General features: G+C 38.0%; 73 protein-coding genes (2 of these 73 cut by a window edge). 40 read left to right on the forward strand and 33 right to left on the reverse strand.

Translation table 11 applies throughout. The annotated features are described in order from the left end of the window. Together yejM and F1325_RS07055 are read right to left on the reverse strand one after the other, a co-directional pair. Positions 1–12, reverse strand: partial view of an LPS biosynthesis-modulating metalloenzyme YejM gene (gene yejM, locus F1325_RS07050; protein ID WP_160230195.1) — the 5' portion only. It extends 1725 nt beyond the left edge of the window; only the first 12 of its 1737 coding nucleotides appear in the window; the start codon lies at positions 10–12; the stop codon falls past the left edge of the window. Between the two features lie 26 nt (positions 13–38). Then, positions 39–266 carry a YejL family protein gene (locus tag F1325_RS07055; protein WP_004247042.1) on the reverse strand — a complete coding sequence of 76 codons (228 nt, stop codon included), beginning with the start codon at positions 264–266 and terminating at the stop codon, positions 39–41. A gap of 155 nt (positions 267–421) precedes the next feature. Here F1325_RS07055 and yejK point away from each other — a divergent pair, with 155 nt between their 5' ends. Beyond that, a complete protein-coding gene (gene yejK / locus F1325_RS07060; protein ID WP_099074944.1) occupies positions 422–1426 on the forward strand; it encodes a nucleoid-associated protein YejK in 1005 nt (334 codons plus the stop codon). An 83-nt stretch (positions 1427–1509) separates the two neighbouring features. Here yejK and rplY read toward each other — a convergent pair whose 3' ends face one another. Further along, positions 1510–1794: a 50S ribosomal protein L25 gene (gene rplY, locus F1325_RS07065; RefSeq protein ID WP_023581385.1), complete on the reverse strand. Its 285-nt coding sequence runs from the start codon at positions 1792–1794 to the stop codon at positions 1510–1512. A gap of 144 nt (positions 1795–1938) precedes the next feature. Continuing rightward, on the reverse strand, positions 1939–3702 hold the full coding sequence (locus F1325_RS07070; RefSeq protein ID WP_109372853.1) for a DEAD/DEAH box helicase: 1764 nt from the start codon (positions 3700–3702) through the stop codon (positions 1939–1941). A 181-nt stretch (positions 3703–3883) separates the two neighbouring features. Here F1325_RS07070 and rsuA point away from each other — a divergent pair, with 181 nt between their 5' ends. The 3 genes from rsuA (at position 3884) to F1325_RS07085 (ending at position 6678) form a co-directional block, all read left to right on the forward strand. Beyond that, positions 3884–4588, forward strand: a complete 705-nt coding sequence (rsuA, locus tag F1325_RS07075; protein ID WP_100157926.1) for a 16S rRNA pseudouridine(516) synthase RsuA — start codon at positions 3884–3886, stop codon at positions 4586–4588. Positions 4589–4625: 37 nt separating this feature from the next. Then, on the forward strand, positions 4626–5810 hold the full coding sequence (locus F1325_RS07080) for a Bcr/CflA family multidrug efflux MFS transporter (protein ID WP_244185041.1): 1185 nt from the start codon (positions 4626–4628) through the stop codon (positions 5808–5810). Between the two features lie 520 nt (positions 5811–6330). Then, positions 6331–6678 carry a YejG family protein gene (locus tag F1325_RS07085; protein WP_072062745.1) on the forward strand — a complete coding sequence of 116 codons (348 nt, stop codon included), beginning with the start codon at positions 6331–6333 and terminating at the stop codon, positions 6676–6678. Positions 6679–6804: 126 nt separating this feature from the next. Here F1325_RS07085 and mepS read toward each other — a convergent pair whose 3' ends face one another. After that, positions 6805–7419, reverse strand: coding sequence for a bifunctional murein DD-endopeptidase/murein LD-carboxypeptidase (gene mepS, locus F1325_RS07090; RefSeq protein WP_100157924.1), 615 nt, complete (start codon positions 7417–7419; stop codon positions 6805–6807). Between the two features lie 362 nt (positions 7420–7781). Then, positions 7782–8489, reverse strand: coding sequence for a phosphatase PAP2 family protein (locus tag F1325_RS07095; RefSeq protein WP_160230196.1), 708 nt, complete (start codon positions 8487–8489; stop codon positions 7782–7784). A gap of 347 nt (positions 8490–8836) precedes the next feature. Here F1325_RS07095 and F1325_RS07100 point away from each other — a divergent pair, with 347 nt between their 5' ends. Together F1325_RS07100 and F1325_RS07105 are read left to right on the forward strand one after the other, a co-directional pair. Further along, entirely contained in the window at positions 8837–9148 is a 312-nt protein-coding gene (locus F1325_RS07100; protein ID WP_109372856.1) for a hypothetical protein, read from the forward strand. Positions 9149–9489: 341 nt separating this feature from the next. Beyond that, positions 9490–9744 (forward strand): hypothetical protein, encoded by a 255-nt coding sequence (locus tag F1325_RS07105; protein WP_244313547.1) that lies wholly within the window; start codon positions 9490–9492, stop codon positions 9742–9744. 141 nt (positions 9745–9885) lie between these two features. Here F1325_RS07105 and yeiP read toward each other — a convergent pair whose 3' ends face one another. From yeiP to F1325_RS07120, 3 genes are all read right to left on the reverse strand, one after another. Then, on the reverse strand, positions 9886–10458 hold the full coding sequence (gene yeiP / locus F1325_RS07110; protein WP_088493223.1) for an elongation factor P-like protein YeiP: 573 nt from the start codon (positions 10456–10458) through the stop codon (positions 9886–9888). A 160-nt stretch (positions 10459–10618) separates the two neighbouring features. After that, positions 10619–11860 carry a tryptophan permease gene (gene mtr / locus F1325_RS07115; protein WP_109372858.1) on the reverse strand — a complete coding sequence of 414 codons (1242 nt, stop codon included), beginning with the start codon at positions 11858–11860 and terminating at the stop codon, positions 10619–10621. A gap of 290 nt (positions 11861–12150) precedes the next feature. Next, positions 12151–12567 carry a nucleotide triphosphate diphosphatase NUDT15 gene (locus F1325_RS07120; RefSeq protein WP_109372859.1) on the reverse strand — a complete coding sequence of 139 codons (417 nt, stop codon included), beginning with the start codon at positions 12565–12567 and terminating at the stop codon, positions 12151–12153. Positions 12568–12755: 188 nt separating this feature from the next. Here F1325_RS07120 and fruK point away from each other — a divergent pair, with 188 nt between their 5' ends. Further along, a complete protein-coding gene (gene fruK, locus F1325_RS07125; protein ID WP_109372860.1) occupies positions 12756–13694 on the forward strand; it encodes a 1-phosphofructokinase in 939 nt (312 codons plus the stop codon). 88 nt (positions 13695–13782) lie between these two features. Here the strand turns inward: fruK and nfo are convergent, their stop codons facing one another. Continuing rightward, on the reverse strand, positions 13783–14625 hold the full coding sequence (gene nfo / locus F1325_RS07130; RefSeq protein ID WP_099074933.1) for a deoxyribonuclease IV: 843 nt from the start codon (positions 14623–14625) through the stop codon (positions 13783–13785). 166 nt (positions 14626–14791) lie between these two features. Continuing rightward, entirely contained in the window at positions 14792–15886 is a 1095-nt protein-coding gene (locus tag F1325_RS07135; RefSeq protein WP_162558373.1) for a YeiH family protein, read from the reverse strand. Positions 15887–16070: 184 nt separating this feature from the next. On the opposite strand from F1325_RS07135, the gene yieE reads away from it, so the two are divergent. The 7 genes from yieE (at position 16071) to F1325_RS07170 (ending at position 25460) form a co-directional block, all read left to right on the forward strand. Beyond that, positions 16071–16964 (forward strand): DNA-binding transcriptional regulator YeiE, encoded by an 894-nt coding sequence (gene yieE / locus F1325_RS07140; RefSeq protein WP_100157915.1) that lies wholly within the window; start codon positions 16071–16073, stop codon positions 16962–16964. A gap of 118 nt (positions 16965–17082) precedes the next feature. After that, positions 17083–18570, forward strand: a complete 1488-nt coding sequence (locus tag F1325_RS07145) for an amino acid permease (RefSeq protein WP_160230198.1) — start codon at positions 17083–17085, stop codon at positions 18568–18570. Between the two features lie 567 nt (positions 18571–19137). Next, positions 19138–20145 (forward strand): FecCD family ABC transporter permease, encoded by a 1008-nt coding sequence (locus F1325_RS07150; RefSeq protein WP_406588782.1) that lies wholly within the window; start codon positions 19138–19140, stop codon positions 20143–20145. After that, positions 20145–20927: an ABC transporter ATP-binding protein gene (locus tag F1325_RS07155; RefSeq protein WP_109372865.1), complete on the forward strand. Its 783-nt coding sequence runs from the start codon at positions 20145–20147 to the stop codon at positions 20925–20927. Before F1325_RS07150 ends, F1325_RS07155 begins: the two co-directional genes overlap by 1 nt. A gap of 177 nt (positions 20928–21104) precedes the next feature. Continuing rightward, positions 21105–23123, forward strand: coding sequence for a ligand-gated channel protein (locus F1325_RS07160; RefSeq protein ID WP_109372866.1), 2019 nt, complete (start codon positions 21105–21107; stop codon positions 23121–23123). Positions 23124–23881: 758 nt separating this feature from the next. Continuing rightward, positions 23882–24091 (forward strand): hypothetical protein, encoded by a 210-nt coding sequence (locus F1325_RS19540; RefSeq protein WP_100157911.1) that lies wholly within the window; start codon positions 23882–23884, stop codon positions 24089–24091. Then, complete coding sequence (locus F1325_RS07170) at positions 24081–25460, forward strand: APC family permease (RefSeq protein WP_109372867.1); 1380 nt, start codon at positions 24081–24083, stop codon at positions 25458–25460. Before F1325_RS19540 ends, F1325_RS07170 begins: the two co-directional genes overlap by 11 nt. Before the next feature lie 392 nt (positions 25461–25852). On the opposite strand, the gene F1325_RS07175 is transcribed toward F1325_RS07170, so the two are convergent. Then, positions 25853–27502 carry an alpha-keto acid decarboxylase family protein gene (locus tag F1325_RS07175; protein WP_160230199.1) on the reverse strand — a complete coding sequence of 550 codons (1650 nt, stop codon included), beginning with the start codon at positions 27500–27502 and terminating at the stop codon, positions 25853–25855. 148 nt (positions 27503–27650) lie between these two features. Here F1325_RS07175 and F1325_RS07180 point away from each other — a divergent pair, with 148 nt between their 5' ends. Continuing rightward, complete coding sequence (locus F1325_RS07180) at positions 27651–28538, forward strand: LysR family transcriptional regulator (RefSeq protein ID WP_109372869.1); 888 nt, start codon at positions 27651–27653, stop codon at positions 28536–28538. Between the two features lie 231 nt (positions 28539–28769). Further along, positions 28770–30530: a D-lactate dehydrogenase gene (dld, locus tag F1325_RS07185; RefSeq protein ID WP_109372870.1), complete on the forward strand. Its 1761-nt coding sequence runs from the start codon at positions 28770–28772 to the stop codon at positions 30528–30530. A 68-nt stretch (positions 30531–30598) separates the two neighbouring features. Here the strand turns inward: dld and sbcB are convergent, their stop codons facing one another. Continuing rightward, positions 30599–32029 carry an exodeoxyribonuclease I gene (gene sbcB, locus F1325_RS07190; RefSeq protein WP_160230200.1) on the reverse strand — a complete coding sequence of 477 codons (1431 nt, stop codon included), beginning with the start codon at positions 32027–32029 and terminating at the stop codon, positions 30599–30601. Between the two features lie 177 nt (positions 32030–32206). Between sbcB and F1325_RS07195 the strand changes: the two genes are divergently transcribed. Further along, entirely contained in the window at positions 32207–33382 is a 1176-nt protein-coding gene (locus F1325_RS07195; protein ID WP_160230201.1) for a tyrosine-type recombinase/integrase, read from the forward strand. Positions 33383–33755: 373 nt separating this feature from the next. On the opposite strand, the gene F1325_RS07205 is transcribed toward F1325_RS07195, so the two are convergent. The 15 genes from F1325_RS07205 to F1325_RS07275 form a co-directional block, all read right to left on the reverse strand. Beyond that, positions 33756–33962 carry a DUF4060 family protein gene (locus tag F1325_RS07205; protein ID WP_069367891.1) on the reverse strand — a complete coding sequence of 69 codons (207 nt, stop codon included), beginning with the start codon at positions 33960–33962 and terminating at the stop codon, positions 33756–33758. Between the two features lie 7 nt (positions 33963–33969). Further along, positions 33970–34515: a phage N-6-adenine-methyltransferase gene (locus F1325_RS07210; RefSeq protein ID WP_160230202.1), complete on the reverse strand. Its 546-nt coding sequence runs from the start codon at positions 34513–34515 to the stop codon at positions 33970–33972. Next, entirely contained in the window at positions 34505–34834 is a 330-nt protein-coding gene (locus F1325_RS07215) for a phage protein NinX family protein (protein ID WP_160230203.1), read from the reverse strand. Before F1325_RS07215 ends, F1325_RS07210 begins: the two co-directional genes overlap by 11 nt. 335 nt (positions 34835–35169) lie before the next feature. After that, entirely contained in the window at positions 35170–35328 is a 159-nt protein-coding gene (locus tag F1325_RS07220; protein ID WP_160230204.1) for a hypothetical protein, read from the reverse strand. Then, positions 35328–35501, reverse strand: a complete 174-nt coding sequence (locus F1325_RS07225; RefSeq protein WP_244313548.1) for a hypothetical protein — start codon at positions 35499–35501, stop codon at positions 35328–35330. The genes F1325_RS07220 and F1325_RS07225 overlap by 1 nt, the downstream gene beginning before the upstream one ends. A 35-nt stretch (positions 35502–35536) precedes the next feature. Further along, a complete protein-coding gene (locus F1325_RS07230; protein WP_160230206.1) occupies positions 35537–35803 on the reverse strand; it encodes a hypothetical protein in 267 nt (88 codons plus the stop codon). 85 nt (positions 35804–35888) lie between these two features. After that, a complete protein-coding gene (locus F1325_RS07235; protein WP_160230207.1) occupies positions 35889–36764 on the reverse strand; it encodes a RecT family recombinase in 876 nt (291 codons plus the stop codon). A 1-nt stretch (position 36765) separates the two neighbouring features. Next, positions 36766–37578 (reverse strand): PD-(D/E)XK nuclease-like domain-containing protein, encoded by an 813-nt coding sequence (locus F1325_RS07240; protein ID WP_160230208.1) that lies wholly within the window; start codon positions 37576–37578, stop codon positions 36766–36768. Beyond that, positions 37575–37829, reverse strand: coding sequence for a hypothetical protein (locus tag F1325_RS07245; protein ID WP_160230209.1), 255 nt, complete (start codon positions 37827–37829; stop codon positions 37575–37577). Before F1325_RS07245 ends, F1325_RS07240 begins: the two co-directional genes overlap by 4 nt. Next, the gene (locus F1325_RS19295) at positions 37826–37978 is read right to left on the reverse strand and encodes a hypothetical protein (protein WP_244313549.1); all 153 of its coding nucleotides are present in this window, start codon (positions 37976–37978) and stop codon (positions 37826–37828) included. Before F1325_RS19295 ends, F1325_RS07245 begins: the two co-directional genes overlap by 4 nt. Positions 37979–38305: 327 nt before the next feature. After that, positions 38306–39247, reverse strand: coding sequence for a cell envelope biogenesis protein TolA (locus F1325_RS07255; RefSeq protein ID WP_160230211.1), 942 nt, complete (start codon positions 39245–39247; stop codon positions 38306–38308). Between the two features lie 112 nt (positions 39248–39359). Further along, entirely contained in the window at positions 39360–39644 is a 285-nt protein-coding gene (locus F1325_RS07260) for a hypothetical protein (protein ID WP_036935812.1), read from the reverse strand. Between the two features lie 17 nt (positions 39645–39661). After that, positions 39662–39850, reverse strand: coding sequence for a hypothetical protein (locus tag F1325_RS07265; protein WP_160230212.1), 189 nt, complete (start codon positions 39848–39850; stop codon positions 39662–39664). Between the two features lie 36 nt (positions 39851–39886). Continuing rightward, positions 39887–40162 carry a hypothetical protein gene (locus F1325_RS07270; RefSeq protein ID WP_109395763.1) on the reverse strand — a complete coding sequence of 92 codons (276 nt, stop codon included), beginning with the start codon at positions 40160–40162 and terminating at the stop codon, positions 39887–39889. Between the two features lie 16 nt (positions 40163–40178). Then, positions 40179–40367 carry a hypothetical protein gene (locus tag F1325_RS07275; protein ID WP_160230213.1) on the reverse strand — a complete coding sequence of 63 codons (189 nt, stop codon included), beginning with the start codon at positions 40365–40367 and terminating at the stop codon, positions 40179–40181. Between the two features lie 376 nt (positions 40368–40743). Between F1325_RS07275 and F1325_RS07280 the strand changes: the two genes are divergently transcribed. Next, positions 40744–40923 carry a hypothetical protein gene (locus F1325_RS07280; RefSeq protein ID WP_160230214.1) on the forward strand — a complete coding sequence of 60 codons (180 nt, stop codon included), beginning with the start codon at positions 40744–40746 and terminating at the stop codon, positions 40921–40923. Here F1325_RS07280 and F1325_RS07285 read toward each other — a convergent pair whose 3' ends face one another. From F1325_RS07285 to F1325_RS07305, 5 genes are all read right to left on the reverse strand, one after another. Further along, a complete protein-coding gene (locus F1325_RS07285) occupies positions 40924–41100 on the reverse strand; it encodes a hypothetical protein (protein WP_160230215.1) in 177 nt (58 codons plus the stop codon). A 161-nt stretch (positions 41101–41261) separates the two neighbouring features. Next, on the reverse strand, positions 41262–41573 hold the full coding sequence (locus F1325_RS19300; protein WP_239510903.1) for a hypothetical protein: 312 nt from the start codon (positions 41571–41573) through the stop codon (positions 41262–41264). Between the two features lies 1 nt (position 41574). Next, positions 41575–41883 carry a hypothetical protein gene (locus F1325_RS07295; protein ID WP_160230216.1) on the reverse strand — a complete coding sequence of 103 codons (309 nt, stop codon included), beginning with the start codon at positions 41881–41883 and terminating at the stop codon, positions 41575–41577. Positions 41884–42361: 478 nt separating this feature from the next. Then, positions 42362–43393 carry an SDH family Clp fold serine proteinase gene (locus F1325_RS07300; RefSeq protein ID WP_080974777.1) on the reverse strand — a complete coding sequence of 344 codons (1032 nt, stop codon included), beginning with the start codon at positions 43391–43393 and terminating at the stop codon, positions 42362–42364. A 74-nt stretch (positions 43394–43467) separates the two neighbouring features. After that, positions 43468–44112, reverse strand: coding sequence for a LexA family protein (locus tag F1325_RS07305; RefSeq protein WP_160230217.1), 645 nt, complete (start codon positions 44110–44112; stop codon positions 43468–43470). 105 nt (positions 44113–44217) lie between these two features. Between F1325_RS07305 and F1325_RS07310 the strand changes: the two genes are divergently transcribed. From F1325_RS07310 to F1325_RS07415, 22 genes are all read left to right on the forward strand, one after another. Further along, positions 44218–44427, forward strand: coding sequence for a helix-turn-helix transcriptional regulator (locus F1325_RS07310; protein WP_160230218.1), 210 nt, complete (start codon positions 44218–44220; stop codon positions 44425–44427). A gap of 159 nt (positions 44428–44586) precedes the next feature. Continuing rightward, positions 44587–44934, forward strand: coding sequence for a hypothetical protein (locus F1325_RS07315; protein ID WP_160230219.1), 348 nt, complete (start codon positions 44587–44589; stop codon positions 44932–44934). A gap of 132 nt (positions 44935–45066) precedes the next feature. Beyond that, positions 45067–45888, forward strand: coding sequence for a replication protein (locus tag F1325_RS19305; protein ID WP_244313550.1), 822 nt, complete (start codon positions 45067–45069; stop codon positions 45886–45888). Next, on the forward strand, positions 45888–46613 hold the full coding sequence (locus F1325_RS07325) for an ATP-binding protein (protein ID WP_109391283.1): 726 nt from the start codon (positions 45888–45890) through the stop codon (positions 46611–46613). The genes F1325_RS19305 and F1325_RS07325 overlap by 1 nt, the downstream gene beginning before the upstream one ends. 17 nt (positions 46614–46630) lie before the next feature. Then, a complete protein-coding gene (gene rdgC, locus F1325_RS07330; RefSeq protein WP_160230220.1) occupies positions 46631–47542 on the forward strand; it encodes a recombination-associated protein RdgC in 912 nt (303 codons plus the stop codon). 516 nt (positions 47543–48058) lie between these two features. Beyond that, positions 48059–48280: a MarR family transcriptional regulator gene (locus F1325_RS07335; protein ID WP_160230221.1), complete on the forward strand. Its 222-nt coding sequence runs from the start codon at positions 48059–48061 to the stop codon at positions 48278–48280. Further along, entirely contained in the window at positions 48267–48500 is a 234-nt protein-coding gene (locus tag F1325_RS19545) for a DUF551 domain-containing protein (protein ID WP_160230222.1), read from the forward strand. Before F1325_RS07335 ends, F1325_RS19545 begins: the two co-directional genes overlap by 14 nt. A 183-nt stretch (positions 48501–48683) precedes the next feature. After that, positions 48684–49133: a hypothetical protein gene (locus F1325_RS07345; RefSeq protein ID WP_160230223.1), complete on the forward strand. Its 450-nt coding sequence runs from the start codon at positions 48684–48686 to the stop codon at positions 49131–49133. Next, positions 49126–49332 carry a hypothetical protein gene (locus tag F1325_RS07350; RefSeq protein WP_160230224.1) on the forward strand — a complete coding sequence of 69 codons (207 nt, stop codon included), beginning with the start codon at positions 49126–49128 and terminating at the stop codon, positions 49330–49332. The genes F1325_RS07345 and F1325_RS07350 overlap by 8 nt, the downstream gene beginning before the upstream one ends. Continuing rightward, on the forward strand, positions 49329–49778 hold the full coding sequence (locus F1325_RS07355; RefSeq protein WP_160230225.1) for a hypothetical protein: 450 nt from the start codon (positions 49329–49331) through the stop codon (positions 49776–49778). Before F1325_RS07350 ends, F1325_RS07355 begins: the two co-directional genes overlap by 4 nt. Further along, positions 49765–49899, forward strand: a complete 135-nt coding sequence (locus F1325_RS19475; protein WP_160230226.1) for a hypothetical protein — start codon at positions 49765–49767, stop codon at positions 49897–49899. The genes F1325_RS07355 and F1325_RS19475 overlap by 14 nt, the downstream gene beginning before the upstream one ends. Further along, the gene (locus F1325_RS07365) at positions 49871–50464 is read left to right on the forward strand and encodes a recombination protein NinG (protein WP_160230227.1); all 594 of its coding nucleotides are present in this window, start codon (positions 49871–49873) and stop codon (positions 50462–50464) included. Before F1325_RS19475 ends, F1325_RS07365 begins: the two co-directional genes overlap by 29 nt. A 177-nt stretch (positions 50465–50641) precedes the next feature. Continuing rightward, on the forward strand, positions 50642–51481 hold the full coding sequence (locus tag F1325_RS07370; protein WP_160230228.1) for an antitermination protein: 840 nt from the start codon (positions 50642–50644) through the stop codon (positions 51479–51481). 416 nt (positions 51482–51897) lie between these two features. Beyond that, entirely contained in the window at positions 51898–52206 is a 309-nt protein-coding gene (locus F1325_RS07375; RefSeq protein ID WP_208797913.1) for a phage holin, lambda family, read from the forward strand. Then, positions 52199–52603 carry a structural protein gene (locus F1325_RS07380; RefSeq protein ID WP_160230230.1) on the forward strand — a complete coding sequence of 135 codons (405 nt, stop codon included), beginning with the start codon at positions 52199–52201 and terminating at the stop codon, positions 52601–52603. Before F1325_RS07375 ends, F1325_RS07380 begins: the two co-directional genes overlap by 8 nt. Continuing rightward, positions 52600–53052: a lysis protein gene (locus F1325_RS07385; protein WP_160230231.1), complete on the forward strand. Its 453-nt coding sequence runs from the start codon at positions 52600–52602 to the stop codon at positions 53050–53052. The genes F1325_RS07380 and F1325_RS07385 overlap by 4 nt, the downstream gene beginning before the upstream one ends. After that, entirely contained in the window at positions 53049–53468 is a 420-nt protein-coding gene (locus F1325_RS07390) for a hypothetical protein (protein ID WP_160230232.1), read from the forward strand. Before F1325_RS07385 ends, F1325_RS07390 begins: the two co-directional genes overlap by 4 nt. A 500-nt stretch (positions 53469–53968) precedes the next feature. Continuing rightward, positions 53969–54535 carry a Rha family transcriptional regulator gene (locus F1325_RS07395; RefSeq protein WP_208797910.1) on the forward strand — a complete coding sequence of 189 codons (567 nt, stop codon included), beginning with the start codon at positions 53969–53971 and terminating at the stop codon, positions 54533–54535. An 87-nt stretch (positions 54536–54622) separates the two neighbouring features. Continuing rightward, complete coding sequence (locus tag F1325_RS07400) at positions 54623–54784, forward strand: hypothetical protein (protein ID WP_160230233.1); 162 nt, start codon at positions 54623–54625, stop codon at positions 54782–54784. A 19-nt stretch (positions 54785–54803) separates the two neighbouring features. Continuing rightward, positions 54804–54989, forward strand: a complete 186-nt coding sequence (locus F1325_RS07405; RefSeq protein WP_063073743.1) for a hypothetical protein — start codon at positions 54804–54806, stop codon at positions 54987–54989. 147 nt (positions 54990–55136) lie between these two features. Then, complete coding sequence (locus F1325_RS07410; RefSeq protein ID WP_160230234.1) at positions 55137–55577, forward strand: ubiquitin carboxyl-hydrolase; 441 nt, start codon at positions 55137–55139, stop codon at positions 55575–55577. Then, positions 55558–56123 carry the 5' portion of a PBSX family phage terminase large subunit gene (locus F1325_RS07415; protein ID WP_160230235.1) on the forward strand. Its footprint extends 679 nt past the window's final position, so the window shows 566 of its 1245 coding nt (coding positions 1–566); the start codon lies at positions 55558–55560; its stop codon lies beyond the right edge, outside the window. Before F1325_RS07410 ends, F1325_RS07415 begins: the two co-directional genes overlap by 20 nt.

A 56123-nucleotide genomic window follows, 5' to 3' on the forward strand; every position in this document is an offset into this window, starting at 1 on the left:
TCTCGTTACCATGTCTATAAATAATTTTTCTATGTTTATTAGTGAATATTGCCTTCATCAATTGAAGCACGCAAGGCGTGAACAAAAGAATCAGCAATCAGCATTCGTTGAGCAGGGGCAATACTTGTATTGATTAAGTTTGTCACCATGTTCCCCAACACCATCAAAGAAAGATCTGTAGGAGTATGATGTTTTTCAAGAACGCTGACAAGTTCTGCAAGTAATTGCTCAACTTGTTCATCACTATAACGGGATTTTTGTGGCATAAAATCTGAATTCCTACTAAATGAATAAAACGCTATATATTACCGTATTACTAGGCCTTTTTCCGCTATTAAATTAATTAATTTTCCCTTGATACTGAAAGTAGGGAGTGTTTGAATACGCGCACGAGAAAGAGACGCAATAGAAGAGGACGACCATGAGTCTAGATATTAACCAATTAGTTTTGCATCAACTTATTAAGCGAGATGAGCAGACATTAGAAGTTGTGCTACGTGATTCACTCTTAGAAATTGAACCCGTTGTTCAGGAGATGATTGAAGAGTTGCATCGTGTATACAGTGCAAAAAGTAAAGCTTATGGTCTGTTTAATGAAGAAAGTGAATTAGCAGAAGCGCTGCGCTTACAGCGTAAAGGCGAAGAAAACTTTTTAGGTTTTTCACGAGCAGCAACCGTGAGACTAAAAGATGAATTAGCAAAATATCCTTTTGCAGAAGGTGGCACCGTTCTATTTTGCCACTATCGCTATTTAGCGGTGGATTACCTTTTAATTGCTGTACTTAGTAGTTGTAACAGTATGTGGGTAAATGACAGCCTTGATGTGTCATCAACGCGCTATTTAGATATTCCTCATGCAGACATTATTGCTCGTATCGATTTAACTGAGTGGGAAACGGCTCCTGACTCTTTACGTTATTTAACATTTTTAAAAGGTCGTGTTGGACGTAAAGTCTCTGACTTCTTTATGGACTTTTTAGGTGCTCAAGAAGGTTTAAACGCTAAAGTTCAAAATAAAGGCTTATTACAAGCGGTTGACGATTTTTGTGAAGCCTCAGAAATGGGCAAGCAAGAGCGTCAAACTTGTCGTGAGCAAGTATATAGCTACTGTAACGAGCAATTACAATCGGGCGAAGAAATTGCCTTAACAGAGCTTGCCGAAGAATTACCGTCTTTGGGCGATCAAAACTTTGCTCAATTTACTGAAGAAAAAGGCTATGAGTTAGCTGAAACATTCCCCGCAGATCGCAGTACGTTACGTCAACTGATGAAGTACTCAGGAAGTGGTGGTGGATTAACTGTGAATTTTGATGCGAAATTATTAGGGGAGAGAATATTCTGGGATCCAGCAACAGACACGCTCACCATTAAAGGTACACCGCCTAATTTACGTGATCAGCTACAACGTAGAGCATCAGAAAAATAATTAAATAGTAGAAACAAATAACGCCACATTAAGTGGCGTTATATGCTCGGCGTCCCGAAAAATAAAGCTCGAAGGGTGGCTTATTAAGCGCGCAGGAAGTCGATATGAGTAATTTTTGGTTTATACTCGTGACGTTGCACTGCTTTAACTTTAACTTTAGTTTCTTTGCCATCGATAACCAGGTTTACGAAATCTGAATAGAATTCTGATTTGTGTTCTTGGTTGATAACTTCGTTGTGATCTAAATCGATAGCGATTGGCTCTTCATTTCCGCCATAAACGATAGCAGGAAAACGGTTAGCCACACGCAGGCGGCGGCTCGCACCCTTACCCTGCTCTTTACGTACAGTTGCTTTGATAGTTAACATCTTTTTTCTCTTATAAAAAAGAAAGAAAATACATACTTGTTACAGGCGACCCAGCAACAAGCTCGAGATTTGGTTTATCTAAAAATAGATAAAGCGGGGCGCATTTTAACGAAAAAGTCCTCTAACAGCAAATATAAATCCAGATTAATACAAGGTATCTGCTTTTCGGTAGCGGCCTGCATAGTCAAAAATCTTATTTCTTATCTTCCAGAAGCTCTCTTTTTTACCTTTATGGGCGACAATAAAGTCGGGGTGACGTAACAAATCAAACTGTTTAATAATGTCGTTGGCATTATGCCAAACAAAAGGAACACCTGGTGCGCGTTGATGTTCACGTAAAAATTTTAATTCAAATACTTTTCGTTGAGCTGGGGTGGTTAATCGAAAACGTTCAGAGACAGACGTGCCTTCTTCATCGTAATAATTAATTTCTAACCATTCACCTTTAACATCATTTCCTGGCTTAAATTGCATTCCACCACAGCGTAGAACTAATGCCCCTTTGAGTTTTAATGCCGCTTTGAGCATATCATCAGGATCAACCAAGATCTCATCGCAATGAACACAGCGACGTGCTGCAATATCATTTTCTTCATTACAATGAGGACACAATTTAAAGCGGAAACGAAATTCACATTGCTGTTTTTGCCCTTGTTCATTGAGTTCCCAACCTTGGCAACGGCGACCATAGTGTTCAATGATATCCCCATCAGCATCTACAATTCCCCAAAAGGTATTGGCAAATTGGCAAATAGGACAAAAAACTTGTACCGGCTGACTATTTGGATTGGGTTTTTTAGTACCAACTTCGGGTAGATAGAGATCATGAGGATTACCTGCATAATCTAAAATCAGGCATTCTGTTTTTCCTGCAAATAATCTTAATCCCCGTCCTACAATTTGTTGGTATAAACTCACAGACTCAGTGGGGCGTAAGATAGCAATTAAATCAACATGAGGTGCATCAAAACCTGTTGTTAGTACGGCAACATTGACCATATAACGTAATTGTTGCTGTTTAAAACGGGTAATAAGATCATCACGTTCATAAGAGGGGGTATCCGCACTGACTAATGCTGCTTCATCTTGTGGTAAAAGAGAAAGGATCTCTTTTGCATGTTCAACTGTCGCCGCAAATATCATTACTCCTCGGCAATTTTGCGCATATTCAATAATTTGAGCGACAATATGAGGCGTAATACGTTTTTGTCTCTTTATTTCACGGTTTAGATCTTCCTCATTAAATATCCCATTTTGGCTTGTTCTTACTTGGCTAAAGTCGTATTGCAATATAGGCATATCTAGGCGAGTTGGTGGAACTAAAAAATGATTGCTTATCATATAGCGCAAAGGCAATTCATAGATACAATCGCGGAAAAAGCAGTTTTCATCGCCTCTGATCATACCGTGATAATGATATTGATAAATCCAACCTGTAGGTAAACGATAAGGTGTTGCAGTTAATCCTAAGATACGTAATTGTGGATTAATAGATTGCAATTGTTTAATGACTTGCTGATATTGGCTATCTTCAGACAAACTAATGCGATGGCATTCATCAATAATAAGAAGAGAAAAAGTATCACTAAACCGCGATAAATTACGGGCAACAGATTGCACACTACCAAAAACAACTTTCCCGCTACTCTCTTTTTGTTGTAAGCCAGCAGCAAAAATATCTGCAGATAGACCATAAGCCTCATATTTGCTATGGTTCTGTTCTACTAACTCTTTTACGTGTGCTAACACCAATACACGTCCGCGTGCTCTTTTAGCGAGTTCTGCAATCACTAAACTTTTCCCTGCGCCAGTAGGTAATACAATTACCGCAGGTGTATTGTGTTGGCGAAAATAAGAGATTGTCGCATTAACAGCGTCAAGTTGATAAGGTCTGAGTGTAAAAGCCATAACTCTGCATAAGAAATCAAACGGGGCGTCAGCGTAACATTTTTTTATAGGTAGCGCGAATAAGGGAGGAGTAAAGAGCGTGATAGTTTATTTATAAATTAATTAGTTGTTTTATTGTTAATATTCATTTTTAATAGATACCTCATATCAGATGGTATTCTTCCATTTTTCAGAGAAATTCATGCGATTAGATAAATTTTTATCCCAGCAATTGGGTATTAGCCGTAGCTTGATCCTTCGTGAATTAAGAGCAGGGCTTGTAACAATTGATGGCGAAATGGTGAAAAGCGGTTCAACCAAAATTGCACCAGAGCAAGAAGTAGCTTACGACGGTAATGTCTTAACTCAAATTTTAGGGCCTCGCTACTTTATGTTGAATAAGCCAATTGGCTATGTATGTTCAACAGACGATCCAGTTAATCCAACTATCCTCTATTTTATTGATGAACCTTTGGCTCATAAATTACATGCTGCTGGGCGTTTAGATATTGATACAACAGGACTTGTTTTATTAACGGATAATGGTCAATGGTCACATCGTATTACGGCACCAAAACATCATTGTGAGAAAACCTATCTGGTTACGTTAGAAGAACCGATTGGAGAGGGTGTTGCTGAACAATTCCAAAAGGGTGTTCAACTCAACGGTGAAAAAGACCTAACAAAACCCGCCACGTTAGAAATTATTACGCCAACAGAAGTCAAACTTACTATTAGTGAAGGCAAATACCACCAAGTAAAACGTATGTTTGCGGCAGTGGGTAATCATGTAAGTGCATTACATCGTGAGCGTATTGGTGATATTACATTAGATGAGACTTTAGCTGAGGGCGAATATCGTCCATTAACAGAAGAAGAGATCAACAGCATTCACCTACCTCAATAATTATTATTTATCCTGTCGTTTTTGGGAGTTTATCTGCGTGCAACAGCAACGTTCGTCGTACCTTAGTCTCATTTTAATACTGGGACTGATTTCCATGCTTATGCCATTGGCTATAGATATGTATTTGCCAAGTTTACCAACTATTGCACAAGATTTTGGTGTACCTAGTGGCAAAGTACAAATGACATTAAGTATCTATATTTTTGGTTTTGCTATTGGGCAATTAGTCTATGGTCCTATGGCTGATAGTTTGGGACGTAAGCCTGTCATTTTGGGCGGCGTAATTGTTTTTGCTTTTGCCTCTAGTGCATGTGCATTATCTGAATCAATAGATATGTTAATTGGCATGCGCTTTTTACATGGTTTTGCAGCAGCTGCGGCAAGTGTTGTTATTAATGCATTGATGAGAGATATGTTCTCTAGAGATGATTTTTCTAGGAGTATGTCTTTTGTTGCACTTGTTATGACTATCGCACCTTTATTAGCGCCACTATTAGGTGCTTGGGTGATGAATTGGTTTTCATGGCATGCTATTTTCTGGAGTATCGCGATAGCCGCCGTGATTGCATCTGCATTAATTGCTTTTTATATTCCAGAAACATTACCAAAAGAGCGTCGCCAACGCTTTAGCTTAAGAGTGACATTTAGCCAATTTATTAGTCTGTTTAGAACACGTCGTGTCCTCTGCTATATTTTGGCTTCAGGTTTTTCTTTTGCTGGTATGTTTTCATTTCTTAGTGCTGGCCCTTTTGTCTACATCGAATTGCATGGTATTCCCTTTGATCAATTTGGATTATATTTTGGTTTTAATATCATCTTCTTAATTGTGATGACAAGCATTAATGGGCGATATGTTCGTCGATTTGGTGCGTTGAATATGTTACGCCTAGGATTAACTATTCAATGTCTTATGGGGATCTTTTTATTGCTGGTGGTCGCTCTTAATTTACATTTCTATTTCCTTGTTGTGGGGGTAGCAATGTATGTGGGCGGGATCGCTATGATCACATCGAATGCGATGGCCGTTATTCTTGATGACTATCCCCATATGGCAGGAACGGTTTCTTCTCTCGCAGGAACAGTGCGTTTTGGTGTTGGTGCGTTAGTTGGAACGGCTATTGCTATGCTACCAGCAAAATCAGAATGGCCAATGGTAAGCTCTATGGCATTCTGTGTACTGTTTGCTATGGGGTTTATTTTGCTTGCTCGTCGTTATAAATAAGAACATCACGCTATAAATAACAGAAATTTATAGCGTGCTCCTCTTTTCCTGTCTCTATTTCCTCTAAAAACACCACATTTTCCTCTGCTGTATTTCATGAATCGTTTCAAATTAGTGTGATTTTTTGATTTGAATCAATACTTGATGTTGTTTTTTTGTTAAATTAAGTAAAATTTATTTTAATAATCATCTATTATTGTTTTGTTGATATGAAGTATCGTGATAAAAATTGATGGATTGTTTTACTTGAATGCGTAATATTTTATACAATTATTTTATATGGTTGATAAAATGTTAAATAAATGGAAGAATAATTGAAGAGATTAAGCATTGCAGGCATGAATATCTGCAAACACTAAGCTAAACGAATGGTTTGATACGTCTCTTCGCTTTTTTTGTAAAGCAATTGTAATATTTATGTTCTATGATTAACAAAGTTCTAATATGCGTGTGAGCAAGTCAGTTCAAACTCGTATTGATGATGTATTAAATTAACGTGTTGATGAAACAGGATTGATTTGTGGATAATGTACAACTTTCGGTAGTTCATAAGCTGCCGCTGAGTTATCGGTGGCTAGCAGGCTTTGCAGGCACAAGAGTAGAAATACTGCCCGAAAATGATGCTGGAAAGCAAAATACGCTAATTGGCTTAAAATTATTAAGTCATGATGGTATGACACTGGATGAAGCAATACAGAATTTGCGTCAGTATCTGAGTAATCTCCATATTGATAGCGTTGTGATTGAGTGGGATGGAGCTCCTTGCCTTTTCCTTCATAGCGACGATGAATGTGCTGCATTATGTTGCTTAAAAAACGCGGGTGTCGCTATTGCAGAGCCATTCCCAACGGCATATTCTTATTTATAACGCCTATTTAATGTTATAAAACCAATGTAGTTACTGTGCGGTTTAAGCATGGTCAAGAATATAAAAAAAGCCTCATTATTTATTTTAATGAGGCTTTTTTATTGCAATAAGATATAAGGGAATTAATTATCTTAATACATTTTGCGAAAGGTTGTTTTCAACAAGCGCTGCGTCATTTTTGTCAATAACACGTCTTGCTGCATAAAAACGTTTGTTCCAGTAGACATTAGACATTTCTGACACTGTTACACCATTGCTGGTGGATGCATGTACAAATTTATCATTACCGATGTAAATTCCAACATGGCGCATAGTACGGCCTGTTTTGAATAGAACGAGATCGCCTGCTTGTAATTTTGATTTATTAACCTGAGTACCAGAGAACTGTTGGTCTGAGGTTGAGCGAGGAAGTTCTACACCGAATTGGTCAAGAAAGGTTCTTTGTACAAAGGCGGAACAGTCGATACCTTTTTTAGTATCTCCACCTAAACGATAAGCGACGCCTTTCCAGTCTGCATATTGGTCAAGTATCTTAGATTTTATATCGAGATTCTTCACCAATGATTCAAATTCATCTTGTGATGCTTGGGAAATAGATGTGCTTGATGATGTATTAAGTGGGGTAGTGCTTGAATTCGCTAAGCGTGAATTTGCGTTCTGTGAGCTACATGCTGATAGCGTAGCTACAACAATGAACGCCGGTATGAGCTTAAGCATTCTCATATACGGTTTTGTTCTCATTGTGACAGATTTCCCTTACATCCTTACGTGCAGAAGCGCACATGAATTATTCACCAAATAACCAGAGAATATAGTGTAATTTAACTCTGGCAACCCTATTTCGCGAAAAACGTGCTCTAAAGCACGTAAATATCCACATTAAACAATAAATAATGAAGAAACCAGAAAAGTGTACAGAAAGAGGGGCTAAATGGCGAGAGAAAAGGCGCTTAATTTACAAAACATTAGATAATAAAGTGCTAATACTTAAAATAGATCTCATTTTGTCATAATAATATCATTTAACTGTCAAAAAAATGACCAAAAGAATAAGTGCAATATTACACTTATTCTCTTTTAATAAATTAAATGTGTTTTCCCTTTTATTTTTTAAAAGGAAGATGTTTTTCTAATTGTCTGACAATAATATTTGATAATGGTGTAATTAATAACCAACTTGTTGTGATTAAAGTTAAAGAAATAGAACCAACTAATATATCTGATGCCCAGTGTGCACCGGCCATAACTCTTGGTAATGAAAATACGACAGTAATAAGAAGAGCACATAAGAAAGAACGAAACGAGAGATAACGTAATATAAAGCTACAGAAGATAAGTAGCATCAAACCATGATCGCCAGGGAAGCTATCACCTGAGGCATCTTTTGTAGGAATGCCAGTCATAACGCCTACTCTATGCACATCTTGAAAATGAAGTGTTGGGCTTGGTCTTTCAATGGGAATATTTTGTCCCAATTGATTAATCAGCACTGCACTTATTACCATCACTAATCCCACAATGACAAGATGGCGTTTACCCATATAATCTTTTTTACGGAATGTATTGTAATAAAGTGCACCCATCGCCAGCAAAATAACTAAATCAAACTTTCTATTATTAGTATAAGCCACAAAAGAGGCAAAAAAAGTATCAGGTAAAATGTGCTGATTAAAAAAATAAAAAATATGAGTGTCAATTGATAGCCAAAATCCATGTTGTGCTGGAAGATACCAAGAGAAAAAAATAATTAGACCTGCAAGATTAAGTAGAAAAATAGCAAGTGCTTTTTGGTGAAAATAAGAAAGTTTCATAATAATAAAATGACAAATTTTACGTGTATTTGGTGATCTGGATCACAAAAAGTTTGAGTTTAATTATAGGACTATAACCAAAATAAAAAAATAGATCTTTGCAATTTGCTGTTTGTGTAAATGTTATACTTTGGTTTCATTTCTGTTGGATTTTTTCATACCCACTTAACTCAAATTTAGAATATTTTTTCTTGATACTCGTAATTTGAGTATTATATAATTTTTTTCTATTCTTTAATTAAAGATAAAAGTTAAATAAATAAAGTAACAAGCCGATATTAGTTAGGACTTTAATAACATATTGGCTTGTGGAATTTACACACCCCAATAATCATAGGAGGCTAGTTTTGAATAAGTTATGTATTGCAGCTACGTGCTTAACTTTATTATTAAGTACACCTACTTTTGCTAAGGAAAATAAAGTCATTGGTTCCGGAACTATAACTTTTGTTGGTGCAATTGTTGAGGGCAATTGTCTAATGGATACAGAGAAAAACACTTTTAAAACAAGTTGTTGGAATGGCACTGAAATGCAAGAATCTCAATATCAGTTAGAAAGGAATAAGCACTTTAACTCTAAATTGATTAACAACAAAGGCTCTATGGATATTAAATGGATTAATGACAATTTAGCTGTAATGAACATTGTTTATAATTAGTTTCCCATAGACTTAATAATAAAAATAATTGTATTAATTAAATAAAATTTTAATACTTTTATAGAACTGTTATTAAAGTTAAAAATATTTGACTTAAGTTTAATCAACGTTGATTTCTTATTTATAAACATCGAACACTTATATTTGATAGACATCAAATATTCCTCTTATGTCTATATAAATGTCATATTTTATTGCTATGATGAAAATATGTCGGGTAGGTGTGATCCCCATACCTGCTAGCGCAAACAAGAAGTGAGGTCGTTATGAGAAAATATCTGACCGTAGTATGTAGTCTTCTCGTTTCCAGTTCGATATCATTAGCTTGGGCATCTGCTCCCATGCAAACAACAGGGCAGATTTATCTGCGGGGTGCGATTGTGGATCCTGCATGTGAGATGAATTTCACATTTGATAAAGCTGAATACCAATGTTACAAACACAACAAAGTGTTTACATCTACTCAATCTATTGTTCCTGCGTCTTTTGATAAATCCCAACAAACTATTATTTTGCCTCAAGATATGGGCAAGGCTGAGATCCGTTGGATGGATGATACCCAAAAGAATGGTGTTATTGACGTTCACTATTTTTAATGTGTCTGTGGGTAGACAGAGGTAGGTTGCAAAAGATAAACAAGTCAAATAATCGTTTGTCACATTGGGTTTCTTACGATTATCTGACCTATTTAAAGCAACATTAGCTATATGCTAATGAGTAGGGCTTTTGACTGTTGATTAGTCAGCTCGGCCCATATAGCGACGTTCAGCAATATGAATACGAACTTTATCGCCAGTAGAAAGGTATTCAGGAACCTGAATAACTAACCCTGTTGGCAATGTTGCAGGTTTAGTACGAGCACTTGCAGAAGCGCCTTTAATACCTGGGACAGTTTCAACAATTTCCATATCAACAGTTTGTGGCAGTTCTAATGCTAAAACTTGACCATCCATTGTTAATACTTGCATTCCCGCTAAGCCTTCCTCAGGAATAAACAGTAATTCATCTTCAATTTGATCTTTTTTGAAGGTATAAGGTGTGTAATCTTCATTATCCATAAAGATATATTCATCACCATCAATGTAAGAAAAGCTCACAGCACGACGCGTTAAGCTGATGGTATCAATCATATCATCACCTTTAAAACGCTCTTCTACTTTCTGGCCTGTACGGATATCAGTAAAACGCATTTTGTACAGTGTACTTGCACCACGAGCACTTGGTGCTTGGATGTCGATATCTTTTACCAGTAATAACTTGTTGTTATAACTAACAGCCATACCACGTTTAATTTCATTGGCTTTTGCCATATAAAACCTTCCATTAAATAACATTGACGATAATGGCGACAAAATTACTCGCAGTGCAGAAACTTGGCAAGTTATTCGCACATTTTTTTATAAGATTTGATAAAAAAACAAAGCCAGCTCAAGTGGGGCTGGCTTTAGATATGAGCTTTTAGAAATGAAATTAACGGTAGATAGGAAGAAGATTAAAGTTCGCTAAAATATGTGCGCTGGCATTGATAACACCAAACAAAATGACGAATCCAATCATAAACATACCACCGGGTGCTTTAAAGCTTTGACTTTGATTACGCTCACGACTCGCTTTTGCCATTAATGCTGGAATAATCGCAGCCCAAATGGTTGCTGCCAGTCCTGCAAAACCAATGGCATATAAGAAACCATCAGGGAAAATAATTGCCAAAATAGTCGGTGGTATAAACGTTACTAATGCAGATTTAAATCGACCGCTTCTTGTATTTGAAAACTTAAAGAAGTCTGCTAAGTAATCGAATAATCCTAATGACACTCCTAAGAATGAACTTGCTAATGCCATATAAGAGAAAAAGTCTAATAACATTGATACAGAAGCATTGGCGGTTGTTGAACGCATTTGTGCTAATAAGTTACCAATATTCCCACCATCAGCAATTACTTGTTTGAAATCTTCGCGAGGAATATTACCTTGTACAACAAACTGCCATAAAATATAAATCGCTAGTGAAATCAATGTACCAATAAGCAAGCTTTTCATAACAGCTTTACCATCTTTACGGTAATAAGTCACTAAGCCTGGAATATTGCCGTGATAACCAAATGAGGTCAGTAAATAAGGTAATGCGACTAAAGCATAAGGCAAGTAGCTTGCATTGTTTTCGTTAGTGTTAAATAACACAGGCATTTTTACTTCCGTAAATAGACCGCCAATAGCTAACACAAAGGCAATTACCATACCACCAATTAAAATGGTGCTTAATCTATCCACTGCGCGTGTTGATAACCAAACAAAGAAAGCAACAATTAATGCAAAGACTAAACCAGCAATAGCTTGAGGGACGCTTATCACATTTGCAAAGTTTTGCACAATAATAGAGCTACCCGCAGAAATATAAGCGTAAGTTAAAATATAAAGAACAAACGCAATAGATAGTCCATTAATGGTGCTCCAACCTTTTCCTAATAAGTCTTTGGTTATGGTATGAAAGCTTGAGCCTAAAGGATAATGAAGGTTTACTTCTAAAATCATTAACCCCGACATAAATAAACAAAACCAAGTGTAGATCAGAAGGAAAATAGAACCGGTAAACCAGACACCGGAAGTCACAATAGGAATGGAAAACATGCCTGCACCCACAGCGGTGCCAGCAATGATCATTGCACCACCAAGTATGGATGGGCGCTTTGTTATTGATGTGACTTCTGACATAGGATGTCCTTATAAAATTGACTCAATGTACTAGCTTGATGGTGTAAAGAATACACTTTTGCTATAAAGGTGTAAATAGAGGTTATTGTGCTTTATAAAAGAAAAAAGTGAGTAAAAATAATACAATAGGAGAAGGTGATTATATAAATCAATAGATTAGAGTGAGAGTTATTAGAAATGATAAAGAAATATTGCTATAAAAAAGTGAAGATTTGCGCAGAAATAGATAATTCGAACATTATTCTGAACAAAAAAGATCCAGAATAATGAAAGTGATAGGGCGTTTTTAATTAGCCTTGATAAAACTGCTTACTTTTCCATAATGCAATAGAATTGCGACTGGCTTCAAAGTGTGGCTCAGGTAAATCATCAGGTGAACACCAACGAATTTCAGAACATTTATCTGGCTCCATCAATTTAGGTTCGTCACCTTGATGTTGTGCGATCATACAAATAGAAACTGTGTGTTTGCCTTCTAATTGGTAAGTTTCTAGATTATTGCTAATACCAATCACTTGTGGCTCAGTGATCGCAATACCAATTTCTTCTTCTATTTCTCGAATAGCACATTGCTCAAAAGTTTCACCTTCATCAACATGTCCACCAAAAATTGACCAATAAGGGGCATGTTTTCCACAACGTTTTCCTAATAATACTTCACCATTTTCATTAGTGATAATTACACCAACGCCAACTACGACTGACATTTGAGACTCCTTTTTTCTTTTTTATATAGTTAATGTATAAAATAAGTCGCTTTTTACGGGTGATATTCTCCATTGAGGATGAATAGAGTGCAAGGAGAACCAGCTCGATTTCACTGAATAAAAGGTTAATTGATGCTATATATAACACCCTAAATATTCATAATAAAAAATGATTGGGGAGTGAAGGCATGAGTCGCCGTGTCGCTACGATCACCCTAAACCCTGCTTATGATCTTGTTGGTGCTTGTCCAGCTATTGATGTAGGTGGTGTTAATTTAGTCCGAACTGCTGGACTTAATCCTGCGGGTAAAGGCAATAATGTCGCGAAAGTCTTACGTGATTTAGGTATCGATATTACTGTTAGTGGGTTTATGGGACGTGAAAATCAAGAAGAGTTTCAGCACTTTTTTAGTGAAAATGGTATGGCTAACCGTTTTTATCTCGTATCAGGACGAACACGCATAAATGTAAAGCTAACTGAAGGAAAAGGACAAGTCACCGACTTTAATTTTTCAGGATTTACAGTATCACCGCAAGATTGGCAGCGTTTTGCAACAGATTCGCTTAATTGGCTTGGTCATTTCGATATGGTGGTTGTCAGTGGAAGTTTACCTAATGGTGTTGAACCTGAAGCTTTTACCCAATGGATGATTAAGTTAAGAATATTATGCCCATGCATTATTTTTGACAGCAGTCGTGATGCTTTAGTCGCAGGGTTAAAAGCAGCACCTTGGTTGATAAAACCTAATCATCGTGAATTAGAAGCGTGGGTTGGACATTCATTAACTGAAATGGCAGATATTATTAAAGCTGCTCATCAATTGCGAGATAAAGGCATTGCGCATGTCGTTATTTCACTGGGTGAAAGAGGGGCTTTATGGGTAAATGCATCTGGAGCATGGCTTGCAAAACCACCACATTGTGATGTGATAAGTACCGTTGGTGCTGGGGATTCAATGGTTGCTGGATTAGTCTATGGCTTATTAATGAGCCAAACGAGTGAGCATACATTGCGCCTTGCAACCGCTATTTCTGCGTTATCAGTCAGTCAGCCTGATGTAGGAATAAAAGACAGAAGCCAGCTTGCTGAAATGATGACTAAGATTGAGTTAACGCCTATTAAATAAAGTAATTTGCGGTTTATTGTTATAAAACGAAAATTGTATAAACCGCAAATTGCATAAACCGCAAATCTCATTACTGCTAGTGCTGTTATTAGTATTGTTGTGATTTCAACCAAGCAATTTCGTCAGGCCAAATATCAGGATTAATGGTTTCTAAAATCAACGGAATACCATCAAAACGTTTATCTTGCATAATATAACTAAAAGGCACTTTACCAATATTACCTTCACCTAAACTATGGTGGCGATCTACACGACTGGCTAATTCACTTTTTGCATCATTAAGGTGCATCGCTTTTAGGTATTGAAAGCCGACAATCTTTTCAAATTCAGCGAATGTTTTTTCGCAATCTTCAATTGTTCTTAGATCATAACCTGCGGCGAAAGTGTGGCAAGTATCAATACAAACACCTACGCGAGATTTATCTTCTACGCCATCAATAATGGCGGCTAGATGTTCAAAACGATAACCTAGATTTGTTCCTTGTCCTGCTGTATTTTCAATAACGGCAGTGACATTTTTAGTTTTTTCTAAAGTGATGTTAATTGATTGGGCAATTTTTTGTAGACACTTATCAACATCAATCTTATTTAAATGACTTCCTGGATGGAAATTCAGTAACTCAATACCTAGTTGTTCACAACGCTGCATTTCATCTAAAAATGCATCTCTCGATTTTTCGAGAGCATCTTCTTCAGGGTGACCTAAATTAATGAGATAGCTGTCATGGGGTAAAATTTGAGAGGGGCTATAACTATAAAGTTCGCAGTTCTTTTTAAATTTATCAATAACTTCTGTGGATAATGGTGCAGCTTTCCACTGGCGCTGATTCTTAGTAAAAAGGGCAAACGCAGTCGCTTTTATTTCATGTGCGCGTAATACCGCCTGATCGACGCCACCAGCAGCACTGACATGTGCGCCAACAAATTTCATTATTTCTCTCCTTAGATTTATTTCACACCATGATAACAAACATACAGCGTATAACATCATATTGAGATGATAAAAGCAAAAAAGCGCAACTAAAAATAGTTGCGCAATTGAAAAGTACTTCTCAAGGAGAAATTTTAAGGGGAATTAATTTTTATCGATATTCCTATTAAGACATCAACACAGTTTGAATAAAGATATTAATCATTGCACCACCAAGGGTTAACCAGAAAAATAAGAATAATGCTAACAATAACGGTTTGACGCCCGCTTGTCGGATAGCACTGATATGTGTTGTTAAACCTAATGCCACCATAGCCATTGCTAATAAAATGGTATCGATAGTTACAATATAACTAACAATAGACGCTGGAATTAAATTCAAAGAGTTAAAGCCCGCCATTAAAATAAAGAATACGGCGAACCAAGGAATAGTAATTGGGCTTTTTTCAGTAGCTTGTACGCCATTGTTTGCTTTGCTTTTCTTTTTACTTAAATAAGTTGAAAGAATAATTAAGAACGGTGCTAGCATCATTACGCGGATCATTTTACTAATAACCGCTGCATTTTCAGCATCAGGACTAATTGAGTGCCCGACGGCGACAACTTGAGCCACTTCGTGAATTGTTGAACCTGAGAAAATACCAAAGGTTTCTTCTGTAAATGGTAGCCAGCCTGAAAATGCATTTAAGTGATAGAACCAAGGGTAAAGAAAAATACCAATAGTCCCGAAAATCACAACAGTAGAAACCGCAACAGCGACTTGGCTTGCTTGTGCTTTAACAACAGGCTCTGTCGCCATAACAGCCGCAGCACCACAAATACTACTACCTGCACCAATCAAGATGACAGTTTGTTCATCTAAACCGAAATATTTGCGACCAATCCACATAGCAATAAGAAAAGTCGATATCAGCATAATGGCATCTATAATTAAACCTGTTGCACCTACATCTGCAATTTGCTGAAAAGTCAGTCTAAAACCGTACAAAATAATACCTGTACGTAATAAATAGTGTTTAGCGAATTTGACACCTTCGTCACTATAAGGTTTGGCAACAGGATAAAAGGTATTACCCACAATAATACCGAATAGGATAGCCAGTGTTAATGCACCTAAACCCATGCTAGAAAACCAAGGAATATCACCAATATAAATAGCAAGCGCAGTTAATACACCTGTTAGTAATAAACCAGGAAGCCAGCGATAGACTGGAGTAAAACATTTTTTCGCCAATGTAATAGGTTGACTTTGCTCTGACATAGAAAAACCTTGCTTATATGAATTTTGCATAAGCATATAACAAGTAATCTTATTTATTAAACTCATTATTTTTATAATAATAACCAGTAAAACTAATATAGGTGTATTTTCTTAAATGTACTTGGTATGTTACTGGTTTGTGGATAGTATGTTATTACAATGACAGCTCAAAGGTGGAATGGATATGCGAATTACGTTGCGGCAACTGGAAGTCTTTACTGAAGTTCTCAAGAGTGGTTCTACAACGCAAGCATCACAACAGCTTGCTTTATCTCAATCTGCTGTCAGTGCATCTTTAACTGATCTCGAAAGCCAACTAGGCGTACAGCTTTTTGACAGAGTGGGAAAACGGCTTGTCACAAATGAACATGGGCGATTACTTTATCCCAGAGCATTATCTTTACTTGAACGAGCAACAGAAGTGGAGCAGTTATTCCAAGCTGGAAATGGTGCTTTGCGCATTGCTGCAAGTACAACAATAGGTAATTATATTTTACCTCAAATGTTGGGAAATTTTCATCGTAACTATCCTGATATTCCGCTAGAAATGAGTATTGGAAATACCGAGGAAGTCGTTAAATTAGTGAGCGAATTCCGTGTTGATCTAGGGTTAATTGAAGGTGCTTGTCAAAGCTCTGAACTCATTAGCCAGAAATGGCTTTTAGATGAAATGGTTATTTTTTGCTCGCCCGATCATCCGCTAGCTAAAGCACCAAAAGTGACTTTAACTGATTTACAGTCGGCTCCTTGGATTTTACGAGAAAATGGTTCGGGAACTCGAGATGTACTTAACCATCTTCTATTTGCTTCTTTGCCGGGCTACCGCATTGAAATGGAATTAGGTAACTCAGAAGCAATAAAACACGCCGTAATGTATGAAATGGGGATCAGCTGTTTATCTCGCCGAGTTATTGAAGAGCAGATTAATAATGGCTCATTAAAAGAGATAAAAGTAGAAGGGCTGGCCTTACAACGTACTCTATATCTTGTATATCATCGTCAAAAACATGTCTCTGATGCATTGAAAAAACTTCTGACGTATTGTAATGCTGAACATTTAATCGGCAATTTTTCATAAATTGCTAATAATTGACGCCCGATCATGAAGGTATCTTATAATCCCAGATCCTTGCTATTCACGAACGACAGATTTGCTACAATCCTCGTTAGAAAAGTGAATATAAAAGTGGAATGTTATGTCAGAACAACAAAATAGTACTGCTGATTCGGGCGCAGTACGCACTTTGCGCCGAGAGTTAAAAGCGCGACATTTAGCGATGATCGCTATTGGTGGTTCAATTGGTACAGGGCTTTTTGTCGCATCTGGTGCAACTGTTGCTCAAGCAGGGCCAGGTGGGGCATTACTCTCTTATGCTTTAATTGGATTAATGGTCTATTTTCTAATGACCAGCCTTGGGGAATTAGCCGCATTTATGCCTGTTTCCGGTTCATTCTCAACATACGGTTCTAAGTATGTAGAAGAAGGTTTTGGTTTCGCATTAGGCTGGAACTATTGGTATAACTGGGCAGTTACAATTGCTGTTGACCTTGTTGCTGCACAATTGGTGATGCTCTATTGGTTCCCTGATGTTGATGGTTGGATCTGGAGTGCTCTATTCCTTGGTGTTATTTTCTTACTCAACTATATCTCTGTAAAAGGGTTTGGTGAGGCAGAATATTGGTTCTCCTTAATCAAAGTTTCCACAGTAATTATCTTTATTATTGTGGGTATTGCGATGATCACTGGCATTATGAGAGGTGCCGAAAACGCAGGTTGGCATAATTGGGAAATTGGTGATGCACCTTTTGCGGGGGGATTTGCCGCCATGATTGGTGTTGCCATGATTGTTGGTTTCTCATTCCAAGGCACTGAATTAATTGGTATTGCGGCGGGTGAATCTAAAGATCCAGCTAAAAATATTCCAAAAGCTGTGCGTAAAGTCTTCTGGCGTATCTTATTATTTTATATCTTCGCAATTTTAATTATTAGCTTAATTATCCCTTACACTGATCCTAATTTACTGCGTAATGATGTAGGTGATATTAGCGTTAGTCCATTCACATTAGTCTTTAAAAATGCGGGATTATTATCTGCGGCTGCCATCATGAATGCGGTTATCTTAACCGCGGTACTTTCTGCTGGTAACTCAGGCATGTATGCATCAACGCGTATGCTGTTTACATTAGCAAGAGAAGGCAAAGCACCAAAATGCTTTGGTAAATTGTCTAAAAATGGTGTGCCACGCAATGCGCTTTATGCGACAACGGTTGTTGCTGGTTTATGCTTCTTAAGCTCGATGTACGGAAACCAAACTGTCTACTTGTGGTTATTAAATACCTCGGGAATGACGGGTTTTATTGCATGGTTAGGTATTGCGATTAGCCACTACCGTTTTCGTAAAGGCTATGTTGCACAAGGTCGTGATTTAAATGACTTACCTTATCGCTCTGGCTTCTTCCCAATTGGTCCTATTTTTGCCTTTATTTTGTGTTTAATTATTACATTAGGCCAAAATTACCAAGCTTTCTTAGAAGATACGATTGACTGGTATGGTGCTATTGCAACTTATATTGGTATCCCATTATTTTTATTAATTTGGTTTACTTATAAGATTGTGAAGAAAACCCGCTTTATTCGTTATAACGAAATGGAATTTCCAACACATATTGCGAATAAAAAATAACCTATAAATCAAGTTATTAAGACGCCCGTTTTGTGATCTCGATCACTATGAAACGGGCGCTTTTTTATTTTTTAACCAGTCAATTATAAAAAATATACAAAAACTCTAATTATATTAGTAATCGCATTGATAATAATTATTATTTGCTTTATTGTTAACGCATAATTTATTTACTGAAAAATAAAATAATGGTGCTATTGGTTGTAAATAATATGCTTAATGTAATGAGTCTGATAATAATTAACCCTTCTAGTGCTCAATACAGCCAACCAACAGCTTATCGCCATATAATAAGTTACATAGCGAATATATTTCACCGTATAATAATTTTGCGACTCATTTCTTCGTTGAATAAATTGTCTCAAATAGATAATTGGCTTTCTGTACATAAGAAACAGTTGATGAGTTGTACGGTATGTTCTTGCCTATTGAATATGTTGGCAGGAGCAGAAAAACGTAGAAAAAAAACTAGGTACAACAATTGATATGAGCATTATGTCAGAGAGATTTGCCACACAAGAGCATGAAAGAGATCCATCAGATAATGTGAAAGTCCATTATCGAAAAATGATGAATAAACGCATGCTATGGTTGGGAGTTATCTTTTTAATTATTTGTGGTTCAGTGGTGTTAGATTTCACCATGGGACCTTCTGGTTTATCGCTTGATAAATTATTAACAACCCTTTTTCAACCTGAGCTTGTTGATGCAGGTTCTCGAGTGATTGTATGGGATATCCGCTTACCTTATGCCCTAATGGCGGTTGTGGTAGGGATGTCGCTAGGATTAGCGGGTGCAGAAATGCAAACTATTCTAAATAACCCGTTAGCAAGTCCATTCACATTAGGTTTATCAAATGCAGCTTCATTTGGTGCTGCATTAGCGATTGTTTTAGGTATTGGTATTCCAGGTATTCCTGACCAATGGTTTATTTCGGCGAATGCGTTTCTCTTTGCATTATTATCAGCTTTATTATTAGACGGAATAACTCGTTGGACTCGAGTTCCTACATCTGGAGTGGTGCTTTTTGGTATTGCCATGGTGTTTACCTTTAATGCATTAGTCTCAATGATGCAATTTATTGCAACAGAAGACACTCTCCAAGGTCTGGTTTTCTGGACTATGGGAAGTCTAACGCGTGCAACATGGGTAAAACTCGGTGTTATGGCGGGTGCTTTTGCTGTCATTATGGTGATTTCATGGATGAGTTCATGGAAGTTAACGGCATTGCGATTAGGTGAAGATAGAGCGATTAGCTTTGGTATTGATGTAAAGCGTTTAAGATTAGGCTCATTACTGCGCATTAGTATTTTAACCGCGCTCGCAGTTGCTTTTGTTGGACCAATTGCTTTTATTGGTTTAGTTGCCCCTCATATTGCTCGCATGATGTTTGGTGAAGACCATCGATTCTATCTGCCAGCAAGCGCATTAATTGGTGCTTTAGTTTTATCATTGGCATCTATTGCTTCTAAAAATTTAATACCGGGTGTCATTATTCCAGTCGGTATTGTGACATCGCTGGTGGGTGTGCCATTTTTCCTCAGTATGATTTTACGTCATAAGGGGAATATCTAATGATGGAAGGATTAAAGATCCGAGATTTTAGTACTGGGTATGCTAAACATCTTATCATTAAGGCACTAGATGTTGAGCCTTTGCCAAAAGGAAAGGTCACCGTATTATTGGGGCCAAACGGTAGCGGAAAATCAACATTATTAAGAGCGTTAGCGGGATTAAATAAATCATCAGGTGTTGTCAGTTTAGATGGCAACGATCTAGCATCGATGAATTTTGCACAACGTGCTCAAAATGTAGTCTATTTGCCACAAACATTACCTGCTGGTGTTCATTTACATGTTTTAGAGTCCATTATTGTGGCGCAGCGTGCTTCAGGTGGATTACATAATGAACATAGTGAAGCTCAGGTAATGCACTTATTACGCCAATTAGGTATTGAGCATTTAGCATTACGTTATTTAGATGAATTATCGGGTGGTCAAAAACAATTAGTGGGGCTTGCTCAATCATTAATTAGACAACCCTCTTTATTATTATTGGACGAGCCATTAAGCGCACTAGATCTTAATTACCAATATCATGTAATGGATTTAGTTGCTAAAGAAACACACCGTAGAAATATTATCACTGTCGTCGTTGTTCACGATATTAATATCGCCTTACGACATGGCGAACATGTATTAATGTTGAAACAAGGACAGTTAATTGCACAAGGCACGCCAGATAAGGTTATCACGGCACAAAGCCTTGCCGATGTTTATGGTGTTCAAGGTCGATTGGAATATTGTTCACAAGGAATACCTCAAATTATTATTGATGGTTTAGTGGATAAAATATAGAGAAGTAAAAAAGAAAGAGAAAAGAAGTAAATATAGGAACGCAGTAAATAGGGATATAAAAATAATATTAAAATAACTAAGGGTAATTAAGTTTATTTATTACCCTAATTTCTGAGCAACTGTCGACATATCCATCTATATAAAACTTAAAGAATATATATTCTTGGAGAATCGGGAATGGTAGTGTTAAATAAAAATAAAATCGCGCTTGGCGTTGTTGCTGCTATTGCATCAAGTTTTGTAATGACTGCTTCAGCAGAAAATGTAGAAAAATTGCTTGTAACAACCGCTTCTGGGTTTAAGCAAACCGTTGAAGATGCACCTGCATCGGTTTCTGTTGTCACTCGTGAACAATTAGAAACCAAATCTTACCGTGATGTGACTGACGCATTAAAAGATGTTCCCGGCGTATTAGTAACAGGCGGTGGAAGTAGTTCTGATATTAGTATTCGTGGTATGGATGCAAAATATACCATGATCTTAGTTGATGGTAAGCGTGTTGCGTCGCGTGAAACGCGTCCTAATAGTGATAACTCTGGTATTGAACAAGGTTGGTTACCGCCTTTACCTGCTATTGAACGTATTGAAGTTGTACGTGGCCCAATGTCTTCTTTATATGGTTCAGATGCAATGGGTGGGGTTATCAATATTATTACCCGTAAAGCGCAAAAAGAGTGGAACTTTAGTTTACGTGCAGACAGCACTATCACAGAGCGTAAAGATTCAGGTAACACTAATCAAGGTAGTTTTTATGCGGGTGGTCCATTAATTGATAATGTGTTGGGCTTGAAAATTCAAGGTCAATATTCACATCGTAGCGAAGACAAAATTGTGAATGGCTATAACCGTCAGATCACAGCAACAGGTGGTGGTACTTTAAGTTGGACGCCTGATGAGCAGAACACGATTGATTTTGAGTTTAAAAAAGATAACCAACATCGTGACTCTCGCGTATGGCATTCTAAATCTGGATTACCTAGCCGAGGAAAAGCCCCTGAAAGCAGTTTTACTGATTATGAGCTGACACATTATGCACTTACTCATGATGGTGTTTATGACTTTGGTACGATGAATACGTATGTTCAGCGTGATGAAAGCCGTAATCCATCCCGTAAAATGGATTATGACGACACAACAGTACGTAATCAGACGGTTTTAATGTTCGGTGACCATACCTTAAGTGTTGGTGCCCAATATCGTTATGAAGAATTAAAAGATGAAGGAAATAAACTTAAAGGTAGCAATAAATTAGACCGCTATAGTTGGGCTCTATTTGCTGAAGATGAATGGGCGATGACCAACGATTTCGCTTTAACGGGCGGTCTGCGTATGGATAAAGATGAAAACTTTGGTACACACTGGACACCTCGAGTATATGGCGTATGGCATCTTGCTGATGAGTGGACGTTAAAAGGAGGCGTTTCTACCGGTTATCGTTCACCTGATTTACGTCAAGCAACAGCATCATGGGGTCAAGGTACAGGTGGTGGTAGTTATGATGCGGTTATTTATGGTAACCCAAGCTTAAAACCTGAAAAATCAGTTACTGAAGAAATCTCGATTATTTGGGATAACCGTGAAAACCTGACAGCAAGTTTAGGTCTTTTCAATACCGACTTTAAAGATAAGATTATGGAAGATCGTCGTTGTGATAGCCGTACAAATAAAGACGGTTCTAAAATGACGGATTTACGTGATTGTACATTAGCAGATGGTGTTGGTAATAATGGGAAGCCTTATGACTTTGTTAGTGATAGAACTAACGTAGATAAAGCCAATATGCGCGGTATTGAAGCCACCTTTAATTGGACAATTTCACCAGAGTGGAATTTAGCGGCTAACTATACCTTTACCGATACTGAACAAAAAAGTGGTGATTTCAAAGGTAAGCCATTAAATAAACAGCCACGCCATATGGCTAATGCGACCTTAAACTGGGAAACCACGCCAGAAATGGAAACATGGGCGCGTATTAACTTCCGTGGTAAAACCTCTGATTACTTATCACGCACCTCTATGTCACATGGTACGCCTTCTTATGCATTTGTTGATATTGGTACAAGTTACAGCTTAACCAAACAATTAAATGTGATTGGTGGTGTTTATAACGTGTTAGATCGTCGTATTGACCAAGAACACTTCAATACCACATTAGAAGGTCGTCGTTACAATATTGGTTTGAACTATAACTTCTAATTTTTCCCCTCAGTTTGTGTCACTAAGACTCCACTTGTGGAGTCTTTTTTTATCATTCTTTGGGTTAAAATAAATACTGGAAAATTTAAATATTGAGGTCTATATTTAGCTCAATAAATCATCTTACCTATCGTTTTATTCTGACTATCAGAGTGTTATTTCTACTTATTACCAGTCATTTTTTTCTCAATTTATTCTCTTACTTTTTATTTATATAAAACAGGTTATTAAAAAATAGACACTTTTTATTAAAAGACTATTTTTGAGGGATAAAAGAAGCATAAGTTAACAAAATCTTAGCATTAATCTTATTAATGTATTTTAAATGCTTTATTTTGATGATTTGTTGATGATATTAATTTTAATCTAAAGTTTAATTCTTATTTATCAATGTATTGTGTTTTATTTCCTTTCGTTGCAGTAATGGTTATTTGAAATATTTAAAGCTTATGAGTTGTGATAAAAACACAATTATTGTTAATAAAATGTGGCGTTATATGTTGACTTAGTTTGCGAATTGAAAAGATCGTAAAAAAAGGGGGCTTTTTGATGAAAATGTATTGCTATTTAAGTCTGAGACGTGCAAAATGCGCCCACTAAAAATATGACTGATGCGTTTAAAGTGCATCGGTTTTTTTTTGCATTTTTACTTATTACTACACCAAGAGGTCAGATTCATTTGAGTCTGAATAGATAACATAATTTGATTAGCAGCCAGCCCCTTAGAGAAAGGGTTGTCATGATAGAGGAATGCTAATATGGTACAATTATTCTCTTTCGCAGTCGGGCCTAACGGCACTGCGGGCAATGATGACTACGGAGCACGGCGTCTCCTAAACACATACACATCCTTAAAAACTTCATTCTATTCTGTTTATAGGCAGATGCGAAGTCTTCCCAGTAACTGTCGGTTGAGTTTATCTAATACTCAAACCGAAGTTATGGGAGGGTTCGCTAATGTCAGATAACGTCATCTCCTCTATCGGCACTAACCAAACTGGTGCTAACAATCGAGTTCAATTACGTAAGACCTTGACTCTAATGCAGGTAGTCATGATGGGGCTTGCTTTTTTACAGCCTATGACTATTTTCGATACATTTGGTATCGTTTCTGGCATTACGAATGGTCACGTAGCAACCTCGTATGCGATTGCGTTGATTGCAATTTTATTTACAGCTGTAAGTTATGGAAAATTAGTTAAGCGTTTTCCTTCTGCAGGCTCTGCGTATACTTATGCTCAAAAATCCATGAGTCCTTATGTTGGCTTTATGGTGGGTTGGTCATCTTTACTCGACTATTTATTTATGCCAATGATTAATATCTTATTGGCGAAAATCTATTTACAAGCAATATTCCCGGGCGTTGAACCGTGGATCTTTGTATTTGGCTTAGTGGCTTTAATGACGTTCTTTAACCTACGTGGTATTAACGTTGTTGCTAACTTAAATACAGCGATCGTTATTGTACAGGTTGCAGTAATGGTTGTGTTTGTTGGATTACTTATTCACGGTGTTTATAACGGAGAAGGTGCAGGGGAGTTATGGACCTTTAGACCGTTTGCGTCTGTTGATGCTGAAGTCATACCAATGATAACCGGAGCGACAATACTCTGTTTCTCATTCTTAGGTTTTGACGGTATCAGTACATTATCAGAAGAGACACCAAATGCAGGTAAAGTTATCCCTAAAGCGATTTTCTTAACTGCGCTGATTGGTGGGATCATCTTTATTGCCGTTTCTTACTTTTTACAACTGTATTTCCCAGATATTTCACGATTCAAAAACCCAGAAGAGTCACAACCTGAAATAATGCTGTATGTTGCGGGAGCTTTATTCCAGTCTATTATTTTAGTGTTCTCTTGTGTGACTGTATTAGCATCAGGTATGGCGGCTCACGCAGGTGTTGCACGTTTACTTTATGTAATGGGACGTGATGGCGTATTCCCTGAGAAGACATTTGGTTATGTACACCCAAAATGGCGTACACCTGCATTTAACGTGCTATTAGTTGGTTTCTTAGCATTAGGTGCCGTGTTCTTTGATTTAGTGACTGCTACTGCATTAATTAACTTTGGTGCGTTAGTTGCGTTTACTTTCGTGAATCTGTCTGTTATTTCACAGTTCTATATTCGTGAGCGTCGTAATAAAGGATTAATGGATCACATTAATTATCTGATATTGCCTATCATTGGTGCTGCGACAATGGGAGTCTTGTGGATAAACCTTGAACCAGGCTCTATGGAGTTGGGACTTGTTTGGGGCGCAATTGGTATTCTTTATATGGTGTGGATCACTCGTCGATTCCGTCGACCAATGCCACAAATGCCAGAAAAGTAATACTATAAAAATTGTCATAAAAATCAGTGTAGAAATGGCTTCAGTAATGAAGCCATTTTTTTTGCCTACAATAAATTATCAGTATTAAATTAGCTGTATCAAATAGGAAATTGAACAATAAATGATAAATAGGGTGGTTTACACATTTTCTGATAATAAGAATTACATTGAAAAATAAATAATCGTATCGTTATAAATAAAATATTAAGATATGATTGTTCTAACAGAATTTAATGAAGCTGTTTTTTTCTTGGTGATTATGAAAATCGCACTCTTTCTCTTGAGAAATTTATTAAATTAATACATTTTATATCAAATGGTTATATTGATAAAAACCTGGCCTAAGCTAAGTCAGCATAAGCTAGGTTTTGTTATTTAAATCGTACTATAACTTAAAATGAATAAAGCGAATCTTTAGACTCTTTTAATTTTTGTGCTAATTCAGAAGCTTCATATCGTTCGGTTACTATTTCTATATAAGAGGCATTTTCTGTTGATCCCGCCACTTTAAGCGCTTTATTTAATTCATCTATCGTTGTGACTTTCTCACAATGCCAATCTCTTGCGCCAAAAGCTTTAGGTAATTGATGATAATTCCATTGAGCGAGATCGTTATAATAAGCTTCAGGGTAATCACATAATAATCGTTCAATTAAATAACCATCATTATTTAAAACAAGGATGATCGGTTTTAATCCGAAGCGAACAAATTGACTAATCTCTTGTACGGTTAATTGATGTGAGCCTTCACCTGTAATTAAAATAACTCGTTTGCTAGGTGCTGCAAGTGCAGCACCAAATGATGCTGGTGTAGCCCAACCAATAGAACCCCATAATGTTTGGTTATGGAATTGTGCACCTTCTGGTAATAGGGCAAAACCTAATCCCATTGATGATGTCCCTGTCTCTGCAATAATAATATCATTAGGTTTAAAGAACTTTTCTAAATGAGGATATAGATATTGAGCAGTAATTTTACCATTATCAGCTAACATAGCTTCGCCTAATCCTTTGGCTTTTATCTGATGATAACTTCTTTTCGGTAATCGTTGAGTCAGTGCAGAGAGTACGTCCTCCATATAAATCGATGTGTAGATAACAGAGCCAATCTCAACATATTCGGGCATGATGTTGATAAATTGTTTTGGTTTAATATTGGCAGTGAAACTTCCTGTATTGAAGTCGGTCATCATTGCACCAATACCTAATACGTACTCACTATTTTCTACAAATTCTCTGACTTCAGGTGTCATTAATTTGCCATCATACATACCAACATATTGGGGATGAGATTCACTCAAAATACTTTTATCCATAAACATAGTGGCATAAGGTAAGCCCGTTTTATCGATAAAAGCTTGGACATTATCTGATAGCCCTAAACGTGCGGATAAAATACCTGGTAATACGCAGATATTATTGCTGTGTATAAGCTTTTCAATAATGAGTGATACCACTTTTTCTAGTATTTCTTTATCACTCACTGGTCTTTTCGGGGGGATAACAGGTGAATGTTCTATCACTTGCATAGTGGCATAATCAGAAGGTAGGCCAATATAAACTGGGCGACGTTCTTTTAATGCAGTAGAAATTAAACGTTCCATTTCTGTAATGCAATTTTCAGGTGTTAATATTGCGTGAGCACAAGCAAGGCGTTGGCCTAATTGATAAAAAATATCAAAATCACCATTACCTAATGTGTGATGAACAAGGCGCTTACTTTTTTGTACACCACTTGCTGGCATACCAACTAAATGGAAAATAGGTAGGTTTTCTGCATAAGAGCCAGCAATAGCATTAATTGCACTTAACTCACCAACACCAAATGTTGTCGATAATGCTGCCATACCTTTAATTCGGGCATAACCATCAGCAGCGTAAGCTGCATTTAATTCATTGCAGTTACCAATCCAACGCATATGACTGCTATTACAAATAGTATCTTCTATGGGAAACGCATAATCACCCGCAACACCAAAAACATCACTTATTCCTAAGTCATATAAACGGGTTAACATATATTCAACGACAGTCTTACTCATATTATCTCCAAAAAATCCGAATAATAGTCTATAAAGGTGGATGAATGCTTTTACATTATGCTTAATGTTTTATCGCGAATATTATTTGATATGAAATGGTTTATTATCATTAAGGGCATAACTAAATGTAATAAGGTAAATATTGCTAATGAATATTCGTACATTACGCTATTTTGTTGAGGTTGTTCAATTAAATGGCTTTAGCCGAGCCGCTGATGCGCTATTTATCACTCAACCTGCAATTAGTCGTAGTATTAAAAAATTAGAAGATGAATTGGGTGTTATTTTATTAGTGAGAGAAGTTGATGGCGTTAGATTAACGGATGATGGTGCAATATTGTTTGAACATGCAAAACAGATAATTGCACAATTTAATAATATGAATAAAGCATTACAGGACAAGTCTGGGCCATTAACAGGGACATTAAATGTTGGATTACCTCCTGTAATAGCTTCGACGTATTTTGCTGATATTATTATGGCATTTAGCTCTCGCCATCCTCTAGTTGAACTAAAAATATTTGAATTGGGTACTAAGCAAATGGCTGATGCCATGAGAGAAGGCAGAGTTGAAACTGCCGCTGTCGTATTGCCTTTTAATGAAGATATTTTTGAATTAACACCTTTTTCAGAAGATCACTTAATGCTATTAATGTCACCATCTCATTCTTTAGCTATAAAAAAGGAAATTCATTTCAAAGAGTTGATTAATGAACCTTTTATCTTCTTTTCTGAAGATTTTCGTATTAATGATTTAATTTATAGTGCTTGTGGTATTTACAATACAGTGCCTATTATTGCGGGACGTAGTAACCATCTGGATTTAATTATCGCCATGGTAAAAGCAGGTGTAGGAGTAACACTTTTACCCAACAGTATGTGTAATAAAAATCCTATTGATGATTTGGTTGTTCTTCCTGTAGTGGAACCTACATTGTCATATCAAATAGCACTAGCAAATAATAAAAACGGCTATAAAAGCCGAAGTTGCCAAGCATGGGATCAGTTAGCAAGAGAAAAGCTAACAATAGAATAAATATTAAAATAATACTTATTTATATTCTATTTAAGAAATAAATATCGCAATTATCTTTAAATAATAAAAGTGATTATAAATCAATAAATGTTATTTTTAAAGAAATGAGGATAGCAGTATAAAAGCAGTTATATAAATGATAAGTTTATATTTTGCACATAGTCTTATGAGTAATAATAAAAATGGGCAAATAAAAGATTAATCAGACAAGACAGGAATAGGATAGGTAAAATGAATGAGAGTAATAGTTCTGTAAATCAACATTTTATTCGCAAACTTGAAGGTATCGTTGGTAAAAAACAAGTATTAACACAAGCACATAAAACAGAACGTTATCGCAAAGGTTTTCGTTCAGGGCAAGGTAAGGCGTTGGCTGTTGTCTTTCCCGCTAATCTATTAGAACAGTGGCGAGTTTTTAAAACCTGTGTCGAAGCCGATAAAATTATTATTATGCAAGCGGCGAATACTGGATTAACAGAGGGTTCAACGCCTAATGGTGATGATTATGATAGAGATATCGTGATTATTAGTACATTACGCCAAGATAAAATACAGGTTCTTTCAGAGCATAATCAAGTTATTGCTTTCCCTGGTAGTACGTTATGGCATTTAGAAAAAGTATTAAAGCCATTAGGGCGAGAACCTCATTCTGTTATTGGCTCTTCTTGTATTGGTGCGTCGGTGATAGGAGGAATTTGTAACAACTCGGGCGGCGCTTTAGTTCGCCGCGGGCCTGCTTATACCGAATTATCGCTTTATGCTCGCGTTAATGAAAAAGGTGAAGCTGAATTAGTTAACCATTTAGGTATTGATTTAGGTGAAACACCAGAAGAGATATTAACTAATTTAGATAATCGTCATTATCATGAAAAACAGATACAAACGACAGAAAAACTAGCCTCTGATCATGAATATCATGAGCGTATACGTGATGTCGATGCTAATACACCTTCTCGTTTTAACAATGATGAACGGCGTTTATATGAAGCAGCAGGGAGTGCAGGAAAATTATCGGTATTTGCTGTGAGATTAGATACTTTTCCAGCAGATCATCGCACTCAGGTTTTTTATATTGGTACTAATAATCCGGACGAACTTGAAGATATTCGTCGTCATATTTTAAGCCATTTTAAAAAGTTGCCTGTTGCTGGGGAATATATGCATAGAAGCTATTACAAAATGGCTGAAGTGTATGGAAAAGACACATTTTTGGTGATTGATAAATTAGGTACAGATAAAATGCCAATATTATTTGCCGTAAAAGGGCGAGTAGATGCGGTATTAAATAAAGTGCCTTTCTTACCTAAAAACATGGTGGACAGAACCATGCAGTTTATGAGCAAACTATGGCCAGCTCATTTACCAGAGCGTATGACTGATTTTCGTGACAAATATGAACATCATCTTATGTTAAGAATGGCAGATGATGGAATTGAAGAAGCCGCAACTTATTTAAAAGAATACTTTAAGCTAGCATCAGGTGATTATTTTGAATGTACTGAAGAAGAGGGAAATAAAGCCTTTTTGCATCGTTTTGCTGCCGCAGGTGCTGCTGTGCGTTATCATGCCGTTCATGTTAATGATGTAGAAGATGTGTTGCCATTAGATATTGCATTGCGCCGTAATGACAAAGATTGGTTTGAAAAGCTACCACCTGAAATAGAGAATAAATTACTTTATAAACTCTATTGTGGGCATTTTATGTGTCACGTTATGCATCAAGATTATATTATTAAAAAAGGTGTTGATGCTAAAGCATTAAAAGCAGAAATGCTGGCGTTATTAGATCAGCGTGGAGCTGAATATCCCGCAGAGCATAACGTAGGTCATATGTATTATGCTAAACCTCAATTAAAAGCATTCTATAAGCATAACGATCCAACCAATAGCATGAACCCGGGTATTGGTAAAACCTCAAAACTAAAATATTGGGGAGAAGAGTGTGGCTGTGGACATGCTCATAATGATGCTAATACAGAGAATAAAAAATAATTGTTGTAGATTGTGTTTATTAAATTAAAGAATAAAGGCAGGATAAAACCCGCCTTTTATTTTATCAATTAGCTCGCAATCTCTTGAGCATATAAATAAAGCTCTTGTAGCTGTTTTAATTTTTCCTCGTTATCGGCATGTTCTTCAGCTAATAACTGAATAGTATTAATATATTCGGTTAGTTTTTCTGGCGTTAACATCTCTTTTCTATGCGCCAACCAACGTTGTTGTTCGTCATAATTAAGCGTTGAAGGATAATTTCTTGCTCGATAACGGAAAAACAGAGGTTCCATTCTCGCATCTTCAAATGTTAAGTCTAAAGCGGGTAAATTCTGTGGTTGCGTTGAGCGAATAATCTCCATCGCACTACGATCATTTTCACTGAAAAAACCATTATAAATTTGTGAATCAACATTATCAGAGACTACAAAAGGTGTTTGTTGTGCAAATATTTCCACGACTTTATTGCGTATTTCAGGATGAGAAAATAATAGTGCCTGGTTTTTTAAACAAGTATCAACATCTAAACCAATTCTATCTGCATCTTGCTGTCTTAATGTATTTTGCGGTGCCACAATGGGGCATTTATTAATATGCAGTAATTTAATTGGAACTGGTGGCTCATCGACTGATAATTCACTACGTGGTGTATATAAACGTTCACGCAATTGGTCTGAATCGAGTGTTAATAAAGGCGATATATCTGCGGCTAAGTCGCAAACAATAACTGCATTGCGATTATCAGGATGCCACGCTAATGGTGCAACAAGGCTCAAATTAGAGCGTGCGGCACCAAACATACCTGAAACATGCACAATCGGTGTCATTGCTGGAATATCAATTAGCGCCTGTACTTTGCGTTTATCGCGTAAATTAAAGAAATAATCAAACATGCGCGGTTGAGCTTGTTTTAATTTTTTTGCCATCGCAATGGTGGCATAAACATCAGACATCGCATCATGTGCATTCTCATGAGAAATACCATTTGCTTTGGTTAATAATTCTAAACGGAAGCTTGGAAAACCGTCTTCATTTTCAGGCCAAACAATACCTTCAGGGCGCAGTGCATAACAGGCACGTAAAACATCAAGTAAATCCCAACGTGAATTTCCTTTTTGCCAACTATAAGCATAAGGATCATAAAAATTACGATAAAGGATATTTCGTGTGACTTCATCATCAAATCGAAGGTTGTTATAGCCCATAATACAACTATTAGGTTGGCTAAAAGCTTGATGAATTTGACGAGTAAATTCGGCTTCAATCACCCCATTTTTTGCCGCAACTTGTGGCGTTATTCCTGTGATCATCACGGCTTCTGGGTGAGGCAGATAATCATCATTAGGCTTGCAATAAATAACGAGAGGATCTTCAATAATATTGAAATCCATATCGGTTCTTACACCCGCAAATTGCGCAGGGCGATCAAGTGCTGGGTGCGTGCCAAAGGTTTCGTAGTCATGAACATAGAACGTTGGTTGTTTGATTGTGTTAGTCAATGTTATCTACCGTAATAATTTATGTTTTAATTCATTGATTTATTGCTATTTATAGCACCTTGATATCAACTATTTCGCTCTTTTGGGTGCTAATGTCCTTTACTGTCCAGTATCGTCCATGCCATATTGAGTACAGAATGAGTACAAAACTACAAAAAAGAGTGAGTACAAAATATTATGGCTCTTAGTGACACGAAGCTTAGATCTATTAATGGTAAACCATATTCAGGTAAACCAGAAGTAGCTGATGAAGATGGTCTCAGCGTTAGGATATCTCCAAAGGGAGTGATTACCTTCCAATGCAGATATAGATTAGATGGAAAGCAGCATAGAATTAGCATTGGTAGATACCCAATAGTTACTCTTAGAGATGCTAGGGTAAGGGCTGATGAAATTAAGGAGTGTGTTGCTAGGGGAAACGATCCTAGACATCATGATGGGAAAGAAAGCAGAAACATTGTTACATTGCATGACTGCATCTCTTATTGGAAGCAAACCTACTTCCCGCAACTGAGAGAGAATACAATACTATTGTATGAGGCTGTTGTTGTTAAAAATACCAGAAATATCTTTACTGGCATTGATATAGAGGAGATATCCTCTAAAAACTGGATGGATTTATTTTTGGCTTTCGAAAAAGAGAACCCCAAGAAAGCAAGAACTATATTTGTACAGCTAAAGTCAGCTATAAATTGGTGCATTAGAAGGCAGTTTATTAACTCATGCGAGTTGATGAAGATAAGCCCAAAAGATATAGGTATAAGAACAAATAAAGGCGAGAGGGTTCTGACATATAATGAGCTTGCTAAAATATGGATAGCAATAGAAAGAAGCAGAGCGTCAACGTCTAATAAGCTTTTGCATCAAATGGCCATGCTATGGGGATGCAGACTATCAGAACTCAGAAGATCGAGAAAGTCAGACTTTGACTTGAAGGAGAAAGTATGGACTATTACTCCTGAATATAGCAAGGCAAAAAACACAATAAGAAGACCTATATTTGATGGAATAGAGCCATTATTAAATAAGGCACTAATCACATACAAAGATTATTTATTCCCAGGGCAAGATATTAGCAAGCCAATAACAATAGCTGCTGCCAATAGATATGTTGGAAGAATAAGAGATGAAATGAACTTAGAATACTGGAGAACTCATGATTTTAGGCGCTCTCTAGCTACTAGGTTATCAGAGGAGGGTGTTGCCCCGCATGTCATAGAGAAAATGCTAGGGCATGAGCTTGGTGGGATCATGTCTGTGTATAATAAGCATGACTGGATTGATGAGCAAAGAAAGGCGTATGAGATACACTTTACTAAAATAATGGATCACGTTAGGGAGTTATCTGACTAGCACCGCCGTTTTTAATCCACTTATAAACATCTGTTCTCAGGTATGCTTTAGGTCTCAATCTAATAGGGCGAGGAAACTTCCTTCTTCGCTCGTAATCCCATAGTGTTTGTCTGGATGAAATACCTAATTTATTCATTACTTCATCACTAGTCATTAATGTTCTATCCATCTTTCTCTTCCTTTTGTAATTTCCGTAGGTAATACGATAGGATCATCTTGTCCTGATAGTTCATGTGATTTAGAGGCTTAAACTTCGGTGTGTATTTATCGAGGATCTGAGTGGTCAGTTTGTCGCTTGGTATTCCGTGGCTTCTGAGCTCAATTAAGCATTCCTTTGCTATTTGCCTTCGTGCGTTTTCCATTGCCTGTGCATTCATAGCCTTTGCCTTTTATTGCGCAAAGTGACCATATATGATTTACGACAGTTTTCTATTTCGACGGGATAAATATTCTTTCCTATCTTTATTTTGTGGCTAACGATTATTCCAGTTCGATTATATTTCTTTTTATGGGCTTCCAGCGCCTCATTAATAGCAATCCTTTCTGTGGGCGTGACTTCACCTCGAATTATTAATCTCATAATTCACCTATGCTATTTTCCATTCATTTAATATTTTATTGCCGATATTAATTAACTCGTCTCTATCGACAGTATTAATTATCTTTCGTGGTTTGATGTATGGTCGCCATATTAAAAGCATTGAGCCTTTATTATTTCCATTAACTGGTTTGCTTGTTCCTGCATTAATAAAAGATATTCTTCCTCCTGTAATTAGTCTTACTTCATCAACTGTTTCTAATGCAGAATTAAACCAACCGACAGAAGTATCAGCAGGAATTAACATCACGATAGGCTGTAATTGCCTTTTACATTGTTCGGCGGCTTTATTAATCCAGGGCTGAATATCAGAATAGGGTGGGTTTATCCAAATAGCACCATAACTTTCCCAGTCGCAATTTAACGAGTCGTCTTTTTCGGTGAGGTAATGAGAGCAGAGTGCATTATTTTTATCGGCGGCAGCATCTAAATAGAAACCGAATTCAGCGTCCAGTGCTGTGAATAAAGGTATGGGAGTTTGCCATCTATCACGCAATTCCTTTGGTGTGTGGCTACCTCCGTAGTCAGCCTTCATTCTCCGCATCCTTCATAATCAGAAAGCAAGTCATAGCTGCGCGATAATAGTTTTTATCGTAAACCTCAAGTTCACCTTTGCTTTCACAAATATGACTCGCAGACCAGCCAACGATATTACCAATAAAATTCATTCCTATTTTATTTCCAATAATAATCGGCATTGCGTCAGATGGGTTGTTGCAAGGGGCGAAAGGCGTTGCATCCATATCATCAAACAAAACTATTTCAGTACGTTCGTATGCAATTGTGTTTAATTTAAGACTCTCAGCAACCTTTTTATTAATCTCGAAGTCAGATAGTTCGGTGTATCTATTCATTGATTAACTCCCAATATTCACAAGTATTTTTATTAATAATTCCGCCTGCTTCCAAGTGACCAATCACACAACTAACCTGACTCCTTGAATAATCAGGGCTGCATAAGTGATATAGTTCGTCTGTGGTAAGCTGATTACATTGAAGAACTTCTATTATTCTCTCTCTTAATTTATTCATTCCCTCATCACCTCTCCACAAATAACCTCAACATTCCTCACTGACATTAAATATTCAGCACGTTTATTGCATTCCGATTGCGTGTATATATCTTCCGTTACAGGCACAGCAGAACCCTGTATTAGTATGAGTAATACATATCCGATTATTTGCATGGTTATCTTGTTTTATATGAGCTGGCTACTTTGAATTTAGAATTTAAGTTATTAGCTCTTTTTTCTGCATCTGAATATGAAATAAATCCTTTCTCAATCATATTTCCATTTAATAAAATAACTGGTTTGCCGTTAATTAGTTCGGGCTTGTATTTATCCATCACTCCACCTCATTCAACATGTCAAACCCTGACTTTGTTAATGTCCAGCCAATGATTGTTTGTCTAATTAACCCTTTTTTCTCAAAAGATTTAAGCGTTCTGCCATCAACTCCAGTCCCAAACTTGTCTCTCACAATGTCTAATGTTTTAATTTGCTTATCTGTTAATTTCATATTCATTCCTCTTCATTGCATCCCTGAGAGTTAAATTAAAAGATAATTAAAGCTGTCGCTAAAAATGCACCTTTAACATCTTTATTTGATGGATAGTAATATGCTGAATAACCATCACGAGGAACTGCCTTGTAATAACAAACATCAACGCGATCGCAATTAACCCATTCCGATTTATCGCTTTCACAAATAATGTTTTCTTTAATTGCAGTGTCGATAACTTGCTCTTTGGTTTGGCTGCCTTGCATCATCAAAATAGTTTCGTCATTAGAATTTAGTAAATCCACTGTTTGCTTTTTCATATCTATCTCCTGTTTGCATCCTTGCACTGAATCCGTGGGTTAAATAAAGGGTAGGGTGTGTTTCATCCTTGAAATTAAAAATCCATTAAATAACACCCATTAATTCATCTTTGCGAATTTGATAAACATCAGTCGCCTTTGAGAGCAGATCAGACTCATTAGCCAGCCATTTACCTGCGTATCTGTAAAGCTTATTGAGTTCATCAGTTGTTTTTGCACTGCTTGCCGCGTTAGTGAAATCAGATAACAACTCATCGGGCGTGCGTTTATCGGCTGGCTTTTCTGTTTCATCATTATTTTGTGGTTTGTTGTTAATCAAATTATTAAGTGACTGCTTTGTTGTTTTTGGCGTTATATCCCTTGCCGTTCTAGGCTCTGAATCAAATTCGTCAGGTGTGTAAACTCCGAGGATAACTTCGGGGCAATAAAGGCGAGCCCAATACTTAACTGCTAGATAGGCAATCTGCTGCTTTGGTGCTGTTTTCCATAACGGTGAATTTCTGGTGGTGATATCAATCATATAAAGCGGCTCACCCCATGTGATTTCATCCTCACCATGAAGAATGGCCCCAACCTGAACAAATAACCCGGCTTCGTCAGACTTGTCTTTTGTTCCCGTTATTCGCTCCCAATCACCGCCATATCGGTAATGAAATCGACCATTAACAGCTTTTGAACTTGTAACAACAGCGTTGACTAGCTGAGCCTCGTAGCCGAGCACGCCATTAACTAAGTGGGTTTTTTGAGCTACCGCATATGGATTCATTCGCCATTGAGCCGCCTGTAACGCCACAGCTAAACAATCCGCTGGCTTGCCTGCTAAATGTCTCGGAACAGTAGCAACACCTTGAGACATAATCTCTGCAAATGCCTGAAGCTTTTGTAATCCTGATGGGCTGAATATTGCGGTTGATGTGTCAGCCTCATGTTCTGTATTGATAGTTGTTATTTCTTGAGACATATTAATCCCTCCGTTTAGCCCACGCAGGGCGTGATATAGGTTCTATGCCGCCCCAGTCATCATTGATACGGCACTCATGAAAAGTATGTAAATTTTGTTTGAATAAACTAAACCCAACATCAACGTCCTCTGAATCTAACTCAAAGACGTGAACTGGATATCTTCCACAATCAATTGTTTCGCTTACAGCAAGAAAGAGGAAAATTGGTGACTCCCCAAAATGTTGCAAATAACCTTCCTGATACATTGCATGCTGAACGTGATAGCGAAACTCTTCGATGTGACGATCAAATCGACTCATATCGGCTACTTTTTTTACATCGATAATTACTGGCTGATTTGATAAAAACTTGTCTGGTCTAATCCTGCATAATTCTTCCGTGTCTGCATCTTCCCAGTAAATTGACGCCTCGCTATAACCGTCAGCCTCAAGAAAATACCTTGCCGCGTGGTGGGCGAGGACACTATCACGCATTATTTTCAGCTTCCGATGCTGTTCGTGATCCATTACAGTCTTCCCTGAATCATCACATTCTTTTAGAAAGTCCTTTTCTTCCTGCTTACCATCCTTCGTCCTTCTGTTAAATTCAGGAGCCTCAATGAACCTATTTAAAAATTCATCTGGCTCTAAAAGTAAGCAGTGAAGGGCGGTACCCATATCTAAAGCCTTCAACTTTTCCGTGTCTAATGGTGCATTTTTCTTCCATTTATAAAACGCAGGGCTTCTTGCTATATCGTCCAACTGAGATTTACTAACCCCTAATCCATGGTGATAGTCCTCATTTGAAATGTCGTAATAGATACCGGGTTTCATCCTAAAACCTCTTTATCTATCCCGATCTGAATAGCTGTTCTAATTCCATCTAAAACTGCATCCAGTGCCTGAGGGCTGATTTCAAATACTGGATTTAACTTCCTTGCCAAATCCATGCACAGTAGTTCTTCGGGCAGGCTATCCATGACATCATCAACTGATATTTTCTCTTCCTGAGAATTAACAAACGCTTGTTTTTCCATTTGGCGTTCGTACCAGTCGTTTCTGAGTCCGTAGGTGCTGGTAATCACGCAACCCTCCTTAGCTTAGAAACACGTAATATCCTGTTAATAAAGGCTTCCTTACCAATCGCATTGATAGTCCGCTCAAGCGATTCATCGTCACAATCGAGTGCATATTCCATTGCCTCAACTGAGTCAATTTCCGTTAATTTAGCCAACTCAGCGAAACTTCCTGTCTCAATACTAAGCTTGCTACTTTCGTCAAATTCCATGACTGTCTTGCCGTCTACTACCCGAGTTCCGTTCGAGTAGCTGTATGAAATTTGCATAATCACCTCAGCTTACAAATGTCGGTATTACGCCAACGGTTGTCACAATGACCACAGCTAAACTGAACAACCATGGACTTGTACGTTTGTTTTTACGTGCTTGAGGCGTAGTGATACGCACCGCCATGCAATCACGCATAGTGATGTAATATTCTGATTTCATTTTTACCTCGCTAGGTGGGCGATAGGGTGGTTATCTGGTGTTGGTGCAGTGGGTTAGTAGTGAATTTTTACGTTTGATACTAGGTTTTTAGCGATAGCGATAATGCAATTCTTAGCACACTCTTCTGGAATACCAGCATCAATTAAATCTTGCATAGCTTGATTGTTAATTGCTTTCTGATGCTCCTTATCAGCCTGACGTTTAGCTTCTTCCTGACGCTTACGTTCAACTTCTGCTAATCGCGCTTGTTCTGCTTCTTGTGCTTTCTTGCGCTCAGCTTCGATAGCTGATTGCTTCTCGCGTTCTGCTCGTTCCTGAGCTTCTTTAGCATCACGCTCTGCCTTTTCCTTGGCTTCTTTTGTCGCTTGCTCTGCACGTTGAATTGCTTCCTGCTTTTCACGCTCTGCACGCTCAGCGGCTTCTTTTGCTTCACGCTCACGCCGCGCTGCTGCTTCAATTTCTTGCCGTGCTTTACGTTCAGCTTCGAGTCTTGCTTGCTCAGCAGCTTGTCGCTTCATTTCTTCTTCACGAGCAATGCGCTTGCGTTCTTCTTCGGCTTTGCGTAAATCAAACAATTCGTTCATTTGCAGAGCTTCTTCGTGATCAACTTCGATTTGCTTCTTAAGTGCTTCGGCTTCTTCGCGAGCTTTTTCTTGCTCTTCCCACTCTGTTAGTGGCTTTCGAATACCATCACTCAGTGAGTCAAGTTCGTCTCGAAATAGCTTACGTGCGGCATCTACTTTCTTAGGTAATTCTTTCAGGTCATCAACAACCAGCTTGCCAGCCTTATCAATAGCTGTTTTTGTTTGAGTTACTTTGTATGCCAGAGAAGCGAATGCTTTTCGGTTTTTAGCCACAGATAAATCACTATCGAGTTCTTTTCGCTCTTCTTCTGCAAGAGATTTAATGTGCTCTAGCATCTGATTTACTTTTTCTGGTGCCGTAAACAAATCTAGCGCCGTAGCTTGTTCAATTACGACTAATTCATTTGCCATTTTCTATGTTCCTTATGTGCGTATTCCTCACTATTAATAGCGATATGAATGATTAAGTGGTGGGTTACTGCTGACCGAGGGCTTTTGCGATTGCTGCCATACTCCATCCTAACTATTTCATCAGTCCGTATTCATAATTAATATTGTTAAGACTTTCCCTGTCTGACTCTATGTAATAATCCCATTTCTCTTGGTCTTTATGCTCCCTGACCAACTGCCAATGCCAGCCTATTTTTGACTTAACCCTGCGAACTTTTCTTATTACAGTTTCGTCGCAATCGAATATGACGCCATAGCCACTACCAAGCTTGCTACGTAACACATCAAGCTCAACACTAACAACTCTAAATAATTTCGGCATGGGTAGCTTTTCATTGTGGAAATCATCTATTGTCATACTCCCTCCGTTATTAACTAGAGATACTCAAGCTCCCAAGTGGGATGATAGATATCTGCATAATCATCGCCATCCATTTTTATTTTCAGGCTAGCTGAGTGAACTCCAACTATTGTCCCTTCTTTTGAACCATTACCGAATGTATATCGAACACGGTCGCCTTTTTTAATGTTTAAGCCGTAAGTCTCATTTATGTAATCGAACATATCTCTATCTCCCTCCGTTATTAACTAAACACGATGCTAATCATCAAGCTTGAGTTTTTGAATTAAGTTACTCACCGCGGTATCTACTGCTTCCTGATCGATGGTGTCGAATAGCTTGTTGCGTGCTTCTTCCGCTTCATTAAAGCTTTCCTCATCATCGTCGTCGTAATCTATCCATAATCCAAAATCTACCGCGAAAAGTTTCTCTGGCCAGCAATATTGCACCCCGATTTTTGACTCATCGGCGTCATGAGCTTTCTTGATTAGAATTTGACGACCGTGTGACTCAAACTCCTTAAACCATATTTCCATCTCTATCTCCTATCTATTAATCACCAAGCCATTCAAGATGTTGCAATTCTTGAATAACTCGCTCGTCTGTTGGCTCTCTGTTTTCTTTATTGCATTCCTTGCAATTGGTTGCTGCTACTGGTTGCCCCATGCAACCACATTCACGACCGGAGCAGCAGGTAATAAACTCAATGCCGTCTTGGCAATATTTGTTGCTACATTTCATTGCAGCTCCTATCTATTAATCAACTCACCACAGCCCACTAAGCAATGAACTCTGGTTAGTTGCTCATATATCGTCATGGGCTAACGCTATTCAAGCCATGAATAGGATCGGCATAATATTTATTTTTCTCTCAGTTTAGATTTGAACACTTACATAAATCCTCCGATTCAAACGGTGCTTGGTAAATATGTCGAGACCGATTTATCGACTTTGGTTTATTGGTCTAAAAAAGTTATCTCACCACAGCCCACAGAATGGACTGTAATTAGTTAACTGCGCCTGCTTTTAACCACGTCAGGCGAGGTGGTTCCTTACTTTCCACAGTCAAGGAAAATTGATATATTGGTTATTCCACAGTCAAAATAAGGAATGTTTTATGTCAGATGAAGTGAACCCATCCCTTAATCCAACAAAAGCTGCGTATCAATTAACGTTAGAGATGATTAAAGCTGGATCTTTTACCTCTGAATCACATGGCGGAAAAAGAAAAGCCAGTGATGTAATTGAATTCTTTGATGCAGTCAGAGATAGGTTTATTGAGCTTGGTAAAAAGTAATTAGCTTTCGTATAGCTTAATAAATCCAGTAGCTATGGTTTCAGCCAGATTTGATAGTCTGGCTTTTTGATCATTTACATATTCGCCATCAACGGCGCCAGCCTCTCTAACAATAATTTGCTTGTATGCATCAAGCGCCGCCTGCCTTACGTCAACTGGTAACTCTTCAAATTTCATCTTATTTCTCCTATCTCGCCGTAACCCCGAACTCACTGCTCGGCTGTTTTGTTTTAACTCCTGAAAATACTGCTACATTAGGTAAGCAACAGTTATCAGGTGCGTTTATTTAGGTAATAAAAAACCCCGCAGTTGCGAGGTCTTATGTTAGTTGGTGTAATTCACCATTTTTTATTTGGATTTCTTTGATGAGCATGATTTACAACTCTATTCATAATGTCATCTTTAGGTGCGTTATCTTTTGGCTCGCAGTCTCTTGGTAAAGCCCCGCTCATTAAGGCTCTATCGGTTGCTGTTAATGTTCCATTAGGTACTTCAATTGGTTTGTATGGGTCAACAACAACGCTAGGATCTGTTTCTTTAGCTATAAGCGCCTCAGCTCTTTTTAACTCAATTAGCTTTCCTCTAGCCAAATACCTACGCATTTTAGAGTTAAGCTTTCCTGTTTGAGGAAGATACTTTATCTTCGCCATGTTAAGCCCTCGCAGTTACTTCTCCAGATTCTAACAGCGTACCAGATTTTCTATATTTAGCTGAGTAAATACTAGAATTTGGCAAACAAGTGTTATCTGCTGAGTCATAAACTTTAGTGCTACGAATTGAAATTGCTTTCTCAACTCGGCTAATAGGTTTTGTTTCAATCACTGGCATAGTGGCATTTAGAATTTGTTCTATTTGCTCATTAGCCAGCTTTTCAGCTCTCTTTCTTGCTGCATATCTATTTGCAGAGTTACCACGCAAGTGTTCAGGTTTACGTGACTTTTTAACTGTAATAGTTGCCATATATCCTCCAAACAGTTGGCTTTGGTGATTGGTGGTAGCGCACTCATCTACCATTCACGCTAAGCGTGGCGATTACCAATCCCAAAACCTTCTGAGAAGGTTGGCGCTTCAAGAGCGCCACCGTTCTGATGACTAATACACAGCTCGCCATCATCGTTGTTAAAGAACATCAACGTGCTGTGTTCCGTTGATGGATAGTATATTCACAAATTGTGATTTTAATGTCAACCACAAAATGTGTTTATTTGTTTGTTTTTAAATTAAGCCGATGATTTGAAATATAAAATAAATGATAAATAAACACGAAATGTGTTGTTGATCACATAAGATTGGAATGCAGATCACTTCTTTGGAGGGGAGAGGGCACAAAAAAAGCCCTCGCGAGGAGGGCTTTTTATTGTATTTGTATATAGAAAACCCTCGGCTATGCCAGGGGATATTTATTTTATTTTTTTACAGATAATAATGCCTATGACTTTCATGAAGTTTTTCTTTTACTTCTCGGTTTTCGGCTTTCTTCAGTTCCTGATTCATTTCCTTGTTCTGAGTGCTCACTATTTTCACCAGATCTATCTCCGGTTGGTTCGCTCTCGACAGCGTCTGATTCAATGTCATTATTTCTGTTGTCATTTTCTTGATTCTCGGTTTTTGGTGTTTCGTCAGCAGTTCTTTTTAGAAAACTTTCAAAATCTGATACGAAAGGTGTGCCACCAATTATATTTGGGTCTTTTATGATCCATTGGCTAATCATATTATAAACATTGGCTGACAATCCATCAGGACAGTTTACATTATTGAAAAGATCTTTGGCCTCACTTCTATCTATTACAAATCCATGTGATGGATAGTTAACTATTAATTTAGTTAGTGATCCTTCTTTCAGGTTATTAGATTTTTTTGTTAATCGCTCACCGTAAGATAATGCAATTCCCATAGCTCTTTGATGTTCACCAATTTTATGTGGATCAATTTGGCTAGCTATTGGCTGGTATAAATTACTAACTAATTCTGATGCTATGTCTGCTGATAGTCTAGTGCTAATTCCTCTGCCATATTTTATATCAGTGAGATATTGTCTAAAGGCCGATAAAGTGCGTGATTCTAATTGATCTACAGCTTTAAAGATATCAAGAGTTGAGCTAGACTCTCCCATTTCATCAGCTTTTCTTAGTTGTATATCAAGAGGTCCTAATTCACCTCGGTCACCAATAATTAGGTTATCAGCAGAAATAACAGCTAATGTTCCTGCGCTCTTACATAAGCTTGGCACAAGAACTGATACATTTCCAGTATAATAATGTTGCAGAGCTCTACCAATTCTATATCCTGCATCAGGATCGCCGCCATAAGTAGAAATACATAAAATTACATGTTCACGCTTTTTATTGGCAGTTATTCTATTTTCAATTTCTGTTGATAATTTGTTGTATCCAGCCCTTGTTATGTCCCCTATGTACACATAAACATCAGTATCATCAATAGTATCATGGACACCAGTATCTTTTTCCATATTATATTCCTTTGTGTATAAACCAGATCCCATTTGGTGTGTAGAAAAATAAATATAACTAATACCTTATTGTATTAAAACGTGTCGTCAGGCCATTGTGACTTGATTACCTTACCTATGATTGTGCAGTTCCCGTTAATAGGGATCAGGTCGAAACGAGGGTTTAATGGCTCTAGATACTCATTACCACCATCTCTAATCAATCGTTTGAATGTGAACTCATCATTTAGCAAACGAGCGACGCAGAAATCTCCGAACTCTACTTCTTCCTCAGGATCAACCAGAATTAGCATTCCTTCAGGAAAACTTGGCTTACCTCCTGGTGGTGCTGTCATTGATTGACCTTCAACTTCTAACCAGAAAGAGCGTTCACTGGCTTTCTTAGCTGTTGGTATCCACGACACAGCATCTTTCTGAGTGTATGAGTTAAATTCTGTTGCGAAAGCACCAGCCTGTACCTTCGTGAATAGAGGGTATTCATAATTTTTGATCACTTGATCACTTTGACTGCCAAACATTAATTCGGCAGGTGATATACCAAGAGCTTCACTTATAACAATTGCATCATCAGCGCTAATCTTACGCTCTCCAAGCTCATAGTTTCCTATTCTTGACGCAGCAGAGTAACCACACAATTTAGCTAATTGAGCTTGACTTAGGCCTCTTGATTCACGAATGGATTTTAATCTTTCGCCAATAACTTCATTTACTTTTTTCATGTATACCTTTTAACACAAACCGTGATAAATGTATTTAAACGTTTTGTGATTGACAGTTAATCACATATTGTGTGTAATAGTGAAATAAACAAGGAGGATACACACATGAACAACATCGCAGAACAGCGAAAAAAACTGGGAATTTCTCAAGCTGTTTTAGCTTCATCAATAGGATGGGGACAGTCACGAATTGCTAACTATGAGTTAAGCATTAGAACTCCCAGCTTAAATGACTGCCGAGTCATTGTTGAAGCATTACAAAAATTAGGGGCAAATTGTTCTTTAGATGACGTTTTCCCTCCAAAAGTAGCTTGATTTCACCACGTTCTTTAACAACCGCAGGGCTCTTGACTGCTACGGCGCCATTCTTGAAGTGGCAGATTTACCTACCAAACAATCCGCTCATATGGAATGAGCCACGGATCATTACTGCTGTTCCCAATATGGGAAGTAATCTAAGAAGGAATTTAACAAATGGAACTATCAAAAACTATCAAAGTTGAATGCTCGTCAAATGAATTGATGAGCTTCTATCTAAAACAAATGTATTCAGTCGGAAATAACGGACTAGCAAAAATTCTAGGCGTTCATCCATCAACTTCAAGTCGTGATAAAAATCGAATATTTGAACTTGCTTGCAAAGCAATAACAGAGCTTGGATTACCACCTGATTCAGTCGCTATTAGTGAGAAACCAACAAAGGTTGTCATTGAGGGGGATTACGCAGAGAGATTGATTCAGATGCTTGAAGGGAAGGGAAAGATTAAAAGAAAAGCCCCAGCGGTCACTGAGGCTTCTCAACAAATGGACTTAACCATTTAGACTAACCAATACACTGTATCAATAACCAGTAATTACGACAAGGGAAATTTAGGTTTCTCTTGTCTGATACAGCTAATTAATGGAGTAATTATATATGAATTCTGTTTACTTAACAAACAGATGGAGGTTGCTATGACAGTAGTCAAGAACATTGATTTTGTTAACAAGCAACTGATACCAGACAAACCAGAGGTTAAAGTGGCTGATCTTGATAACGGCTACTTACGGGTAGCTAATGAAATTCAAGATGCTTTATGCGAACTCCAGTTAGCAGGTAGAGAGTGGCAGGTTCTTAATGCCATTATTCGGCTTACTTGGGGGTGGCAAAAGAAAGAAGACCGCATTCAAAACATCTTGATTGAAGAGAAAACAAAATTAGGACGCAATCCTGTATCTGAAGCGGTTGGCTCTCTTGAGTCGCGGAGAATAATTAACGTTAGAAGAATAGGGCAAAACAGATACATTTCTATCAATAAAAACACCTCAGAATGGGTATACACGAAAACAAGGAAAACTATCCCCGAAAACGAGGATAACCATCCCCGAAAACGTGTAGCGGTATCCCCGAAAAGGGGGATCACCAAAGACACTATACCAAATACAGTAAAAGATATTAAAACCCCTATATCCCCTAAACAAAAATCTACGCCTAAAAAACAAAGTTTCGATCCGCTTAGCGTAGATATACCCAGCTGGTTAAATCCTAACACTTGGAGAAACTGGGTTGGGTACCGAAAGGAAATTAAACAACCGATAAAATCTAAGCGAACTCTCGATGGGCAAATAAAACTTCTTACTGAGTGTTATGAGTTGGGTTTTTCACCTGAAGAAATAATCAATAACTCGGTTACTAACGGCTGGCAGGGATTATTCAAGCCTAAAACGCCATACCAACAACCTAATCGAATTATTCAACCTAGCCAAACTCAAGAATTCATACCGGAGAACTTCTAATGACAGCAACGGCAACACTGGCGCGATTAAAACGCATGATGCCAGAACACATCAAGCCAAAGTTCTCAACGGCTGAAGAACTTATGGCATGGCAACGAGAGCAGGGTGAAATTGACTCTAAGCGGATCGCAGATGAAAACCGTGTAACTCGATTGAATAAGATTATGGGGCGTTCTGGTATCAGCCCATTACACCAAGAATGCACATTTGATAATTACCAAGCCACAAACGCTGAACAGCAAAAAGCACTTCACAAAGCGAAAAAGTATGCCGAGGAATTCGGGCAGTCATTCGGTGGTTTTATTTTCAGTGGAAACCCTGGCACTGGAAAAAATCACTTAGCCTCAGCAATTGGTAATTACATCATTCAAAACGGCAAAAGCATTCTGATTGCAACACTACCAGACTTGATGATGAAAGTGCGTGACACCTACCAGAAAGACGCAAAAACAACAGAGTCAAAACTGATTGATGATCTGTGCGAGGTTGATTTACTTGTTCTTGATGATGTTGGTGTTCAGCGTGAAAACAAAAACGAGGAGTTAATTATTTTCCAAGTGGTTGATCGCCGTTTAGCTAACAAAAAACCGGTTGGAATATTAACAAATCTTAAATTTGATGAACTTGGTCGCGTTCTTGGTGAGCGAGTCATTGATCGACTGAGAATGGGAAATCCAACAACAATCAATTTCACATGGCAGAGTCATCGCCGTCTAGTTAAATAAATTCTAAGGAAATAAATATGAACTTTTTCAAAAATGCGATTGTATATCGTATGACTCGTGATATTCAAATTTCAGCAGAACAGCTTGAAGATGCATTAAAAACTTTAGCATTTACACCATGCAGTAGCCAAGATATGAGTCGCTCTGGTTGGGTGTCACCACTTGGTAATCACGGTGAGATGTTAACTCACGTTGCTGGCAATCAGATTTTACTCTGCCTCAGAAAAGAAGAAAAAATATTGCCATCGACAGTTATCAAGGAAACTCTACAAGGAAAAATTGAAAAACTCGAAAGTGAGCAAGGTGTTAAGCTGAGAAAGACAGAAAAAGCGACATTAAAAGATGAAGTCATTCACTCTCTCTTACCTCGCGCATTCAGTAAATATTCTCAAACTCAGATCTGGATTGACTTGGATAAGCAAAGAATTATCGTTGATGCCAGTAGTTCTAAACGCGCAGAAGATTCACTTGCGTTACTTCGTAAGACATTGGGCTCATTGCCAGTCATTCCACTTCACACCGAGCAACCAGTCGAGCTAACACTTACCGAATGGGTTCGTAATAATGATACTCCAGCAGGATTTATGCTTCATGACGAAGCTGAATTAAAAGCGGTGTTAGAGGAAGGCGGTATTGCCAAGTTTAAAAAGCAAGATTTAGCTTCAGACGAAATTGCCACTCATATTGAAGCAGGAAAATATGTCACTCAGTTATCTATGGATTGGCAGGATCGCATCAAATTCACGTTAACAGATAGTCTTATGCTTAAGAAAATCAGCTTATCTGATGTTTTGAAAGAGCATAACGACGACATTCATCATGATGATTATGCTCAACGATTTGATGCTGATTTCATTCTGTTTACTGGTGAATTTTCCGTGCTGATCGATGAATTAGTGTCTGCGCTAGGTGGCGAAGCTAAGGCTTAACACGCAAGAGGATTTTTAGATGAAAGGAATATTGTTTCACAAAGATTATCCGTATCCAGATTTAGACTACTGCTACAAAAATTACGATAAATTAATTGATAACCAGCAGTGGATAAATACCCCACTCATAAATATTTCAGAAACCCCTCTTAAAATTAAAGTTACTCCACTGAGAAGAAAATTGGATAGATGCTTTCCAAGGGGAAAAGCATACATGCGAGTTAGTAAGTGTGAGTTTATGGCTGGCAATTAGGCGAGGTGTTGAGTGATGAAATGGTATCAGAAGGCACTCGTCAGGATATTTAGTGGCAACACACTGACATTTCTATTTCAACTTGTCGCTTGGGGTTCGGTATCGCTTTTAATCGCGATAGATAAGTTAGGCGAGTTTAATCTTCATGTTTATCTAGGTTCATTGCCAATAGTGATTATTCAGGCGTTAGTGATGACATGTCTATTCAGGTGGTTGTTTAAGTTTTGCACCAAGAATATCAATATTAATTAGAGGATCTTTAGATGAAAGGAACAGAACTTAAAAAACTAATGTGGCTCTATGCTGATGAAGCAATGACACGGAAGCGTAGATATGTGAGAGGCGGAAAAAAGACAGCAGATCGCAATCGAAAAATGCATAAGCCGTATCGTTGTGAAAGGGTCATGAATCGACTTTTAAGAATTGATTCTGATGCGTTTGTTAAAAGACTAAACCGAAAGGAGGCATCTAATGCAGGGAACTAATTGGGTTAAGGTGAGTGAGAGATTGCCTGAACTAAATCGAGCGCTACTAATAATTGCTAACGGTAAATTAAGGAAAGTAACTTACTACATGGATATTGTCGATTGCGCTGAATCATATCGATTTTTCCAAGTAAGCGATGGCAGTGATGACTATGAGCTTCTTCACTGCGTTACACACTGGATGTATGTAGACAGTATACCAATGCCAGAGGGTGAATGATGAACCTGTTAATTCATTTATTTCATAGTAGATGGGTGTTGATTAAATGGTGCAAAAATAACAAACCAAGTTGTGATTTAGCGGAAAATATCATTAGGCACTACGGCTTGAGTGGCTGTGTAGCTAAAGATGTTAAACGCATATGTAACAGGAGAGCTAACAGTGAGTGATAAGGAGATGTAATTGACAAATGATATCTGTCTCCACAAATCCAACCTCAAAGGCATTTTCAAAACCCTCTCAGAAGTAACAGAAACCGGTAAGCGTTACCGAATCAAAATCACCGAATGGCGTGAACTCAGAACAATACCAATGAACAAAACATGGCGAATGTGGGTAGAAACCACAGGCGACTGGCTACGTGCGCGTGGCGTTGTCATTGATATTAAAAATGGTGCTGGTGAGGTTGTTCTATCAAAGCCAATCACTAACGAAGAAACGCATGAGTATTTTGTCGGCCACTGGCTTGGCCGTGATGAAAACGGAGAGCGTGAGAAAACTAGCAGGATGGATAAAGCGAGGATGCTCATCATGATGGAGAAACATGAACAGTGGTGTATTGAAAAAGGCATTCCAATCATCATTCCAAACGACAGCGAATACATGAAACTTAAGGATAAACAAAATGAGTAAATACGATAGACCATGCAAAGGCGTAACAATCGACGTGTATGACGTTTTAAAAGCATTTGAAGTAACTAACCCAGCATTACAGCATTTAATTAAAAAAGCTCTCTGCGCTGGATTGAGAGGGCATAAAGACAAAGAGCAAGATTTATGTGAAGTGCTGGCGTCGGCAAAACGGGCTATTGAGATGGAGACTGAGAAATGACTGAAGAACAGTACAGGACTTATGCGCGAGTGATAGTTGTTGGTCGTGAATTTATCTCATTTAATCACAACACCATTTCATCGGTAACAGGATTAACACCTGCAAGGGTAGGAACAATTCTAAGAAAGTTACTTGCATTCCAGTGTGTAGAACATGTTGAAACAAAGAGCCGTAAACGCACTCGCCCAATTAATAACTATGCAGTAACAGACGATGCAATCACTCGACTGAGAGGACAGTTTGAAAAAGAGCGTCTGGCTAACCTTCCACTTTTCCCAAAAGCAAAGAAAGTTGAAGCAAAGAAGTCTAGAAAAGTGCTGGATGATTTTATGTGTGGATTGTCATTTGTCGATAAAGCCAACGTATCAGGCATGGGTAATCCGATGTTGATGAAAATAGACTCGTTACTCAAAGGGGTTCGCAATGAACTGCATGTCATGCAATAGACAGCTAACAGATGATGAGGTTTACGTGTGTGCCAAGTGTGCTGATGAATACGCTCATTTGGAAGTGATGGATAAAACCAAAGGAGAGGGAGATGCAGAAACTAAGGCGACGGCGCTGTAAAATATGCCGAGAGTGGTTTCACCCTAAATACAGTAACATTTGGTGGTGTTGCCCAGAACACGGAGCAGAACTGGCAATAAGGCGAACAAACAAGGAAAAGGAAAAAGTATTAGCGAAACGTAAAAAGGAGCAAAGAGAAAAGGAAATCAAAGCAAAAGACAAGCTCAAAGTCCGCAAGCTAGCAGTAAAACCCCTCTCATATTTCACTAAACAAGCACAGACCGCATTCAACGCATTCATCAGAGAAAGAGATAAGGACGAGCCTTGCATCTCGTGTGGTCGTTTTCACGAAGGTCAGTATCACGCGGGACACTATCGAACCACAGGAGCAAATCCAGAGCTTAGGTTTGATGAAGATAACGTCCATAAGCAATGCGCACCATGTAATAACCATCTATCGGGAAATATCGAAAACTACACACCTCGACTAATAGAAAAAATTGGTCATGAACGTTTCGATCGTCTGATGGGGTCTCATGAATTGCCAAAGTGGAAACGCGAGGATTATGAGCGGATACGTGATCACTATCGGAAGAAGTTAAAGGAGCTGAAAGATGTTCACTGACTTAATCGCAGCTATTGAAGAAGAAAGATATTTAAAATCCAGATCAGGCGGTCGAGTTAACTTCTGTGTAATCCAGATTGCTGAATGCATGGAAGTATTATGCGGGCTGATGGATGGTGTCAGGATTTTATATACAACTGCGAATGATGATTATCACACAGTATTACCGGAGGCGAGATGAGACTTGCAGATTTACCAAAATATTTTTCACCAAAAAGCATTATGTTTAGTGACTCTCCATCTGCAACAGCGACTGATAATCTAACAATCACTGATGTAATGGCCTCGCTTGGTTTGGCGACCTCTAAAGCGAGAATGGGGATTGAGTTGTTTTTGGCGAAACAAGGGATCAATCAACCAACTGAAGCAGTGGAGAGCATTCATCAATATGCAATAACTCAGGCTCACAAATATAGTGCTATTGGAAAACTTAGTGAGAATGATAGAGGAACACTTCTGCAAATACTCGCAAATTATGCATTTCAGGATTATGCAAGAAGTGCAGCCAGTAAAAAGGCATGCCCTGATTGTGACGGTGGGTTTATTGAGGTAGAGGTATTTACCACTAAGCAGCACACTCACTTTGCAGCTAAAGAGATTATTAAATTCAGTAAGAAAATGGGAGTTAAAATAACTCCATCTGACTATTCAAAATACAGGGAGGTTAGAGAAAAAACTAAGGTGATTTGCAAAACCTGTAATGGGAAAGGTGAAGTGAGTCATTCGTGCCGATGTAATGGCAGGGGTGAAACTTTGGATAAGATGGAAACGAAAAAACAAGGAATTCCAGTTTTTAAAACTTGCCCTAAGTGTTCAGGTCGTGGCTACTCAAGATTGCCAGCAGAAGATGTTAGGCGAGAGATATGCTCAAAATTATTTGAACTGCCAGAAACGACTTGGCGTAGAAACTTTAAACCATTCTACGAGATGTTGATTCAGGAATGCTTTAAGGAAGAGACTAATGCAGAAAAAGTTCTACAAAATGTAACAAAAAGAGAAATCGAATGCATAAATTAGCTGATAAATAGAAATTAGTTGATCTTTTGGCGGGGATGGGCTATCGTGATTCTAACGATGGGTTATTGCCATTTCGTTAACGTTAAAAGAATTCAAGACCTCGCTTCGGCGGGGTTTTTTGTTACAGAAACAGTGCCCCTCATAGTCCCTACGCAGAATGGAGAAATCTGGTTTGCGATACACTTGGGGCTTTCTATTTTAATTCCCCCGAATTCGAGGGAATAGCAACCTGTAAATAATCCTTACAAGTTCACATGTTCGGTTATTCCGAACAACTCATTTCAAAGATCGCTTAGGCGGTCTTTTTTCGTATATGCCAACCACAGAATCAATCACAACACCTAACATTCACACAAGAGCTGTGAGTCGGCACCTTATTAACTAATTCCTCCAAATAGGGGGTGAGTATGCAAAATATGAAAGAAACCCCTGAGCTTTGGGAGCAGATATTTAATCAACTATATCAATATAAAGACCAAGGCATATTCGCTGGACTCGCTGGGAGTGTTGCCATACTGCGAGGTTTATATAACGGCGGTGGGTGGAAGAAAACACTCTTAGATGGGGTCTTATGTGCATTGTTTGCATGGTTCGTAAAAGACCTATTAACGCTGTTTGGACTAAATCATGAGCTAGCGTATCTGGCTAGTGTGTTCATCGGTTATATCGGTGTGGACTCAGTAGGTAAGATCCTTAAAGGTAAGGCAGGCTTGAAAAATGACTAGACCAGCACGCGGTGAACGTAATAACAACCCAGGCAACATTCGACATGGTTCAAAATGGCAAGGACTATCCGCACAGCAAACAGATAAAGACTTCTGCCAGTTTGTATCACCTGAGTATGGCATTCGTGCAATCTATAAGTTATTGCAAACATATCAAAAGAAATACGAACTCAACACTGTCGAGTCGATTATCGATCGGTATGCGCCACCAAATGAAAACAACACAGTTGGCTACATCAATCGAGCAGCTAAAGATATTGGTGTTAGCGTAAGCGAGCCTATCAACGTTTCATCAAAACCGGTTGCTATCGCATTGGCTACGGCGATTGTTGGCGTTGAGCTTGGGTATCAGCCATACAGTCAGAAAGTCTTTGAAGATGCTTGGTTGTTGTTATGAGTAAATTAACATCGTGGGTTCCAATAGTTTTATTTAGCATCATGCTAGCTTCTTTATACCTTGTTACTAAATCAGTAATAGAGCTAAAGAAAGAAAACCAATCGCTCACTGAACAACTTTCACAACAAGTCGAAATCAACAAAGACTATCAAGCCCGTATCACTCGACTAAATCAACTCGATATTCGTTACTCACAGGAGTTAGCTAGTGCAAAGAATGAAATCAACACTCTTCGTGATGCTGTTAACTCTGGCAATAAGCGGGTGTATGTCAAAGCCGAGTGTCCAGCAGTCACCAAGAATTCCACCGAAAGCGGAAGTAATGAAACCTCCGCACGACTTAACAAAGCAGCTGAACAAGATTATCTACGTCTCAGAGAAATGATTGTCGAGAACGAACAGCAAACGTTGTATTTGCAGGATTACATTAAAACGGAGTGTTTACGATGAGCGAGCAAGCATCAAAGGTGCTGATTGATTTACTGGAAAAGGCATCTAATGGTGTCGATTCTGCGGTTGCATTTAGTCAGGCGCAAATTCCTGAAGTTATTAGTCAGTTATTAGCATGGAAGATGGCGATGGGTATCATTTGGTTTGCTTTTGGCTTGGCGACTATTGCATTCGCTGTATTTATTCCCGTATGGGCTGGTCGCCAGCGTCGAAAAGGTGCTTTATGGACTTATTATGATGGAGATGCTCGATTTAATCTGAGTTCAATTTCGTATGATTTCATTAGAACACCATTTCCACTTGGCTTGCTTTTTATCGGCGTGCTCATTTCAGTTGTGAGCTTAAATTTTTGGCTGAAAATACTAATAGCTCCGAAGTTATATCTAATCGAATACGCAGCTTCACTAATTAAGTGACAAACAATAAGGCAGAACAAAACAAACCTCGCTCAATAGCGGGGCTTTTTAATGGAGAAATATCATGGCAGTACAAGGTTCAGATAATCCAGTTAAATTCCGTGAAGAACTGGATAAAAGCATTCCAAAATAATAAAAAAAGCCCAGCATGGGGGCTGGGCAATACCAACAAGATATCAATCAAAGTATAGCGATGTTTACTTAGTATAGCTTAAGTAAGTGTATATACCAGTTTGGTTAGATAAATCGTTTATCCATTAAGGAGAGTGATCATATCTTGACTGCTAGGAACAGACTAGAAGCGACCAAAGTAACGTAGTGATACGTGATGATGGTCGCGAACTCTACGCATTTCACCCTGTGCACCACATGCACACACATCTAAAACATCGAGCCGTTATTTAGGAATGAGCCTTTGAGGAGATCAGTTATAGCTGATACTGCTTCGATGGGCTGGTTTCCTATGTGGCAAGGGTTCATTACTAAGTAAGGACAGTATCATGACAAAATTATCAGTCATCAATAATGCTACATCTGAGCAACCAACTATGACTAGCTTAGAAATGGTTGATTACATCAATGCAGATAGAAAGGCAAAGGCTGAGACAGAGGGGTTAAGTTTCCCATGCAAGAAGTATAGAAAATTACAGCATAAGGACTTTTTAAGGAAAGTACCTAAAGTGTTGGGTGAAAATCAATCAGCGAAATTTTACGCCGATTACATCGATAACAAAGGTCGTTCATATCCGTGCTGTAAATTCCATAAGCGTGAAGCTTGTTTGATGGCTATGAGTTACAGCTACGAGCTTCAAGCGCAAGTGTTCGATCATATGACTGAGCTAGAAGCTGAATCAGGATTTGGATTTACCATCCAGCAATTACAACACATGTTATCTGTGGCAAGAAAAGCTTCTGATGAAGATTCAAGTGATGCAGGTCGCCGATTACGCAAACGTCAAGATGATTTAGCTATCTTAAACCGTGCTGAAAAGTTAATAGGTGACATTAGCCAAATGGCATTAGGTTTAGTTGGCGGTGGCAAGTTATTAAATCATGAAAAGCAATAAATATTGCATTCCTCAAAATTGAGGAGATTGATTTAATTAACATTTAAAGATGAATAGGCCCTAGTGGTCTTTTTTATTGGGGGGAGTATGAAAAACAAACCGCACCTCAAGTTAACTGGTTCATATTGGGTGGCTAGGGTGAGAGTGTCTATTCATGGTATGGAAACATTCGCCAACGCAACTGGTGAAACTCCGCTGAAAGCCATTGCAAGTCTAAATGAATTTATACAAGAAATAGATCGTGTTTAAAGAAATTTAAGAGGTGGGTATGTCAGAAAAATATCACGTAATAGCAACTAAGAAAGACGGCACAACCTACGAAGGTATGATGACCACTAAGGAGCCTCGTGTCACTAACGGGTTAATCGGTATCGCATCACTTGATGGATCATGGGTATACATATCACCTGATGAGATTAGTGATATTAAATATGTTCCAGTGGTTGAACAGTAAATGATTATTCATTTTAGAAAACTCTACAAATGTCATTCTTTGAGTGGCATTGATAGAGTTTTATATAGGTTTATATCCTCAACGGTGTCATTGATTGCCGGAGATATATAAACGAAACCAGTTAATTATTCTAAAAGAGGCTGATTAATGGCGACTGAAAAGAAAATGGGTCGCCCTTCTGATTACTTACCAGAGGTGGCGGACGATGTATGCGCTCTAATTGCCGATGGTGAAAGTTTGCGTTCTGTATGCAAGCGACCAGGAATGCCAAACACAACTAAAGTCATGCGTTGGTTACGAGAATACCCTGACTTTCGTGAACAGTACGCGAAAGCGATGGAATCAAGAGCTGATGCCGTGTTTGAAGAGTTGTTTGATATTGCTGATGATGTAAAAGAAGAACCAGCGGCAGTTGCTAAGGCAAGGTTAAGGATAGATACCAGAAAGTGGGCTTTGGCAAGAATGAGTCCTAAAAAGTATGGTGACAAAGTAACTCAAGATATTGATTTGAAATCATCTGACGGATCAATGTCACCGACAAAAATAGTTCTGGTTGCCGGAGGTAGCAATGACGGTAGCAAGGATTGAAATACCGCCTAAATTAATTCCAGCTTTTGAAGGTAATTATCGCTATCGATGCTCACACGGTGGGCGAGGATCTGCAAAGACAAGAACATTTGCATTAATGACGGCAATTCGTGGCTACATGGCTGCGATGAATGGTCAATCTGGCGTAATACTTTGTGCTCGTGAGTACATGAACTCGTTAGAAGAATCATCAATGGAAGAGGTAAAGCAGGCGATTAGGTCTGTGCCTTGGTTAAATGACTTCTATGAACTCGGTGAGAAGTACATTCGCACAAAGTGTCGCTCTGTCAATTACGTGTTTGCAGGGTTACGACATAACTTAGATAGCATTAAATCTAAAGCAAGAATATTAATTGCTTGGGTTGATGAAGCTGAATCAGTATCAGAAATAGCATGGACTAAATTAACACCCACTGTTCGTGAGGCTGGATCTGAAATATGGGTGACATGGAACCCAGAAAGAGACGGTAGCGCTACGGATAAACGATTTAGAAAGAATCCTCCTGATAATGCCATTGTTGTAGAGATGAATTACGGAGATAACCC

The organism is Proteus columbae, assembly GCF_009914335.1.
Lineage (GTDB): Bacteria > Pseudomonadota > Gammaproteobacteria > Enterobacterales > Enterobacteriaceae > Proteus.

Excerpts from the sequence above, each read along its gene's own strand:
- F1325_RS07280 (WP_160230214.1), top strand. The coding sequence starts at position 40,744 with ATGTCAGATGAAGTGAACCCATCCCTTAATCCAACAAAAGCTGCGTAT.
- yieE (WP_100157915.1), top strand. The coding sequence starts at position 16,071 with ATGCGAATTACGTTGCGGCAACTGGAAGTCTTTACTGAAGTTCTCAAG.
- F1325_RS07380 (WP_160230230.1), top strand. The coding sequence starts at position 52,199 with ATGACTAGACCAGCACGCGGTGAACGTAATAACAACCCAGGCAACATT.
- F1325_RS07145 (WP_160230198.1), top strand. The coding sequence starts at position 17,083 with ATGTCAGAACAACAAAATAGTACTGCTGATTCGGGCGCAGTACGCACT.
- F1325_RS07400 (WP_160230233.1), top strand. The coding sequence starts at position 54,623 with ATGAAAAACAAACCGCACCTCAAGTTAACTGGTTCATATTGGGTGGCT.
- F1325_RS07310 (WP_160230218.1), top strand. The coding sequence starts at position 44,218 with ATGAACAACATCGCAGAACAGCGAAAAAAACTGGGAATTTCTCAAGCT.
- F1325_RS07230 (WP_160230206.1), bottom strand. The coding sequence starts at position 35,803 with ATGAAAAAGCAAACAGTGGATTTACTAAATTCTAATGACGAAACTATT.
- F1325_RS07260 (WP_036935812.1), bottom strand. The coding sequence starts at position 39,644 with ATGACAATAGATGATTTCCACAATGAAAAGCTACCCATGCCGAAATTA.
- F1325_RS07095 (WP_160230196.1), bottom strand. The coding sequence starts at position 8,489 with ATGAAACTTTCTTATTTTCACCAAAAAGCACTTGCTATTTTTCTACTT.
- F1325_RS07365 (WP_160230227.1), top strand. The coding sequence starts at position 49,871 with ATGCAGAAACTAAGGCGACGGCGCTGTAAAATATGCCGAGAGTGGTTT.
- F1325_RS07325 (WP_109391283.1), top strand. The coding sequence starts at position 45,888 with ATGACAGCAACGGCAACACTGGCGCGATTAAAACGCATGATGCCAGAA.
- F1325_RS07195 (WP_160230201.1), top strand. The coding sequence starts at position 32,207 with ATGGCTCTTAGTGACACGAAGCTTAGATCTATTAATGGTAAACCATAT.
- F1325_RS07385 (WP_160230231.1), top strand. The coding sequence starts at position 52,600 with ATGAGTAAATTAACATCGTGGGTTCCAATAGTTTTATTTAGCATCATG.
- F1325_RS07180 (WP_109372869.1), top strand. The coding sequence starts at position 27,651 with ATGAATATTCGTACATTACGCTATTTTGTTGAGGTTGTTCAATTAAAT.
- rplY (WP_023581385.1), bottom strand. The coding sequence starts at position 1,794 with ATGTTAACTATCAAAGCAACTGTACGTAAAGAGCAGGGTAAGGGTGCG.
- mepS (WP_100157924.1), bottom strand. The coding sequence starts at position 7,419 with ATGAGAACAAAACCGTATATGAGAATGCTTAAGCTCATACCGGCGTTC.
- F1325_RS07160 (WP_109372866.1), top strand. The coding sequence starts at position 21,105 with ATGGTAGTGTTAAATAAAAATAAAATCGCGCTTGGCGTTGTTGCTGCT.
- F1325_RS07215 (WP_160230203.1), bottom strand. The coding sequence starts at position 34,834 with ATGAATAGATACACCGAACTATCTGACTTCGAGATTAATAAAAAGGTT.
- F1325_RS07070 (WP_109372853.1), bottom strand. The coding sequence starts at position 3,702 with ATGGCTTTTACACTCAGACCTTATCAACTTGACGCTGTTAATGCGACA.
- rsuA (WP_100157926.1), top strand. The coding sequence starts at position 3,884 with ATGCGATTAGATAAATTTTTATCCCAGCAATTGGGTATTAGCCGTAGC.
- F1325_RS07220 (WP_160230204.1), bottom strand. The coding sequence starts at position 35,328 with ATGGATAAATACAAGCCCGAACTAATTAACGGCAAACCAGTTATTTTA.
- F1325_RS07170 (WP_109372867.1), top strand. The coding sequence starts at position 24,081 with ATGTCAGATAACGTCATCTCCTCTATCGGCACTAACCAAACTGGTGCT.
- F1325_RS07210 (WP_160230202.1), bottom strand. The coding sequence starts at position 34,515 with ATGAAGGCTGACTACGGAGGTAGCCACACACCAAAGGAATTGCGTGAT.
- yejK (WP_099074944.1), top strand. The coding sequence starts at position 422 with ATGAGTCTAGATATTAACCAATTAGTTTTGCATCAACTTATTAAGCGA.
- F1325_RS07410 (WP_160230234.1), top strand. The coding sequence starts at position 55,137 with ATGGCGACTGAAAAGAAAATGGGTCGCCCTTCTGATTACTTACCAGAG.
- F1325_RS07270 (WP_109395763.1), bottom strand. The coding sequence starts at position 40,162 with ATGGAAATATGGTTTAAGGAGTTTGAGTCACACGGTCGTCAAATTCTA.
- F1325_RS07350 (WP_160230224.1), top strand. The coding sequence starts at position 49,126 with ATGAGTAAATACGATAGACCATGCAAAGGCGTAACAATCGACGTGTAT.
- F1325_RS07205 (WP_069367891.1), bottom strand. The coding sequence starts at position 33,962 with ATGAGATTAATAATTCGAGGTGAAGTCACGCCCACAGAAAGGATTGCT.
- F1325_RS07265 (WP_160230212.1), bottom strand. The coding sequence starts at position 39,850 with ATGTTCGATTACATAAATGAGACTTACGGCTTAAACATTAAAAAAGGC.
- F1325_RS19305 (WP_244313550.1), top strand. The coding sequence starts at position 45,067 with ATGACAGTAGTCAAGAACATTGATTTTGTTAACAAGCAACTGATACCA.
- F1325_RS07135 (WP_162558373.1), bottom strand. The coding sequence starts at position 15,886 with ATGTCAGAGCAAAGTCAACCTATTACATTGGCGAAAAAATGTTTTACT.
- fruK (WP_109372860.1), top strand. The coding sequence starts at position 12,756 with ATGAGTCGCCGTGTCGCTACGATCACCCTAAACCCTGCTTATGATCTT.
- F1325_RS19545 (WP_160230222.1), top strand. The coding sequence starts at position 48,267 with ATGCAGGGAACTAATTGGGTTAAGGTGAGTGAGAGATTGCCTGAACTA.
- F1325_RS07150 (WP_406588782.1), top strand. The coding sequence starts at position 19,138 with ATGATGAATAAACGCATGCTATGGTTGGGAGTTATCTTTTTAATTATT.
- F1325_RS07275 (WP_160230213.1), bottom strand. The coding sequence starts at position 40,367 with ATGAAATGTAGCAACAAATATTGCCAAGACGGCATTGAGTTTATTACC.
- F1325_RS07355 (WP_160230225.1), top strand. The coding sequence starts at position 49,329 with ATGACTGAAGAACAGTACAGGACTTATGCGCGAGTGATAGTTGTTGGT.
- yeiP (WP_088493223.1), bottom strand. The coding sequence starts at position 10,458 with ATGGCAAAAGCCAATGAAATTAAACGTGGTATGGCTGTTAGTTATAAC.
- rdgC (WP_160230220.1), top strand. The coding sequence starts at position 46,631 with ATGAACTTTTTCAAAAATGCGATTGTATATCGTATGACTCGTGATATT.
- F1325_RS07335 (WP_160230221.1), top strand. The coding sequence starts at position 48,059 with ATGAAAGGAACAGAACTTAAAAAACTAATGTGGCTCTATGCTGATGAA.
- nfo (WP_099074933.1), bottom strand. The coding sequence starts at position 14,625 with ATGAAATTTGTTGGCGCACATGTCAGTGCTGCTGGTGGCGTCGATCAG.
- F1325_RS07225 (WP_244313548.1), bottom strand. The coding sequence starts at position 35,501 with ATGAAATTAACAGATAAGCAAATTAAAACATTAGACATTGTGAGAGAC.
- F1325_RS19475 (WP_160230226.1), top strand. The coding sequence starts at position 49,765 with ATGTCATGCAATAGACAGCTAACAGATGATGAGGTTTACGTGTGTGCC.
- F1325_RS07390 (WP_160230232.1), top strand. The coding sequence starts at position 53,049 with ATGAGCGAGCAAGCATCAAAGGTGCTGATTGATTTACTGGAAAAGGCA.
- F1325_RS07300 (WP_080974777.1), bottom strand. The coding sequence starts at position 43,393 with ATGGAAAAAGATACTGGTGTCCATGATACTATTGATGATACTGATGTT.
- F1325_RS07105 (WP_244313547.1), top strand. The coding sequence starts at position 9,490 with ATGCAAACAACAGGGCAGATTTATCTGCGGGGTGCGATTGTGGATCCT.
- F1325_RS07305 (WP_160230217.1), bottom strand. The coding sequence starts at position 44,112 with ATGAAAAAAGTAAATGAAGTTATTGGCGAAAGATTAAAATCCATTCGT.
- F1325_RS07120 (WP_109372859.1), bottom strand. The coding sequence starts at position 12,567 with ATGTCAGTCGTAGTTGGCGTTGGTGTAATTATCACTAATGAAAATGGT.
- F1325_RS07285 (WP_160230215.1), bottom strand. The coding sequence starts at position 41,100 with ATGAAATTTGAAGAGTTACCAGTTGACGTAAGGCAGGCGGCGCTTGAT.
- F1325_RS07255 (WP_160230211.1), bottom strand. The coding sequence starts at position 39,247 with ATGGCAAATGAATTAGTCGTAATTGAACAAGCTACGGCGCTAGATTTG.
- F1325_RS07155 (WP_109372865.1), top strand. The coding sequence starts at position 20,145 with ATGATGGAAGGATTAAAGATCCGAGATTTTAGTACTGGGTATGCTAAA.
- mtr (WP_109372858.1), bottom strand. The coding sequence starts at position 11,860 with ATGTCAGAAGTCACATCAATAACAAAGCGCCCATCCATACTTGGTGGT.
- F1325_RS07395 (WP_208797910.1), top strand. The coding sequence starts at position 53,969 with ATGACAAAATTATCAGTCATCAATAATGCTACATCTGAGCAACCAACT.
- F1325_RS07055 (WP_004247042.1), bottom strand. The coding sequence starts at position 266 with ATGCCACAAAAATCCCGTTATAGTGATGAACAAGTTGAGCAATTACTT.
- F1325_RS07370 (WP_160230228.1), top strand. The coding sequence starts at position 50,642 with ATGAGACTTGCAGATTTACCAAAATATTTTTCACCAAAAAGCATTATG.
- F1325_RS07240 (WP_160230208.1), bottom strand. The coding sequence starts at position 37,578 with ATGAAACCCGGTATCTATTACGACATTTCAAATGAGGACTATCACCAT.
- F1325_RS07405 (WP_063073743.1), top strand. The coding sequence starts at position 54,804 with ATGTCAGAAAAATATCACGTAATAGCAACTAAGAAAGACGGCACAACC.
- F1325_RS07295 (WP_160230216.1), bottom strand. The coding sequence starts at position 41,883 with ATGGCAACTATTACAGTTAAAAAGTCACGTAAACCTGAACACTTGCGT.
- dld (WP_109372870.1), top strand. The coding sequence starts at position 28,770 with ATGAATGAGAGTAATAGTTCTGTAAATCAACATTTTATTCGCAAACTT.
- F1325_RS07235 (WP_160230207.1), bottom strand. The coding sequence starts at position 36,764 with ATGTCTCAAGAAATAACAACTATCAATACAGAACATGAGGCTGACACA.
- F1325_RS07375 (WP_208797913.1), top strand. The coding sequence starts at position 51,898 with ATGAAAGAAACCCCTGAGCTTTGGGAGCAGATATTTAATCAACTATAT.
- F1325_RS07315 (WP_160230219.1), top strand. The coding sequence starts at position 44,587 with ATGGAACTATCAAAAACTATCAAAGTTGAATGCTCGTCAAATGAATTG.
- F1325_RS19300 (WP_239510903.1), bottom strand. The coding sequence starts at position 41,573 with ATGGCGAAGATAAAGTATCTTCCTCAAACAGGAAAGCTTAACTCTAAA.
- F1325_RS07175 (WP_160230199.1), bottom strand. The coding sequence starts at position 27,502 with ATGAGTAAGACTGTCGTTGAATATATGTTAACCCGTTTATATGACTTA.
- F1325_RS19540 (WP_100157911.1), top strand. The coding sequence starts at position 23,882 with ATGGTACAATTATTCTCTTTCGCAGTCGGGCCTAACGGCACTGCGGGC.